The organism is Zhenpiania hominis, from assembly GCF_014333425.1.
Classification (GTDB): Bacteria; Bacillota; Clostridia; order Peptostreptococcales; family Anaerovoracaceae; genus Hominibacterium; species Hominibacterium hominis.
The window spans coordinates 1-57,671 of record NZ_JACRYT010000007.1 but is presented as its reverse complement, the minus strand read 5'-3'; the positions used below and the strand labels follow the sequence as shown (position 1 = coordinate 57,671).

Below are 57,671 nucleotides of genomic sequence, written 5' to 3'. Positions count from 1 at the left end.
GATTTTCGAAAGAAACGATTGTTTCGATTAAATCGCACATTGATCGAATCGCGCCGGATGCAAAAATCATCTATATTGCGAACACCATTTACGCGCTCCCAATTCAAAAAAACTTGATTGACCTTTGGATCGATACCATTTCTTCCTACAATTTTTCCTTTTTTCATAAGGAATCGCTGTACAAAAAAATCGATCCCTATATAAAAGAAGGAGCGAAAGCCGCGGGTCTGACGAAGTATTATGAAAGAGGCTCCAAATCGCTGGCGAATATCGGAAAACGGTATCCCAACGTAATGGAGGAGCAGTCGCTGTTATCGGCCTTTAAACGGCTTGTGGAAAGCCTGGGCTGGAAATTCCGGAAAGAAAGTCTGACAGGAGAGGTCTTTGATCCGGGTCCCTACTATGAATATCATGCGCAAGGGGATAAGCACTGCTATTACAGTTTTTTCGCGGAGAAAGTTCAGGAGGGGCAGAAAGACGGCGTTCCGGATTAAAAGGAATGGCCGCAGCGGAAGAACGGAACATTTTTCTCTTGCCTGGCCCGCCGCTCTGTGCTATAATAAATCCAGTTCCAAAACTACATAGAATTTTTTGAGATTGTGGCATTATGGCACATGAAGGGGCACACCACCTCGGGTGTGAAACTTTGTGTGCCTTTTTCGTTACTGTGAAAGAAAAGGAGGACAAGGAGCATGAAGGTAAACGGCGAGCAGCGGACTTTGTCGGAGCCGGTTTCGCTGATGCAGTTCCTGCAGGAAAACGGATACAGGGAAAAGCGGGTGGCTGTGGAGCGAAACGGCGAAATTGTAGCAAGGGCAGACTTTCAGAATACTGTGCTGTCGGATGCGGATACGCTGGAAATCGTACATTTTGTGGGAGGCGGCTGAATATGAGAATTCCGACAAGAGAGGAAATCCGCCGGATTTGCGATCAGCGCTTTTCAAAAGATGTTTATGAAAAATTGCAGGCCGCGTCGGCGGCTGTCGCGGGACTCGGAGGTCTGGGTTCCAATATCGCGGTGATGCTGGCAAGGACGGGAATCGGAAAGCTTCGGCTCATTGATTTTGATCGGGTGGATCTGTCGAATCTGAACCGGCAGGTCTATGATATCCGTCACCTGGGACGGAAAAAGACCGAGGCGCTGGCAGAGCGGCTGCGGGAAATCAACCCCTATCTGGAACTGGAAGTCCGCGACTGCAAAGTGACTGCGGAAAACGCCCGCGGACTGTTTTCCGGCTGTCCGTATATCTGTGAGGCGTTCGACGATCCGGAGGCAAAGGCCATGCTGGCGGAGCAGGTGCTGCTGGGCCTTCCGGACGCGTATCTGATTTCCGGATCCGGCATGGCCGGATGGGGCGACACGGATCAGATTCATACCAGAAGGGCAGGGAAACGCTTTTTTATCTGCGGTGATGAAGAAACCGATATTGGAGATGGCACGGGGCTGATGGCGCCGAGAGTGGCGGTCTGCGCCGGGCATCAGGCAAACAAAGTCGTACAGTTGATTTTACAGGAACTATAAAGGAGGAGAACATGAGTACAGAGAATAAGGACAAACTGGTGATCGGAGGGCATGAATTTGATTCCAGATTCATCCTTGGATCAGGAAAATATAATGTAGAACTGATACAGGCAGCGGTAGAGCAGGCGGGGGCGCAGATTATAACCCTGGCTCTGCGGAGAGCCAATTCTGCCGGGGAAGGAAACATTCTGGACCATATCCCTCAAGGCGTGACCCTTCTCCCTAATACATCGGGAGCACGGGACGCCCAGGAGGCAGTTCGCATCGCGCGGCTTGCGAGAGAGCTGGGGTGCGGCGACTTTGTTAAAATCGAGGTAATTCGGGACTCCAAATATCTGCTGCCGGATAATTACGAAACCATAAAAGCGACGGAAATTCTGGCGAAAGAAGGTTTCATCGTGATGCCGTACATGTATCCGGATTTGAACGCGGCCAGAGCTTTGGCGGAAGCGGGAGCCGCGGCGATTATGCCTCTTGCCGCTCCCATTGGTTCCAATAAGGGCCTGAGTACGAAGGATTTCATTCAGATTCTGGTGGATGAAATCGATCTGCCGATTATCGTAGACGCCGGAATTGGCCGTCCGTCCCAGGCGTGCGAGGCTATGGAGATGGGAGTGGACGCGATTATGGCAAACACCGCCATCGCTACCGCAGGCAATATCCCCGCGATGGCCATGGCGTTCCGCAAAGCCATTGAAGCGGGAAGAGCCGCTTATCTGTCCGGTCTCGGCCGGGTTGTGGAAAAGGGCGGAGAAGCGTCTTCCCCGTTAACCGGATTTTTGGAGGAGGAATAAACATGGAAAAAATCAGTCATATGGAATATTGGCCGGAAATGGAAGTGCTGGAAGAATCGACTGTGATGGATCAGGTTCTGGAAGACATGGAAGCTTACGACTATAACGCATATACGGCACAGGAGGTAATCCGGGCGCTGAATAAGGAAAATCGCGGACCGGAAGAATTTAAAGCCCTGCTTTCCCCCGCCGCGGAACCCTTTCTGGAGGAAATGGCGCGCCTCGCGACTCTGGAAACCAGAAAGCATTTTGGAAACAGCGTATATCTCTTCACGCCGCTGTACATTTCCAACTACTGTGAAAATTACTGTATTTACTGCGGATTCAACTGCCACAATAAGATCCGCAGAGCCCGGCTGGATGAAGCGCAGATTGAAAAAGAACTAAAAGCCATTGCCGCCACCGGACTGGAAGAGATTCTGATCTTAACCGGAGAAAGCCGGGCAAAATCGGATGTCGCTTATATCGGGGAAGCGTGCAAACTGGCGCGGAAGTATTTTAAGATGGTGGGGCTGGAGGTCTATCCCATGAATTCGGAGGATTACGCGTACCTTCATCAATGTGGAGCCGATTATGTAACGGTGTTTCAGGAAACCTACAATGCGGATAAATATGAGACCCTGCACCTGGCGGGGCACAAGAGAGTGTTCCCGTACCGGCTGAACGCTCAGGAACGGGCGCTGAAAGGCGGCATGCGGGGCGTTGCTTTCGCGGCCCTTCTGGGACTGGACGACTTCCGCAAAGACGCCTTTGCCACTGGAATGCACGCCTTCCTTCTGCAGCGCAAATACCCCCATGCGGAAATTTCCTTTTCCTGTCCGCGGCTGCGTCCGATTGTGAACAATGCGGATATCAACCCGAAGGATGTCCATGAAAAGCAGCTTTTGCAGGTGATGTGCGCCTACAGGCTGTTCATGCCTTTCGCGGGAATGACCATTTCCACAAGAGAGCGAGCGGGATTTCGAGATCACGTGATCGGCATGGCTGCTACGAAAATTTCCGCGGGAGTCAGCACCGGTATCGGAAGCCACGCGGAGGACAGCGGCGAGCAGGGAGACGATCAGTTTGAAATCGCTGACGGCCGCAATGTGGAGGAAATCGTGGAGGCCATTAAAGCGCGGGACCTGCAGCCGGTGATGAACGATTATGTGTTCGTTTAAGCGAATCGCGGTTTCAAACCGCGGGCTTTGTCCCAGGCCGCTGCCGGAGCAGGTGCGGCGGCTTGCCGGCAGAGTGGACTTTTTCCTGCTGAGGGAGAAGGAGCTGACAGAAGCAGAGTACGAAAAGCTTGCGGCAGAGGCGCAGGCGGCCTGCAGGGAAAGCGGTATTACGCTGATCTGTCATACCTTTACAGCCGCGGCGGCACGGATCGGCTGCAGCGCGATTCATCTGCCTTTCGAGGCTTTTATGAAACAACGCGCTGAATTGGAAGGCTTTTCCCTGCGGGGAGTCTCGGTTCATACACTGGAAGAAGGGCGGCAAGTCCAGAAAGCGGGGGCGGACTATGTGACTTTCAGCCCGATTTTTGAAACCGCCTGTAAACCGGGCGCGCCGGCAAAGGGGACGGACACTCTGGAACAGTTCTGCAGGAAAATGCGGATTCCGGTATACGCCCTGGGCGGGATTACAGAGAAAAACGAAGACCTGGTGAAACAGGCCGGAGCCGCCGGGGCTTGCAGAATGTCGGATTTTATGAAGTGAATCGTTTGTATTTCCATTTGCGGTACAAGAGAAGGGAGATGCCAACTCCAAAGGGGAAAATGGCATAGAAAATGGCATAGAAAATGGCATAGAAAATGAGGATGAGCGGAAGATTTTTTCTATTTTAGTGGAAACGCCGGACATTACAGCCAAAAAAATGAGCGAGTATACGGGATTCAGTGTTAGAAAGATCAATCGGATTATGAAAGGCTTAAAAGAAAAAGGCATCATTGTGAGAGTGGGATCGGATAGAAAAGGTTATTGGGAAATACAAGATAAGGCGTATTTGAATTCTAAGGAACACTAAAAAAGGGCAATCTATTGTCTGCCCACTGTTATATTTGCTCACAAGGTAAATAGGAGACACCTCTGTGAACAGGGTGAACTTCTGCCAGAAAGTTTTTGAATGAGAATAACAAAAAACATTGCATTTTAACATTATAAATGTTAAAATGCAATAAAATAAAGGGGGTGAGAACAAATGGATAATCTAAGGCAAATTTTTGGGATAGATGCAAAATATGAAACGTGGGATAAGAAAGGCAGATTGCCACTATATATCACAGAACGTTATGAAGTCCAAAGGATATTGCTGGGGGAACTTTGGTGTATCGCGCTCACTCCGATTGGAGAGATGGAAACACTGCCCGCATTAAAAAAACAAATTAGAAAAATTCAGGAAATCGAAAATTCTCCCGTTTTTATCAGGGCCAGGAGACTTTCGCGGTTTCGTTGTCAGAATATGATTCAAAACAGAATTCCCTTTGTAACAGAAAAGCAGATTTACCTGCCTTTTATGGGAACTTACCTTGAAAAAATGAATGATCAACTTGAAAGTTTGAAGCAGCTGACACCATCCGCACAGCAGCTTCTCTTATTATATTTCTACAGTGAGACACAAAAAATGTACCTGTCAGAAGCGGGCAAAAAACTTCCGGTTACAGCAATGACACTGACAAGAGCAGCAAGGCAGCTTGAGGAAACAAACTTTTTTTATATTACAAAAGACGGGGTCAATATCGTGATTGAATCAAAGTATGATAAGGGAGAGCTTTATGAAAGGATGAAAACATACATGATTTCTCCTATAAAGGAGAAAGGATATATAGAACGCAATGCAGTGACCGGAGATATGATTCTGGCAGGCACATCTGCCCTTGCCGAAAAAACAACGTTGAACGAAGGTAGACTGAAAACATATGCAGTATACGCAAGAGCGTTTGATAAAAAATGTATTCAAAGCGAGTTAATTGATCCGGACAGGCAGGCAGAAGTGGAATTATGGAAATATGATCCTAAATTACTGGCTTCAGATGGAATTGCGGATCCTGTTTCTGTGGCTTTATCTATTGACAGCAATAACGATGAACGAGTAGAAGATGCGGTTGATTATATGATAAACAATACATGGAGAGACTTGAGATGGTAACCGGATTTCAATCCTTTCAGGAATGGTTTCGTGGATTTGAAAATCAGTATATAATAATTGGCGGTACGGCCTGCGAACTGCTCATGGAAGAGGAAGACTTGAGTTTTCGGGCTACAAAAGATATTGATCTTGTATTAATAATAGAAGCTATGACTCCGGAGTTTGTAAAAAAGTTTTGGGAGTATATCTTAAAGGGGGAATATGAGCACAAAGACAAAGGCACGGAAAGATCACATTTCTACCGGTTTACGAATCCTAAAAGCAAAGAATATCCATATATGATTGAACTCTTCTCAAAAAAACCGGAAAATTTGCTGTTTCATGGAGATGAAGTTTTAACCCCAATTCCAGTAGATGAAGACATTTCAAGTTTATCTGCGATTTTGCTTAATGAAACGTATTACGAACTTTTGAAAGATGGGCAGGTGCTGATTGAGGGTATACCGGTTTTAAGGGCAGAGTGTCTGATTCCATTTAAGGCAAAAGCATGGCTTGATTTAAGTGAAAGAAAATCCAGAGGAGAACGAATTGACAGTAAAAGTATCCGCAAGCATAAAAATGATGTATTTCGGCTTACAAGCTTACTTGTTCCAAACAGGAGGCTGGTTCTGGAAGAAGAAATTCAAAAGGACATGAGAGCATTTTTGGCTGCGATGGAGCATGAAAACATTGATTTGAAGTCCTTAGGCATAAAAGGCTCGAGCCAGGAAAAGCGGATAGATTTGCTGTATGATTATTTTGGATTACGATAAAGATGCATTTTCAATTTCCTTATCTTCGCCCGCGAAGCCGGGTCGCTGCTGATATCAGGACCGAATTCTAATGTAGATCTTGAAGGACAGGCGAATTGTATCCAAACCCCTTTAATCACCTTTTATGGATACAAAACTTTCCCGTTTGCGGGGTCGCTTTTTAGAAGAAATACAAAATCCCCTGGATTTTTAAAAATCCAGGGGCTGAAACCTGAAACTTTTGTATCCACTAATACATTTTCGCCCATTCAGGATACAAAGCACAGAGTTAGATAGAAAACGTCCGGTCTATAATTCCACCTTACACTCGGACGAGTCTCCCTCGTAATTGTCCAGCAAAAGTACGGCAGTTTCCCCTGCTGCCTGCTCGCTGCTGTATTCATCCATAATGTAAATGCCTGCAGCCTCTGTTTTGGGTGGGATTTCCGCTATGATTGTGGATCCGGAAGGCTGCAGGGATTCATCAAAAGAGAGGTAGATGGAATTGCCCGCCGCTTCTCCCTGAAGGTACGGGTAGGAGGCGGTCTGCGTGCCTTTGTTTCGGAAATAGACCCGCAGCCGAATCTGGCCGTCCTGAGCTCCGAGGGACTCGGCGCGGACAAGTTCCAGTCCGGCGTCCGATGCCTGGGCATTGTTCAGACGAGTCGTTTCCAGAGATGGAACGATGGCAAGCTCGATGATAAAGAGAATCACGAGGACGATCACAAGGCGAAAGCGTTTAAGCATGTTCTGTACCTCCTGCGTTCAATTTGATGAGAATCGCTTCTTCCGGAGCGGAAAGGGAATACGGCGGATCGGACGAACGTTCTCCCTGGCTGATCCGCAGGGTACAGCCCTTTGTATCCTCCGGAATCAGGAAAACCCAGAGGCCATCTTCCTGGTAAGGAGAATAACTCCCCACCCCTAAATCATACAGTTCGTCACGCACCGATTCCGATTCGGAGAGAGAATACGGGTCCAGAGAACGATAATAAGTATCGCCAGCTTTCAAAGTAACCGAAGTATCCAGGCTCCGGTATTCTGAGTCATTGTTGGCGGTTTTATAGGTAAGCTGCATATATTTCCATCCTTCCGGCGCGGCTGTGATGCCGCTGCGGGTGAAAGGAGTGAATTCTCCCAGGGTGAGGTCCGCGTCAATCAGTTTAACAGGCGAACGGGACGAAACAAAAACCTCGTTCACTTCCGCCGATTCCTGTGTCTGACGGATCTGTTCCATCTGCATACTGGTTTTCATATGATAAAAAATCGGAAATCCAACGATCAGAAGCAACAGAATCAGACAGAGAATCCGCTTTGCCTTTGAAGAGGTTCCGGATTCCAAAGCAGCGCCGCGGAATTTCCCCTTCGCGGCTTTGTCTGGAGACGGAGAAAATGAAATCCGTTTTTTGTGCGCAGAAGGCCGGGAATCCGCATGAAAGGTCCCGGAAGCGTTCTGCCTGTCGGTCCTGGAAGCGCGGCTCTTTCGGTACTGATACTGGTTTACCTGAGAGTGATAATGGCCGCACGAAGGACAAATATACATGCACTCTTCCATATCAAAGCGTTTTCCGCATTTTTCGCAAGGTTCTTTCATGGGGTTTCCTTTCTTTTTACGAACTACGAACTTCCACATTCATTATATATGGATTCAGTCAAAAAGCAACGCGAAAATGATCCGGGCCTGTGGTAAAATAAAGGCAGAACAGGAGGACTCCGGAAGTGAACACCATTACGCGCAATCTTTTCAGGGCCATTCATGAGGGGAAGTGGCTCAGTATTGAATACAAAAATAAAAACGGAGAGGTGACCAAATACTGGATCGGGGTGGAGGATATCTGTATGGCGGATCGCTCCCTTCATGTTTCGGGGCTGCATCTGGCAAAGTATACCCTGGGAGACTTCCCGCGGATTTATATTGACTCCATCCTTTCCGCAGGCGTCATCGAAGGCTCCTGGCATCCGATTAACCAAAAGCTGGTGGACGATATCCGCCGGCATCCGGAAGCCTATAAAGACCTTTTTGAGCATCCGGCGAATTTTAAGATCCTCAATTACCTGGCGGACTGCAGCCGGCTGGATACAACTCCCTATCAGAAGGATTACGCTCTGATTCCGGGGCTGGACGGCGAACAGGTGGAATCCGGCGTGTATCATCTAAAGTCGGAGCAGTACCGGGATATCATACGGCGCTTTCAGTACCGGAGGACGCAGGAAAAGGAAAAAAAGACGAAAAAACTTCATCAGCTCTGCATGAATCTTCTCAGCATCCCGACAAGCAGGGGCATGTATGTGCTGGCATACCGGAAAATGAACTTTGATGTCAGGCGCAGGCGGCTTGTGGCGGATGAAGAGGTCACCATCTGCAGAGAGTTCACTCTGGATGGCGAACTTCAGAGCATCCGCCGCTTCCTGCCGGAAGAATACGAAGAGCTGCTGGAGGACTTTGAAAGGAATCAGGAAGAGATCAAGGACCGGATCACCCAGAACAATCCCCAGATAAAAGGGGTGGACGATCGGCCGTATCTGCTTACCGTTACCAGGGAGATTCTTCTGGACCTGAACGAAGAGTACGAAGGGATTATGGAAATGTACCGTCAGCAGAAGGTTACGGCTCCCATCCGCGCCTTTTTCGGCGAACTGACTAAACGGCCTGTCCGGACAAAGCAGTACCCTCTGGCGCTGCTGAACCGGAGAATCAATCTGGATCAGCTCCTGGCAATCCACCATGGACTCAAATACCCTCTGTCCTATATCCAGGGACCGCCGGGAACCGGAAAAACCAATACTATCCTGAACACGATCGCCACTGCTTTTTTTAACGAAAAGACCGTACTGTTCACGTCCTACAACAATCATCCCATCGACAGCGTCTTTGAACAGCTGCGGAATATCCGCTACCGGGGAAACCCTATTCCGCTGCCTGTAATCCGGCTGGGGAATACCGAGAAAGTAGAGGAGGCGCTGGACGAAATCAAACGGCTTTATCTGCAGACAAAGGAGATGAAAGTCTACGCGAGAACCCTGGAACGCAACCGGGACGACAAAATCGAGAGAACGGCGAGACTGTCCGAACTGCTGAAACGATATGAAGAGATTCTGGATCTGCGGGAGAGAAAGGAAGCCATTGAGCGGCTGCTGCAGGCTGAACAGAATCTGACGTTCCGGGTGGAACTGCAGAGCCGCCAGTTGTCACAGATCGAAAAGCGGATTTCCGGGATTGAAGAGGTAAGGGAAGAAGACGCTATGCCTCTGATCGACGATGATGAAGAAAAATTCCGGAAGTACCTCTATTACATCTCCGCTAAATACATCCAGAGACTGGGAGAACCGAAGAATCAGGATTTGCTGGACATCGTGCTCATGGAAGGAAGCCGAAAGCTGCAGGTGACAGAATTCAACCGCTATCTGAGTCAGGAAGAAAACATGAAAAAATTCCTGCGGATTTTTCCGGTGGTGATTACTACCTGTATCTCCGCCCATAGGCTGGGAGCGCCAAAACCGTATTTTGATATGGTGATTATGGATGAGGCCAGCCAGTGTAACTGCGCGGTTTCCCTGGTGCCGATTATCCGGGGAAAGAACCTGATGCTGGTGGGAGACCCGCAGCAGCTCAGCCCTGTGATCGTACTGGATCCAAAGAACAATCAGGCGCTGAAAAAACGGTATAAAATCAGCAGGGAATATGACTATATGGAAAATTCCATTTATAAAACCTATCTGGCCTGCGATTCAGTAAGCGACGAGATCCTGCTCAGCTACCATTATCGGTGCCATGAAAAAATTATCGAATTCAACAATAAAAAATACTATAACGGAAAGCTGAAAATCCGTAGCAGCGTACAGGAGGACACGCCGCTTGTGTATCTGGATCTGGAGGAAGATCCGGCGGCGGGCAAGAATACCGCGCCCGCGGAAGCCGCGAAAATCATAGAATTTGTACAGGAAAACAGAGACAAAAAAATCGGTATTATTACGCCCTTTACCAATCAGCGCGACTGTATCAACCAGAAACTGAGAGAAAACGGAATTGAGGATATTCAGTGCGGTACCGTCCATGCCTTCCAGGGAGACGAAAAGGATATTATTTTGTTTTCCCTGGCGGTCACCGATCAGACCTTCGCCAAGACCTACGGATGGCTGAAAAACAATAAGGAACTGATCAATGTGGCGACTTCGAGAGCAAAGGAAAAACTGATTCTGCTTTCCAGCAGCCGGAATCTGTCGAGGCTCCACACCCATGGGGAGGACGACGACCTTTTTGAACTGGCGGAGTATATTCAGACAAAAGGCACTTCCCAGGTGACGCCGAAAACGGCGGAAACAAGGGCTCTGGGCATCAAGCCCTACAGCGCGGAAACGGAAACCGCGTTTCTGGAGACATTAAATCACGCCCTGAGCAATATTCTGGTAACCGGAAAAAGGTACACGGTTCAGAGGGAAGTGGCGATTCCCCAGGTGCTGGGAGGGAACCGGCAGGAATGCGAGCTGTTTCATACCGGTCGGTTTGATTTTGTGGTATACGAACGGCAGGGAGCCGGAAAGGAACTGCCGGTTCTGGCCATTGATCTGGACGGAAAAGAGCATCTGGAAGACGAGGAGATCCGGGAGCGGGAACGCCAGAAAAATCAGATTTGCAGAAACTATAATTTTGAGCGGATTCGGGTGGATAATTCTTATGCCAGGCGGTATAATTACATGAAAGAAATTTTGATTGACTACTTCAGAAAATTGTAAAAACAGGAGGGCAGGTTCACCATGGAAAACGAAAAAGAACGGGAAAAAGAGATTGAAAGAAAAAAGCATATTGAACACTACTTGAAAATCATGGAAGAAAGCGGCGTGGCTCCCCATACGCCGCCGGATTTTGAGCGGACCACAGCGGATCTGCTGGTAGAATGTCTGGAACAGGAAGGCGTGAAATACATATTCGGTATTCCAGGGGAAGAAAATCTGGATCTGATGAACGCCATTGAAAAATCATCGATTCAGTTTATTACTACAAGGCATGAGCAGGGAGCGGCGTTTATGGCGGATGTTTACGGGAGACTGACTGGAAAAACCGGCGTCTGCCTTTCAACCCTGGGACCGGGGGCCACAAATCTGGTAACCGGAGTGGCGGACGCCAATCTGGACGGCGCGCCGGTACTGGCCATTACCGGACAGGTAGCGACGGATCGGATGCATCTGACGGCCCATCAGTATCTGGATCTGGAAAAGGTCTTTGAACCAATTACCAAAAGAACCAAACAGATTCTGAGACCGGATACGGTGCCGGAAATTGTACGTCTGGCCTTTAAATACGCGGAATCGGAAAAACCGGGAGCCGTACATATTGATCTGCCGGATAATATCGCCAAAATGCCGGCTCAGGGCGTTCCTATGCGTCGGGTAGTTCCGGAGAAAGGAATTGCCTCTTATAAATCCATTGAACGGGCGGCAAGACGAATTTCCAGGGCAAAGAAACCCCTGATTCTGGCAGGTTACAGCGCGGTCAGAGACGGAGCGGCCCAGGCGATCACCGACTTTGCCACAGAGCTGAAGATCCCCGTAGCCAACACGATGATGGCAAAGGGGATTATTCCCTTTGACAACCCCTATTCCATGTGGACCATCGGAATTCCCCAAAGGGACTATATCAATCAGATCTTTGATGAAGCGGATACGATTATCGGAATCGGCTATGACATCGTGGAGTGCTTCCCAAGAAAATGGAATCCGGAAAACAATCATAAAATTATCCATATCGGGAATCAGGCGGCACATATCAACAAACGGTATCAGCCGGAAGTGCAGGTTGTAGGAGATATTTCCGATTCCCTTTATGAGATTCTGCGGCGCTCAGAAAGAGAGACAGAGCCGGTTTACGCTCTGGAAATCAAGAAAAAAATTCAAGCGGATCACGATCAGTATGAATTTGACGATGCCTTCCCTATGAAGCCTCAGCGTCTGCTGCATGATGTACGTAAGGTAATGGGGAAAGACGATATTCTGGTGTCTGACGTAGGAGCGCATAAAATGTGGATCGCGCGCCATTATAACTGTTATCAGCCCAATACCTGCATCATTTCCAACGGATTTGCTTCCATGGGAATTGCCATTCCAGGCGCGGTAGCGGCAAAGCTGGTATATCCGGAGAAAAAGGTGCTGGCTGTGACCGGCGACGGCGGATTTATGATGAACATGCAGGAACTGGAAACTGCTTCCCGCATCGGAGCCGGATTTGTAACGCTGATTTTAAATGACAGCAGTTACGGGCTGATTAAATGGAAGCAGATGGAACACTTTGGAACGACCTGCTATACGGATTTTACGAACCCGGACTTTGTAAAACTGGCGGAAGTCATGGGAGGCAAGGGCTATCGGGTTGAAAAGGCGGACGATCTGATGCCGATGCTGGAGGACGCTTTCCGGCAGGATAAACTGGCGCTGATTGACTGCCGGGTGGACTATGATGAAAATATGAAATTATCCGCGCAGCTGGCACAGCTCGCGCGTCAGGAGAAAAAATGACAGTAAAACTGATTGCCATTGACGTGGATGGAACTTTGCTGGATTCGGCAAAGAACCTCCATCCAGGCGTGAAATCCGCCATTGAAGAAGCGGATCGCCGCGGAGTGCTGCTCGCGCTGTGTACCGGAAGAAGTCCGAGAGAGATCCGGGAGCTCAGCGCCCGGATCCCGGAAATTTCTTACGGCATTACGGCTAATGGAGCTTATGTGGTGGATCTTGGAAACGGCGGCGTTGTCTTCGCTGATACGATGGGGGCGAGAGAGATCCGGACTGTCTGGAAGACACTTTCCGGATTTGATATGATGTTTGAAATTTTTACGGATCACCAGGTTCTGACGGACGGGCGTTGCCTGGGAAACCCGGATCATTACGGTGTGGGGGAACTGAAAGAACTGGTCGTATCCACCAGAACCGGAATCAAGGATCTGGTGGGCGCTGTGGAATCCGGGCAGGTTCGTGAAGCCGGGAAAATTAATATCTTTTTCCCCAGCTCCCGGGAGCGGGATCGGGCGAAAGCGCTGAGCCGGGACTTACCATTTTATATCACCAGCCAGGAGCCGACAAACCTGGAATTTACGAAAAGGGAAGTAAATAAAGGAACCGGCCTGAAAATGCTGGCGGAAAGCCTGGGGATAAAAAGAGATAGCATAATGGCAATAGGCGATAACAATAACGATCTTCCCATGATCGAATATGCGGGAATCGGCGTGGCGATGGAAAACGGTCTGCCGGAAGTGAAGCGGGCTGCGGATTTTGTCACAAAGAGCAACGAAGACGATGGAGTTGCCTGGGCCATACGAAAATTGGTGTTTCAGGAAAAGAGCCTGTAACAGAAAAGGGAGAGGAGAAACCAATGGAACCACTTTATTTGGAAGTGTTTGCGGAGTTTCCCCAAGTGAAGGGATTTTTCGCGACAAAGAACGGGACAAGTGAAGGCAGCCCCTATTACCATGAGGAGACGATTCGTCGGCAGGGGCTGGAGACTATGAATTTTGTCTGGCCCGGCCAGGTTCATAAGGATCATATTGAAGTGATCGAAAAACGGCGGGAAGAACCGCAGCGCTTCCCCGATACAGACGGAGTGATTACCAATGTGCCGGAGGTTCTGCTTACAACTGTGCATGCGGACTGTCTGCCCGTCTATTTTTTTGACCCGGAGAAAAAGGCCATCGGACTGGTTCACGCCGGCTGGCGGGGCAGCGTCCTGGGAATTGCCGCTAAAGCGGCGCGGAAAATGGCAGACGTGTTTTCCTGCAGACCGGAAGATATCCGAGCCTTTATCGGACCGGGGATCAGCCGCTGCTGCTTTGAAACCGGACCGGAAGTGATTCAGGCCTTTCGGGAAGCCTTTGACTTCGCAGATGAATTCGCGGAACCGAAAGGAGAAAAATATAACATTGATTTGAAAGGAATCAATAAGCGGCAGCTTCTGCGGGAAGGACTTGAAGAAGGCCATATTGCCGTCAGCGCCCACTGCACCTGCTGCGAGCCGGAGCTTTTCTGCTCTTACCGCAGAGAAGGCGGCACTTACAAAAGAATGGGAGCGGGGCTGTGTCTGCTGTAACGGCCCGCGCGCTTTAAGGAGGGAGAAAACGTGGAAAGCAGTATCGTATATACCTATGGAGGCGGCCTTTATATGAATCTGACTAACCGATGCACCAACCGGTGCAGTTTTTGTGTCCGCCAGATGACGGACGGTCTGGGCGGCGCGGATAATCTGTGGCTGGAGAAGGAACCGTCTGTGGAAGAGGTCATGAAGGAACTGGAGCGGCAGCGGGCGTATGAGTATGAGGAACTGATTTTCTGCGGTTATGGAGAACCTTCCATTCGCCTGAACGATGTTCTGGAAATAAGCCGCCGGGTAAAGGATAAAGCAGATATTAAAATTCGTATGAACACCAACGGCCTTGCGGATCGGATTCACGGCAAACGAACCGCGCCTATGTTAGAGGGGCTTATCGACCGGGTATCCGTGAGTCTGAATGAGGCGGACGCGGAGTCCTATAACGAACTCTGTCTGCCTGAATTTGGGGTGTCCTCTTTTGATTCGATTCTCGCGTATATAAAGGATGTAAAATCCTTTGTTCAGGAGACGACCGTCAGCGTGGTGGGCTGTATCCCCGCGGACCATATAGAACGCTGCAGGCAGATTGCTGCGGAACTGGGCGTAGGGTTCAAGGTGCGGTAATACGGTGGAAATGAGTTAAGAATTTTGTAAGAATACCGTGGAATCTTTGTTAAGAAATAAACCGTAAGATAAACTTGTAAGCGGAAAGGAGCAAACATGAATATCTTAGTCTGTGACGATGATAAGGAAATCGTAAACGCGATTGAAATCTATTTAAGAAACGAGGGGTATGAGGTTTTCAAGGCCTATGACGGCATGGAAGCGCTGCAGATCGTAGAGAAAGAAGACATACACCTGATCCTGATGGACATTATGATGCCAAAGCTGGACGGGATGCGGACTACGATGAAAATCCGGGAAGAAAAAAATATTCCTATTATCATGCTGTCCGCGAAATCCGAGGATTATGATAAGATTACAGGGCTGAACGTCGGCGCCGACGATTATATTACAAAGCCGTTCAATCCTCTGGAACTGATTGCCAGGGTCAAGTCGCAGCTGAGAAGATATGTGGATCTGGGAAGCCTTGAGAAAAAAACAGGAGTCTTTAAGACGGGGGGACTGGTTGTTGACGATGAGCAAAAGACTGTGGAACTGGATGGAAAACCTGTCGCGGTTACGCCCATCGAATATGGCATCTTAAAGCTTCTGACCGAACACGCGGGACGAGTGTTTTCCATGGATCAGATTTATGAGGCCGTATGGAACGAACCGGCTTATAATCCGGAAAACACGGTTGCGGTACATATTCGGAGAATCCGGGAAAAAATAGAGATTAATCCCAAGAATCCGAAGTATTTAAAGGTGGTGTGGGGAATTGGATATAAAATCGAAAAGATATAAAAAGCCGGTCTTTATTACGGCGTATGTTGTGTGTGTATTGAGTTTTCTGGTGTTTATTGTGGGGCTTTTAGCGGCGTCCACGCTGAATGCCTATACAGGATATCTGGACCCCTATTTTTTGGAAAACGGAGGCGACGCGGCCTTGCAGGACTTCCTGCTTCAGCAGGGATGGAATCTTTCCAACATAGCAGTTCTGCAGGACCACATGGAAGGATGGACGATTGTTACGGTTATTGCGGGAGTTGTCTCCCTGATTACATTGCTATATCTGGTAATCGCAGTAGGGGTGCGGGATGAAAACGGCAACTATCGGCTCAGCCGCTTTGATCATGTGTTCGCGGAAATTCAGGTAGCCGCCATCTGTATTATTTTCTTTTACGGAGGCGCGATTTTCACACAATATGTAGACAGCGGAATTCAGTCGATTTACGGATGGGAATTGGGGCTTTACAATGTGACCGCGTACAGCCTCGCGATTGACGCGGGAATGGCCGTGCTTCTGGGGGGAAGCCTTTCCGCGCTCGGCCTGGGTCTGGGACTCTCCTGCATTAAAAAGGTAAAGGCCGGAAAATTCCTGGACTATTCACTGTGCAGGTGGCTGTTTGATAAAATTTATACAGAGGTTTATCTTGGGGGAAGTACGATGAGGAAGGTTGTGCTGATCGCGGTTCTGATCTGCCTGTTGTCCGCTACCATGTTCCTGGCGCCTGTGGTTCTGATTGTAATTCTGGTCTTCGCGCCGAAATGGGTGAGTAAGTATGACGAGATTAAAAAGGGAATCGACGAGGTAAGCAGCGGCAATCTGGACTATAAGATCCCGATCGACGGGGACAGCGAACTGGATCGGCTGGCGGAAGGGATCAATAAAATTACAGGGGCGACCAGCGCGGCCGTTGAGAGCGAATTAAAAAATCAGCAGATGAAAACCGATCTGATCTCCAATGTTTCACATGATTTAAAAACGCCGCTGACTTCCATGGTAACTTACATCGATCTGATGAAGACCGAGGGTCTGGACAGCGAAAACGCGCCCAAGTATCTGGATATTCTGCAGCAGAAAACAGAGCGTCTGCAGCAGCTGACGGAAGATTTATTTGAAGCCGCCAAGGCTTCCAGCGGAGCGATTCCGGTACGGATGAGCCGGGTGGATTTCCTTTCTCTGCTGAATCAGGGGCTGGGCGAGATGAACGAAAAGGTTGAAGCGTCCAATCTGGAATTTGTAATTGAGGCACAGCAACTCCATTACTTTGTAAAAGCGGACGGACAGCTTCTCTGGCGCGTAATTTCAAATCTTTTGAGTAATGTACTGAAATATTCACAGGAAAATACGCGAGTGTATGTTTCTTTCCAGACTCAGCCCGCGGAAAACGGGGAGCTGGTGGTAATGGAGATGAAAAACATTTCAAGACAGTCTCTCAATATTAATCCGTCTGAGCTGATGGAGCGGTTCAAACGGGGAGACGAGTCACGCTCCACAGAGGGCAGCGGCCTCGGACTGGCGATTGCCAAAGATCTGATGAAGCTGATGAAAGGGCGGATTGATATTCTCATTGACGGCGACCTGTTCAAGGTGAAGCTGATACTGGCCGCGGCTTCAGAGGATGAGCCGACCGCTGTGGATCTGGAAAACGAAAGAATGGAGCAGGCGGAACCTGCCGCGGAGCCATTTCCAGAAAACGGGGCGGATACGGAGACCGGAAGTCCGGAGCAGGAGCCGGAAGACGAGAAATAAGAAGATATGTTGACAATAAAATCCCTTCATGATACTGTTTGAACGAGAGGAACGTGTTTGCGGGCAGTATTAAGGAGGGATTTTTATTGAGAGCGCTGAAAATTGCTTATTCATCGTCAGTACGCGGCTATTTTTCAACAGAGAGAACGCTGATTGACATCGGTGACACCGATTATACGGATATCGCGGCGGCCGTGGTCTCCGATCAGGATCGGGAGATCATTCACGCGATTTATGAGACGCGGTTTGAGGTTCCGGTATTTGTTTTTTCAGAGACACGGGAATATATGGATGACGATCTGAAAGAGCAGGTGTATCGCTGGGTGTACACGAAGGAACTGAATCAGGATATTGTGGATAATGAGATTGAAACCGCAGCGGAACAGTATGAAAAGAGGATGCTTCCGCCGTTTTTTGAAACACTGAGCAATTATATTGATCTGAAAAACCAGCAGTTTAACTGTCCGGGGCATCAGAGCGGCCAGTACTTTCGGAAGCATCCGGCAGGCCGCTATTTGTACGATTTTTACGGGGAGACGATTTTCCGGTCAGACATCTGCAACGCGGATGTAGCCCTGGGGGATCTGCTGATTCATGAAGGACCCGCGGAGGACGCCCTGAAAAACGCGTCCAAAGTGTTTAATTCCGATAACACGTTCTTTGTAATGAACGGCACCAGTACTTCCAATATGATTGTGGGAAGCGCGTTAGTCGCTCCGGGGGATCTGGTTCTCTTTGACCGGAATAACCATAAATCCGCCTATGACGCCGCGCTGATTCAGGCGGGCGGACAGCCGGTCTATCTGGAAACCTCCCGAAATCCTTTCGGATTTATCGGCGGAATTGATGAGCATTGCTTTGAGGAAGCCTATCTGCGGGAACGGATCGCGAAAGTCGCGCCGAAAAAAGCGGAAGAAAAGCGCCCCTTCCGTCTGGCGATTATCCAACTGGGGACGTATGACGGGACGATTTACAATGCCAGACAGGTGGTAGACCGGATCGGTCATCTGTGCGACTATATTTTATTTGATTCCGCGTGGGTGGGGTATGAACAGTTTATCCCCATGATGCGGGACTGCTCTCCGCTGCTTTTGGAACTGGGACCCGATGATCCGGGAATTTTCGTAACCCAGTCCGTACATAAGCAGCAGGCGGGATTTTCCCAGTCCTCCTATATCCATAAAAAAGATTCCCATATTAAGGGACAGAAACGGTATCTTGGCTACAAGCGTTTTAACAACGCGTATCGATCCCATTCCAGCACCAGCCCATTCTATCCGATTTTCGCGGCTCTGGATGTAAACGCCAGGATGCAGGATCGCGCTTCGGGCAGGAAACTCTGGGCCGACTGTGTGAAAATGGGGATTGAAGCCAGGAAATCCATTCTGCGAAACTGTTCCATGCTGAAACCCTTTATTCCTCCGACCGTGAAGGGAAAACCATGGGAAGACTACAGCACAGAGGAAATCGCCGACGATATCTCCTTTTTCAAATTTGTTCCGGGGGAGAAGTGGCATTCCTTTGAGGGCTATGGCGAGGAGCAGTATTTCGTCGATCCCAACAAGCTGATGCTGACCACTCCGGGAATCAATGTGGAAACCGGGGAATATGAGGATTTTGGAATCCCCGCTACGATTCTCGCCAGCTTCCTGAGGGATAACCGCATCATCCCGGAAAAGAACGATTTCAACTCAATCTTGTTCCTGATGACGCCGGCGGAAACAAAGCCAAAGCTGGATTCTCTGGTGGCGCAGCTGATGCGTTTTGAACAGCTGGTGCAGCAGAACGCGCCGGTCGGACAGGTAATGCCGTATCTGTACTGGGACAATGAAGAACGCTATCGGGGTGTGGGGATTCGGGATCTGTGCCAGGAAATGCATGATTTTTATAAAGCACGAAACGCCAAAGAGTTCCAGAGGAAGCTGTTCCGGGAGGAAACCTTTCCGGAAGTGTCCGTTTCTCCCTACGAAGCCGGCGTAGCTCTGGTGCGAAATCAGGCGAAGATGGTGGATATTGATGAAATTGAAGGAGAAGTCGCTCTGGAAGGGGCGCTGCCTTATCCGCCGGGAATTTTCTGCGTTGCTCCGGGTGAGAAATGGAGCCATACGGCGGTGGAATACTTTAAGATTCTGGAAGAAGGAATCAACCGGTTCCCCGGATTCGCGCCGGAGATACACGGCGTTTATCTGAAAAAAGACGGAAGCCGGACAAAAGCCTGCGCTTATGTGCTTGCGGAGGAATAAAAAAAGCGCCGCGGGGAGAAAGCAAATCTCCCGCGGCTTTTCCATTTTTTATTCCAACCACAGCGCCGGGTCCGCGTCACTGGGCATTCGCCAGTCGCCTCTTGGAGACAGGCTGACGGAACCGACTTTCGGGCCGTCCGGCACACAGCTTCTCTTGAATTGCTGCGTAAAGAAGCGGCGATAAAAGACCTTCATCCACTTTTGTATAAACGCTTCGTCGTATTCATCGGCAAAGGCGTTTTTCGCTGTAAACAGCAGTTTTTCCGGTTCCATTCCATAGCGGATCGTATAGTAGATGAAAAAGTCGTGGAGTACATACGGACCGACGCTTTCCTCGGTTTTCTGAGCGATATTTCCGTTGGGATCCGGCGGCAGCAGCTCCGGTGAAATCGGCGTGTCCAGAATATCCTGCAGGGTCGTTTTCAAGAGAGCGTTGTCAGAACTGAAATCCGGATCTTCTTCCGGCCCGCTTAATTTGTTTTCCATGACCCACTTAACCACAAACCGCACCAGAGTTTTCGGTACGCTGGCGTTAACACCGTACATGGACATGTGGTCGCCGTTGTAGGTACACCAACCCAGGGCCATTTCCGACAGATCGCCGGTTCCCACTACAAGACCGCCTTCCTGATTGGCGATATCCATGAGAATCTGTGTCCGTTCCCTGGCCTGGGAATTTTCATAAGTGACATCGTGCGTTTCCGGATCGTGTCCGATATCACGGAAATGCTGGTTGACCGCGTCTTTAATGGAAACCTCCCGCACCTGGGCGCCCAGCAATTTCATGATGGTCAGCGCGTTGTTGTAGGTTTTTCCCGTTGTCCCGAAGCCGGGCATTGTAACGGCAATAATATCGTCAGCGGGCCGTCCGATGAGCTTGTGGGTGTAGGCACAGACCAGCAGCGCCAGCGTGGAATCCAGTCCGCCGGAAATTCCGACCACGGATTTTCTGGAATGGGAATGTTCAATTCTCTTGGCGAGGCCGGCTGCCTGAATGCTGAAAATTTCCCGGCAGCGTTCGTTCACCTGTCTGCTGTCGTCCGGAACAAACGGATTTTTGTCGTAATGGCGGTGCAGGCGGTCCGAAGGGCCTACAAGACGGACCGGCGCGAGTTTAACGGTCTGAAATTCCGAGAGTTCACCCATAGCGGACGCGCACTGAGCCAGATTATGATTCTGGGAACGCTCGAAGCGTAGACGCTGGAAGTCGATTTCGCTGTAGTACGCCGCGCTTTTTCTGGCGAAACGCTGGCTTTCTTTCAGGACGATACCGTTTTCCGCAATGATACTGTGTCCACTGAAGACAACATCCGTCGTGGATTCGGTTACACCCGCGGAGGTGTATACATAGCCGCAGTTGCTCTTGGAGCTTTCCACAGTAATGAGATTTCTTCGGTAATCGGCTTTTCCGACCGTGTCGTTGCTGGCGGAAGGATTAAAGATGATGTGCGCTCCGTTTAAGGCCAGCTGCGCCCCGGGAGAAGCCGGAAGCCATAAATCCTCACAGATTTCAATTCCCACGGACAGATCCGCTTCCGCGTCTGTGAAAATCAGATTCCCAAAGGGGATTTCTCTGCCAAACAAAGAAACGGTTTTTCTGCGGCGGATTAGATCGATTCCCGACGCGAACCATCTGGCTTCATAATATTCTTTCGAATTCGGAAGGAACATTTTGGGCACGATGCCTTTTATATCGCCGTTCTGTATGAGAGCCGCGCAGTTGTAAAGATTGTTTTCAAGCCGCAGATAGCAGCCGAGAATCACAACCAGCTTGCGTTCTTCCGTAGCGCGGCAGATATGAGCCAGAGCTGTCAGCTGGTGCTGGTACAAATGCTCCTGATAAAACAGATCCCCGCAGGAATAGCCGGTGAGAGCAAGCTCCGGAAGCACCAGAAAGCCCGCGCGCTCTTTTTCCGCCTCCTCAATTAAATCCAGGATCTGGCCTGCATTGTATTTTGTGTTTGCAACCTTCAGGGTCGGGACCGCGGTTCCAACCCTGACAAAACCTAAATTTTTCATGGATAAATTTCTCCTTAACCGGTATATGTCATAATTGAGTTTATTATATACTATTTTTTCGGATTTAAAAAGGATCTGTTTTTTGCGGGGCAGGGGATGCTGGATTTATCAACAAATTCTGTTTCTATCAAATTGTTTCTATAATTTCAACGTTTGCAGGCTATGGATAATGAAAAAAGGCTTGTTTTGGACAGGAAGAGCTTTTTCGAAGGCTGGAACCCGGTCTTTTTTAGTAACATTTCCTGTTTTTAGTTATTTGTTTCTAAGGAAGAAAGAAAAAATATAATTAAGCTTTCAAAATAAAAATCGAAGCGAGGTCTGTCATAAGCGACCCCGCTTCGATTTTCTATAGTTTTTTTACAAACAGCGCCCGAATCGCGTTGAGCACTGCCAGAATCATCACGCCTACATCGGCGAAGATGGCCAGCCACATGTTGGCGATTCCCAGCGCGCCCAGAGCAAGGCAGATCAATTTGATGCCGATGGCGAACACAATATTCTGATATACAATGCGCAGGCATTTGCGGGAAATTTTTACGGATTTGGCGATCTGCAGCGGATCGTCGTCCATCAGCACTACATCGGCGGCTTCGATGGCCGCGTCCGATCCCATAGCTCCCATGGCGATTCCAATATCCGATCGGCTTAATACCGGAGCGTCGTTGATGCCGTCGCCGACGAAAGCGAGTTTTTCTTTCCCTGTTTTACTCCGGAGCAGTTCTTCCACTTTTTCCACCTTATCCGCGGGCAGCAGTTCCGCGTAGACCTCATCCAGCTGCAGCTCCTTTGCCACCTGTTCTCCCACTTTCCGGGCGTCGCCTGTGAGCATTACGGTTTTGCGGATGCCGGCGGATCTGAGGGCCTGAACCGCTTCTTTCGAATGCTCCTTGACCACATCGGAAATCACGATATGACCGGCATAGGCGCCGTCTACGGCTACATGGATAATGGTGCCCACCGAATGGCAGTCAATATAGGAAATTCCCAGGCGCTTCATCAGCTTGTCGTTGCCGGCGGCCACTTCGATTCCGTCCACTTTGGCCATTACGCCGTTGCCGCTGATTTCCCGGATATCCGTGACGCGGGAACGATCGATTGCCTTGCCGTAAGCCCTCTGCAGGCTTTTGCTGATGGGGTGGGAGGAAGCGCTTTCCGCCAGAGCGGCGTATTCTACCAGCTTTTCCGCTTCCATCTTGTTATGGTGGATATCGTTTACCTCAAAGACCCCCCGGGTCAGCGTGCCGGTTTTATCAAATACGACAATTTTGGTCTGTGAAAGGGCTTCCAGATAGTTGGAACCTTTCACAAGCACGCCGGCTTTGCTGGCGCCGCCGATCCCCGCGAAAAAGCTCAGGGGAATACTGATCACCAGGGCGCACGGGCAGCTGATAACCAGGAAGGTCAGGGCGCGGTAAATCCAGCTGTCCCAATCGGCGGGAACCCCCATGCCGAACATGCGGACAAGGGGAGGCAAAATCGCCAGCGCCAGAGCCGCGACGCAGACGGCAGGCGTATAGACCCGGGCGAATCTGGAGATAAAGTTTTCGGATCGGGATTTGCGGGAACTGGCGTTTTCTACCAGCTCTAAAATCTTAGAAACCGTAGATTCTCCAAATTCCTTTGTAGTCCGGATTTTCAGAACTCCGGTCATATTGATGCACCCGCTGATGATCTCATCGCCTTTTTTGGCGTCCCGGGGCAGACTTTCACCGGTAAGGGCGCTGGTGTTCAGAGAAGAAGCGCCTTCCAGAATCACGCCGTCGATGGGAACCTTTTCTCCCGGCTGTACGATAATGGTACTGCCGATTTCCACTTCATCCGGGTCTACCTTTTCCAGAGCCCCATCGGTCTCGATATTGGCGTAGTCAGGCCGGATATCCATCAAATCGCTGATATTGCGCCGGCTTTTTCCCACCGCGTAACTCTGAAACAGTTCTCCCACCTGATAAAACAGCATAACCGCGATGGCTTCCGTGTAATCGCCGCTCTGTTCATAAAGAGCGAGGACAATCGCTCCGACGGTTGCTACGGCCATCAGAAAGTTTTCATCGAATACCTGGCGGTTGCGGATTCCCTTCAGAGCTTTCAGCAGAATGTCGTATCCGATTATAAAATACGGAATCAAGTAAAGGATCAGTTTAACGATATTTTCTGCTGTCCGCTGCCTTGCGTCGAGGGCGGGCAGGGAAGCCACGGCCCCGGCGATGAGATCCGCCAGTCCAAGACTCAAAAGGATCAGAAGAATAGCAGCAAGGATAATGCGAACCAGCATTTTTTTCTGTTTTTTGTTCATGGAAACCACCTACTTTAAATAATTGCTTAATTGTTTATTTATGCTTCCTGAAAAACCACCTTTCTGCTGGAAATTCACGGAATCAGCGTGAAAGCGAAAGGCGTTTTCACCTGCGGCAGGAGTCCATTGCTGTTTACAGATAAATCTCACAGTCGGACTCAACCTTTTTGCAGTTTTTGAGAACTTCCGGCATAACTGCTTTCGGATCCTGCCCTTCTTCGAACTCCACGATCATTTTCAGCGTCATAAAGTTTACAGTGGCATCTTTTACGCCATCGGTATTCTTAGCGGCGCCTTCCATTTTATTCGCGCAGTTTGCGCAGTCTACATCGATTTTATAAGTTTTTTTCATGGTATATCTCCTTCTTGATGATTCTCAATCAATTAAATATATGTTTAATTGTTAATTCGAGTATACACATCGTTACACAAAAAGTCAACCGGTTTTCCACAAATTTTTATATAGAGCGGGAATAGATGAATGTTTTTTCAAAATTTGCGCCTTACATATGTCCTATAGTATGGTAAAATAACCATTAAAGAGTTTTTTAATAGAGAGAACGCAAAACAGGGAGGATTTTAATGCCAGACATACAATTACCCCATAATCACGGACAAAACATTGAAGAAAAGCTGCGAGACATGCCGACAGCGGATAAATTTCAGGTGGTGGCGGATGTATTCAAACAGCTGGGAGACGGCAGCCGTATCCGTATTTTCTGGATTCTCTGTCACTTTGAAGAATGTGTCATCAATATTTCTTCCCTTGTGGATATGAGTAGTCCCGCTGTATCCCATCATTTACGGCAGTTGAAAAGCGGCGGTCTGATTGTAAGCCGCAGGGAGGGAAAGGAAGTGTATTATAAGGCGGCGGATACGCCGCAGGCACAGTTGCTGCACCACATGATTGAGGAGCTGGTGGAGATTACCTGTCCGTCGGAGAGATAGGAGACGAGCGCTGTTTTTCTTGAAATACCCAGTCAGGTTGTATATAATTAAGTATTATCTTTTAGGAAGGGAACCATCAGAATGAAAGAGGTTTATATCGCGAATATCAGGACCGCGCAGGAAGTGACGGACTTTTTTATGGTAAAATCCATTGCTGTGAAAATCGGCGCCAATAAAAAACAGTATCTGGATCTGATGCTGGGCGACAAGACCGGTGAAATCTCCGGAAAAAAGTGGGATGTTTCCGACGAAGAGCTTCCGTCGCTGTCTAAGATTAAAGAGGGGGATATCATTAAGATCCGAGCGGCTGTAACAGAGTGGAACGGCCTCAAGCAGTTTCGCGTGATGCGAATCCGGCAGAGGGCGACCAATGATCCGGTGGACATCAGCGATTTTATTAAAGCGGCGCCGGAAAAGCCGGAGGAGATGTACGCGTATATTCTGGAAAAAGCAGAGAACTTCCAGGATGAAGATTTGAAAAAACTGTGCGTGAAAATGCTTACAGAGAATAAAGAAAAGCTCATGTACTATCCGGCGGCGCAGAAAAACCACCACGCGGAGATGGCGGGATTGCTATATCACATCAAGCGGATGCTGATGAACGGAGAGCGCATGTGCCAGGTATATACCATGTTGAATCAGGATCTTGTGCTGGCGGGCGTGATTCTTCATGATATGGAAAAGCTCAACGAAATCGAGTCCAATGAACTGGGAATTTCTTCCGGATACTCCTTTGAAGGGCAGATGCTGGGCCACCTGATTCAGGGGGTGAAAACCCTGGACCGTCTCACGACCGAACTGAACTTTCCAAAGGAAAAAGCCATTATGCTGGAGCATATGATTTTGTCCCATCATTATGAGCCGGAATTCGGAAGTCCCAAAAAACCGCTGTTTCCGGAAGCGGAAATTCTGCACTATCTGGATATTATTGACGCCAGAATGTACGATATGCAGGACGCCCTTGATAAGACCGATCCGGGCGAATTCAGCGAGCGGGTATGGACTCTGGATAACCGCAGATTATATAAACCCGGGAGCGTCGGGAAATGAAAGAGGAAAAACAGGGCGTCATCGCGGATATTATTTTTCACAATCAGGAAAACGGATATACCATCGCGGTATTTGAAACTGAAGATGAGCAGTTTACGGCGGTGGGAAACCTGCCCTCCTGTCATAAAGGAAGAAGCTATCTGCTCCGCGGACAGTGGAAGATTCATCCTACTTACGGCGAGCAGTTTGCCATCAGCAGTTTTGAAGAGGTGATGCCTTCCACGGAAGAAGGAATCGAAGAGTTTCTTTCTTCCGGCGTGCTGAAAGGAATTGGAAAAAAGACGGCTGCCGCCATTGTCGCCCGGTTTGGAAGTGAGACCTTCGCGGTCATCGAGAACCAGCCTCACCGGCTGACGGAAATTCCGGGAATCGGGGAAAAAAAGGCGGAGTCTGTGGCGGAAGCGTTTCGCAGCCACAGGGAATTCGCGGAGATTACGCTGTATCTGCAGCAGTTCGGAATAAACGCGGATTACGCGATGAAGCTGTACCGGGTTTACGGAGCGGACACCATCGCCGCGGTTCAGGAAAATCCCTACCGTCTGGCAGAGGACCTCTTTGGCGTGGGTTTTAAGAAAGCGGATAAAATCGCGGAAAAGATGGGAATCGCGAGAGATGATGAACATCGGATCAAGAGCGGAATCAAGTATACGCTGAACTACTTTGCCGGCGAGGGAAACACTTTCCTGCCTCAGAATGTCCTGTGCGAAAAAGCCGGCGGCATGCTGGAACTGGAACGGGAAAAGATAAGCGACTGCCTGGTGGAAATGGCGTTTCAGGGAGATGTCCATATTGAAAATCTGGAAAACCGGAATGTAGTCTTTCTGATGCCCTATTACCTGGCGGAGCAGAATGTATGCAAGTGTATGGCGGCCATTAACTCTGCCCGGCTGAGGCCTGTAGGATCGGATATGGACTCTCTGATCGCGGTGACGGAGCAGGATACGGGAATACGCCTTTCTGAAAATCAGAAATACGCGGTCAAGACCTCGCTGAACCAGGGGATTTCCGTAATTACCGGAGGACCCGGAACCGGGAAGACCACCATCATCAATACGATGATCCGCATTTTGCAGCACAGCGGACTGAAAACCGCCATCGCCGCGCCCACCGGGCGGGCGGCCAAACGGATTACCGAAACCTCCGGCTATGAAGCTTCCACGATACACAGGCTTTTGGAATATTATTACTCAGAGGGCGAAGACACCATGCGCTTTGGCAAGACCGCCGAGGACCCTCTGAAGCAGGACGCGGTGATTATTGATGAAGCTTCCATGATCGATCTGATGCTGATGAACGGGCTGGTCAGCGCGATCCGGCCGGGAACCCGGCTGATTTTAGTGGGGGACGCGGATCAGCTGCCTTCTGTGGGAGCGGGGAACGTGCTCCGCGATATTATTGACAGCGAATATGTTTACTGTGTAAAGCTGACGGAGATTTTCCGGCAGGCCAGGGAAAGCCTGATCGTCGTAAACGCCCACCGCATCAACCACGGTGAATATCCGGATTACAATGAAAAAGGGAAGGACTTTTTCATGATGCGGGAGAAAACCGAAAAGGATATGCTGCGGACGATCAAAGATCTGTGCGTGCGGCGGCTGCCGTCCTACTATACGCAGCTGCTGCCGGTACGGGATATCCAGATTCTGACCCCGGTAAGAAAGGGACTTCTGGGGAGCATGAATCTGAATAAAGAGCTTCAGGAAGCGCTGAATCCGCCACGCGAGCAGCTGGAAGAAAAGAAGTTCGGAGAGCGGATCTTTCGGGAGCATGATAAGGTGATGCAGATTCGCAATAATTATCAGATGAAGTGGAAGAACCAGGAGGACTTTACAGAAGGAGAGGGCGTCTTTAACGGGGATGTGGGTTTTATCAACCGCATTGACCGGGAATTTAACGAAGTGACGGTGGTATTCGATGAATGTAAATACGTAACCTATGATTTCAGCCAGCTGGATGAACTGGAACTGGCCTACGCGATTACAGTTCATAAAAGCCAGGGAAGCGAGTTTCCGGTTGTCATTATGCCCATGTCCTGGTTCCCGCCGGTGCTGGCCACAAGAAATCTGCTGTATACAGGCGTAACCAGGGGCAAACAGGCGGTGGTCCTGGTAGGTTCGGAAGACAAACTTCGGGGCATGATCGACAACAATCGGACAAAAGAGCGTTATTCGGGGCTGAAGGCGCGGCTGAAGGCGCTGCTTGATTTTTCTTTTTCAGCAAAAGAGGGGTAAAAAATGGGGGTTTTTGAAAAGGGATTTGAAAAAGCGATGGAGTGGATTTATCCATCGAATATTTACTGTATCTCCTGCGGGAGCATCATTGATAATTCACGGGATTACGCGCTCTGCGATTCCTGTATGCAGCGCTTTCACTGGCTGGGCGAAAAAACCTGTCAAAAGTGCGGGAAAATTTTAAGCCCGGATTACCGGAATCCGCTATGCTGGGACTGCAGAACCTTTGACCATGAGTTTGACAGGGGCTTTACCTGTGTGCAGTACGGACTGTATGAGAGGGGGCTCCTGATGGATTATAAATACAGGGGGAAAGCCTATATCGGAAGGAAACTGGGAGACGCGCTTTATGATCGCATGTCGTTGGAAGAGGAAACCTTTGATCTGCTGGTGCCGGTTCCCATGCATCGAAAAAAGCAGGCGCGGAGAGGCTATAACCAAGCGGATATTATGGCGCGGAGAATGAGCAGACGAAGCGGTATCCCCTGCGCGCCGGGTCTTTTGCAGAGGCGGCGGGAGACGCTGCCGATGAAGGGACTGGGACCTTTTGAGCGGTATGAAAATCTGCGGGGAGCATTTTCTGTTTCGCCGCAAAATCATTATCCTATCGAGGGAAAACGGATTCTTCTGATTGATGATATTTATACAACCGGGAGCACCGCCGATGCCTGCAGCCTGGCGCTGCGGGAGGCAGGAGCAGGACGCGTCTGCGTTGTCAGCTTTGCCTGCGGCGCGAATATCCCGCCAAAACAATAACTAATCCAAACCGGCATTTCGTGCCGGCTGTTCAGGTCTGTGGTTGAAAGGCCAGGCCAGCTACGGGCAAAAGGTCCCACGTAAGCTGATCCGCAAGGCGGCAGTGATCATGGCGTAGTTTAGAAGTAAGTCCTCTGACAAAGTCAGGTAAAGGCAGGTGTGGGGGCAAAGACCAGGTCAGCTGAACAGTCGGCAGGGAGTGTCGGTTTTTCATTCTAAATTCGTTGAATAATCTGTAATTTGTGTTATAATATAGGAACACTAATACAGGAGCCGGAGTTCCGGTTCCCAGCAAGGAGGTTTAAGGGTATGAAGATAGTTATCAACAGTAAAAACTATAATGCCAGTGAAAAGTTAAAAGAGACCATTGAAAAGAAGTTTGCGAAACTGGACAAATACTTTTCAAATGAAATTACTGCTAACGTTATGACCCTGAGGGAAAAAGGAAAGTATAAGGTTGAGGCTACCATCAATACGAAAGGAACCATTTTCCGTGCAGAGGTTCTGGCAGAGGACCCGTATGAAGGAGTTGATAAAGTTGTAGACAAGCTTTCTCGGCAGATGTCAAAATTCAAAACAAAGCTGCAGAGAAAATATAAAGATCACAAAGACTTTGCGTTTGCAGAGCTTCCGGAGATAGAGGACGAGCAGGAAGAAATCCATGTAGTAAGAAAAAAGAGATTTGATCTCGTACCGATGACCGTTGATGAGGCGGTTGTCCAGATGGAGCTGCTGGAGCATAATTTCTTCGTATTCCTCAACATGGAGACCGATTCAGTGGGAGTTGTTTACAAGAGAAACGACGACGACTATGGCCTTCTGGAAACAGCATATTAAAAACAGTCTGCTGCCGTATCCGCGATTTATCGCCGGTACGGCAGTCTTTTTTTCTCATTTTCGACATAATCGGCGTAGACAAATATGATTTTCCCTTTTTCTTTCTTCTGTATATTGAAAAAGGTACTGAATTTCTGTACAATAAAAAAGATAAAGCATAAGGGGATAGCGAATGCAGGATTTTTTAAAAAACGTCGTATCAGGGATCGGAGTTCTGGATATCCTGGATATTCTGATCGTCGCGTTTATTATTTATAAAATATTGGAATTTATAAAGGAAACAAGAGCAGAGCAGTTGATAAAAGGTCTGCTTGTTTTAGTGATCGCGACCTTTTTATCGGAACTGCTCAATTTATATACACTAAACTGGATTTTGAGAGGCGCTATGACGCTGGGGCTGGTAGCGCTGGTGGTCGTGTTCCAGCCGGAGCTGCGGCGGGGTCTGGAGTATCTGGGACGGACCAAAATTGTCCGTCCGGCATTCGGACAGCTGGATAAAGACCGGGCAAAGCATATCACCACGGAATTTATAAAAGCGATTGACACCTTCTCAAAAGAGCGGACCGGCGCGCTGATTGTGCTGGAGAGGGAAACCTCCCTGACCGATATGACGGAGTCGGGGACAATTGTGGACGCGGAGATCTCCGCGGAACTGCTGGGGAACATTTTCTACGAGGGATCTCCCCTGCATGATGGAGCGGTTATCGTCCGAGGCGATCGGATTTTCGCGGCAGGCTGCGTGCTTCCGCTTTCCCAGAATAAAACCATTGGAAAAGAACTCGGCACCCGACACAGGGCAGGGATTGGTATTACGGAACATTCAGACGCGGTGACGCTGATCGTTTCGGAAGAAACCGGTATCATCTCTATGGCGGTGGACGGAAAGCTTTCCAGATTCCTGGACACCAGAACCGTAGAGAAAACCCTCCTGAACCTGTATTTGAATAACGGCGCGTTGGACGGGAAGAAAGCGTTGTTTCCTGATATCTTTAAAAAGATAAGGAGGAAGAACAATGCTGAGAAATAATATGGTATTAAAGATTATTTCGCTTTTAATCGCGATTTTTCTATGGGTATATGTAATGGGGGAAGTCGATCCGACGGCCACACAGACGATTCGTGATATTCCGGTAAGCCTGCTTAATGAAGACTGGCTGGAGGATAACGAGCTGGCGATTAAAGGCAGCCGGGATTTTACTGTGGATATTATTGTGGAAGGCAGCCGGGCGGAACTCAACCGAATGGATCGCAGTGAAATTACGGCGGAAGCGGATCTGTTCGGGTATGCAAAGGGAAGGAATCGCGTCCCTGTACAGGTGGAGGTTCCAAGCGATCTGACTCTGAGAGAAATTACAACGCCGAATATCAATGTGACACTGGAAGACCTGATTTCAAAAGAAGAGAAAATTACAGTTACCTTCAGCGGAGAAACCGCCTCCGGAAGCGAACCCGGAGGGATCGTTTCCAGTCCGGCGGAGATTGAGGTACGGGGCGGACGATCGGCGGTCAGTTCCGTAGAAGCCGTTGAGGCGAGAATCCGGGCCGCTGAACTTTCTGATGAACTTCAGACGTTTACCGTTACGCCGATTGCGGTCGATAAGGACGGAGCGCAAGTTTCCAATGTAATTCTTTCCGCGGAAACGGTCGAAGTGCAGGGGATGCTGTATTATACAAAAACTCTGAAAATCCAGGGAAAGGACATCCGGCTGCAGGGACTGGAAAACGGTCTTGAAGCATCTGTGCGGACCGCGAATGTTTCCGCGCAGGTGACGGGCAGTAAAGAAGCAGTGGATGCTGTCAGCGCGGAGGATTTGCGGCTTTCCGCGAATCTGAGACGCAGGGGAACTGGCACACATACGGTTTCTTTAAAAGTGACAGGAGGAGAACAACTGGAAAATATAGATCTGACGCCTGAAAAGGTGGAAGTTGAGATAAGAACAAGTGATTAATCGTATTCTACAGGTAATTTGAAAAGGAGAAGGACAATGGGAAGACTTTTTGGAACAGACGGCGTGCGGGGAGTCGCCAATTCGGAGCTTACTCCGGAGCTCGCGTTTAAGCTGGGAAAAGCCGGCGCCCATGTACTCAGTAAGAAAAAAGGAAAGCCGGTCGTTCTGATCGGAAAGGACACGAGAATTTCCGGTGACATGCTGGAAGACGCGCTGAGCGCGGGAATTCTCGCTGTAGGCGGGAATGTGATTAAAGTCGGTGTTCTGCCGACACCCGCGGTAGCGTACCTGGTAAAGTATTATCAGGCTGATGTGGGGGTTGTGATTTCAGCGTCCCACAATCCGTTTGAGTACAATGGAATTAAGTTCTTCAACAGTGAAGGTTTTAAACTGGATGATGAGATTGAAGATGAAATTGAGGACCTGATTCTGCGGGATATTGATGTAAACAGCCATATTACCGGCGACAAGCTGGGCAAATGCCTGGAAGCGGATGATGACGCTCTGGGTATTTATGTCCGTTATCTCGCGGGTACTATCGACCGCAGGCTGGATGGGCTAAAACTGGTGTTGGACTGCGCCAACGGCGCGTCATATAAAGCCGCGGAACTCGTTTATCAGTCTTTGGGAGCGGAAGTTTCAGTCATTGGAAACCAGCCGGACGGATTGAACATCAACGATGGATGCGGTTCTACTCATCCGGAGCGTCTGCAGCAGGAAGTGATCCGCAAAGGCGCCTTTATGGGGCTTGCCTATGATGGAGACGCGGATCGACTGATCGCCATCGATGAAAAAGGAAGAATCATTGACGGCGATAAAGTGATCTGCATCTGCGCGAAGATGCTGAAAAATGCCGGGGAACTTGTGGATGACAAGGTAACCGCTACCGTCATGAGCAACCTGGGATTCCATAAATACATTGAATCCATGGGGTGCAGCGTAGATGTGACCTCCGTGGGAGACCGGTATGTGCTGGAAAGTATGATCAATACGGGCTGCGTGATCGGCGGGGAACAGTCGGGACATATTATTTTCCTGAACCATTCCACTACCGGAGACGGGATTTTGTCGTCTCTGCAGCTTGTGAGAGCCGTACTGGAATCCGGGAAAAAACCGTCAGAACTGTCGGATGAAATTACGATTTATCCGCAGGTGCTGAAAAACGCGAAAGTAAAAAACGAAAACAAAACAAAATATGAGAAAGATCCGGAAATCCGCGCCGCGATTCAGAAAGTGGAGGCTGAGATGGAAGGCCGCGGAAGAGTTCTGATCCGCCCCTCCGGCACCGAGCCGCTGGTTCGCGTGATGCTGGAAGGCGAGGATGTGGATCATATAACGGAACTGGCACAGGAACTGGCAAAGCTGCTGACAAAGCGGTTTGGCTGATTTAGTTAGGAGGTAGATTATGTGCGGTATTGTTGGATACATCGGCACGGAGAATAATGCGAAAGAAGTTATTATAGAGGGGCTGAAACGGTTGGAGTACAGAGGCTATGACTCCGCGGGGATCGCCCTGTACCGGGATGGAAAGATTGAGACCAGAAAACATGTAGGTGAAATCAGCAATCTGGAGAAGATTATCGGCGATCCGGAGTTTGAAAGCACAATCGGTATCGGCCACACCAGATGGGCGACCCACGGAGCGCCTTCCGATATAAACGCTCATCCCCACAGCAACAGCGACAACACCATTACAGTCGTACATAATGGAATTATTGAAAATTATGTGGAACTGCGGGAGTGGCTGATCGACGAGTATGGGATCAAATTTAAATCCGATACAGATACAGAAGTCATCGCCCATCTGATCGGTATTTATTACGACGGAGATCTGCACAAAGCCGTAAACCGGGCAGTGGAACAGATGCGGGGAGCATACGCCATCGGCGTGGTTGCGGCGGGCGAACCGGATCGTCTGGTAGCGGTCAGAAAGGACGCGCCTCTGGTGGCAGGAATCGGCGAAGGCTGCAACTTTATCGCTTCGGATATCCCGGCGCTTCTCAAGTATGTGAGAAAAATCTATCTGATTGAAAATAATGAGACCGTCGTTCTGACGAAGGATGATATTAAAATTTACGATGAGAACCAGAAAGTCGTAAAAAGAGAAGTGTTCCACGTTACATGGGACGCGGACGCGGCCGAAAAGGGCGGATACGACCACTTTATGATGAAAGAGATCCATGAGCAGCCGAAAGGCCTTTATGAAACGCTCATGAGACGGCTGAACGATGATAATACCATTAAGCTGGACGGCATTACCATGACAAAGGCAGATATCGAAAGCTTTAACAAGGTGTATATCGTGGCCTGCGGAACTGCTTATCACGCCGGGCTTGTAGGAAAAGCGGCGATTGAAAAGATGGCGCGTATTCCGGTTGAGGTGGATATTGCTTCCGAATTCCGCTACCGGGATCCGTTTGTAGACGACAAAACGTTATTTATTGCCATCAGCCAGTCCGGAGAAACCCTGGATACCCTGGCGGCGCTGCGGGAAGCCAAACGCAAGGGCGCCAGAATTCTTTCCGTAGTCAATGTTGTGGGAAGCTCGGTAGCAAGGGAGTCGGACGATGTGTTCTACACCTGGGCGGGGCCGGAAATCGCGGTAGCTTCCACGAAAGCTTATACCACCCAGCTGATGTGCATGTATCTGATTGCCCTCTATATGGGACATACCAAGGGGGTTATTGATCAGGATTATTATAATCGCTTTATTGAGGAGCTGAAGCAGATTCCGGATAAACTGGAGGAGCTGCTGAAAAAGGAAAAGGACGTAGAGGCCATTGCCAAAAAATATTGCAGAAAAGAGCAGGTATTCTTTATTGGAAGAGGCGTAGATTCCGGAGTTTCCTACGAGGGATCGCTGAAGCTCAAAGAAATTTCCTATATTAATTCTTTCGCCATTGCGGCAGGAGAACTGAAACACGGCACCATCGCCCTTATTGAAGAGGGTACGCTGGTCTTTGCCCTGGCGACGCAGGATTTCCTCTTTGAGAAAATGCTGTCCAATATTCAGGAAATCAAGGCCAGAGGGGCCAATGTTGTGGGAATCGCCAAAGAGGGCAACCGGGAAATCGAAAAACAGTCCAGTGAAGTCATTTATATTCCGTCCTGCATGGATGAAGTGACGCCGCTGCTGTCAGTTGTGCCGCTGCAGCTGTTCGCGTACTATGTGGCGAAATTCAGAGGATGCAACATTGATAAACCGAAGAACCTGGCAAAATCAGTAACAGTGGAGTAAATATATGGAACAGTATCAGATTCGAGATATTCATCTGGCTCCCTCCGGCCATCAGAAGATTCAGTGGGTAAAAAACAATATGCCCCTGCTTTCCGGGCTGGAAAAGGAGTTTGAAAAGACAAAGCCTTTCGAAGGCATTAAGATCAGCCTTTCCGTCCATCTGGAAGCGAAGACCGCCTATCTCTGCCTGGTGCTCGCGGCAGGCGGCGCGCAGATGTCGGTGACGGGGAGCAATTCTCTTTCCACTCAGGATGACGTGGCGGCGGCTCTGGCGGACGCGGGGCTGAAGGTGTTCGCGTGGCACGGGGCGACCGATGAGGAATACAATCGCCATATTGAGATGTGCCTTGCCCATAAGCCGAATATCATTATTGATGACGGAGGCGATCTGGTGGGGCTTCTCCATAATGAACGGCCGGATCTGGCGGAAGAGGTCTGGGGCGGATGTGAAGAAACGACTACAGGGGTCATTCGTCTCAAGGCGATGGAGAAAGAAGGAATTCTCAAATTCCCGATGGTAGCGGTCAATGACGCCCAGTGCAAGCATCTGTTTGATAACCGTTACGGCACCGGACAGTCTGTATGGGACAGCATTATGCGCAATACGAACCTGATTGTCGCCAGCAAAACGGTTGTTGTTGTGGGATACGGCTGGTGCAGCCGGGGCATCGCCATGCGGGCGTCGGCTCTGGGAGCGAAAGTAATCGTTACGGAGATTGATCCGGTGAAAGCCATTGAGGCGAGAATGGACGGATATGACGTAATGAAGATGGAACAGGCGGCTCCGCTGGGAGACATCTTTGTAACGGCTACCGGCTGTAATCATACGATTACGGTAGAGCATATGCGCAAGATGAAAGATCAGGCGATCCTGGCTAACGCGGGGCACTTTAATGTGGAAATTGATATGGAGGGCCTGGAGGCCGCGGCTGATGAAAAGCGGGAAAGCCGGAAAAATATTATGGGATACCGTCTGGGCCCGGATAAGTGGATTCATGTAATCGCTGAGGGCAAACTGGTAAACATCGCGGCTGCCGACGGGCATCCGGCGGAAATCATGGATATGAGCTTCGCGGTGCAGGCGATGTCGGCCATGTACATCAAAGAGCATTACAAGGATCTGGAGAAAAAGGTCATCGACGTATCCGCTGAAATTGACGATAAAATCGCAAGGCGCAAGCTGGAAAGCTGGGGAATCGAAATCGACGCTCTGACGCCGGAGCAGGAAACCTATCTGAACAGCTGGCAGATTTAAAAGATGAAAAAGAGACTTTGTCCGCGCAGGAAAAGTCTCTTTTTTGGTGGGAAGCTTACAGGCCCTCTGCCCGGAAGGCCTTCCCTTTCATTTCCCGTATATTGATTTTGATAATCGCGGTGCGGGCGATAGCGGCTTTTATGAATTTCATGCCGCCTTCCCGGAGCCCCGGTGAAAAACGATCTACGATGGTTTCCATAACCAACTGGCGCTCCGCTTCGTCTTCAATAAATTCCGCGTCCCCGGTGGCAACTACACTTTCATACCGGGTCGTATAAAGCTCCGGCGCGATTTTGGAACGGACGATGACAGAAAAGCAGACCTTCTGATTTGCCTTGAGGGCGTCGATTTTGTATCCGTAATCGGCAGTGTGAATATAGATGGCGCCGTTCAGATACACATAGTTCATAGGCAGCGCGTAAGGATAGCCGTCATCCCCATGCATGGCAAGGGTTCCTTCTGTCGCTTCCAGGAGCATTTCCTTTGCCCGTTCATCTGAGACCTGACGTTCCTTTTTATGCATTTCCCGATTCATAATAAATCCAGTCCTTTCTACTTTTGTATTCTTTTTATCTATTATAAATCAAATCAACGGGAAAGAAAACGGGAAAAAGAAACAAGGTCGCCAAGTAGCGCGGAGGCGGATCGTGTGGTACAATTTAGCCATAATACAAGGGCAAGGGGGCAGATAGCATGATCCTGCTGGAGAGAAACGGTGTGAAGCCGCTGTACATACAGATTTATGAGCATATCCGAGATGAAATTATTTCCGGACAGCTGCGGGAGGGGCATCGCCTGTCGGCGACAAGGGCGCAGGCTGAAAAGCTGGGAGTGAGCCGCAACACAGTGGAGCAGGCTTATCTGCAGCTTTGTTCCGAAGGATATCTGGAAAACAGAAGGGGAAGCGGTTATTATGTGCGCTATGTGGACGCCCTGCTGACGGATCGGGATTCCGCGGAGCGGAAAATGCAGAGCTTCCACAGGCAGAGCTCCTCCGGGGCGCAAAAGGTTTTATATGATATGAAATATGGGAACTGCCATATGGAGAGTTTCCCTTTGGCAAAGTGGCGGAAAGCGGTGGAAAAGGCGCTCCTTTCGGAAGAAGGCAGAGGAACCTTCTCCTATGGGGAGAATTACGGGGATCCAGCTCTGCGCAGTTATCTGGCGGATTATCTGGAACGGGATCGGGGTGTGAAGTGCAGCCCGGAACAGATTATTATCGGCAGCGGAACCCAGTTCCTGGCAGGGATTTTGCTGCAGCTTCTGCGGCCCGGGCGCTGCGCCATTGAGGAACCGGGGTATGACGGAATCCGCTATGTATTGCAGAATCATGGAATTACGATTATTCCGGTGGAAGCGGGAGGCTGTGAAGGCATTCGGCTGGATCAGCTCAGCGGCAAGCGTGTACAGGCGGTGTATGTGACGCCTTCCCACCAGTTTCCAATGGGCGGCGTGATGCCGATACAGAACCGGATTGAACTCATCCGAATGGCGGAAGAAGAAGACTTTTTTATCATGGAGGACGATTATGACAGTGTTTTTCGCTATACCGCAAAAGCGATTCCGGCAATGCAGGGCCTGGATCAGTACGGCAGGGTGATTTATCTGGGAAGCCTTTCGAAAATTCTGTCCCCTTCTATCCGGCTGGCTTACATGGTGCTGCCTCCCGTATTGAAGAATCGGTTTGACATGAGCTTCAGCGAATACCATAACACGGTTTCCGGTACACTGCAGAAGGCGCTTCGAATTTTCATGGAAGAAGGGGAGTGGGAGAGGCATATCCGTAAGACCCGTCTGAACAGCAGGAAAAAGCATGATATTCTGGAGAGCGCTTTGGAATCCGGGCTGGGAGACGGCTTTCGCGTGACAGGGAAGGACGCGGGAGTACACATGATCATCGAGTCCTCCGAGCTGACGGCGGAGGAAATGATCGTCCGCTGCCGAAGAAAGGGCATAAACGTTTATTCTCTGGAAAAATATTTTGCCCTGGGAACCGGGAGAAATCGAATTATCGCCGGATTTGGCGGAATCGCTCTGGCGGATATGGAGGACGCTTCCCGGCGTCTTGTGGAAGCGCTGAAAATTGGCACTAAAAAATAGAGGGGAATTGGCACTTTTAATCAGTCCAAAAAAGGAGTACAGTGGTTAACAGAATAAAGACTGTGAGGTGAGAGCGATGGCAGGAAGGCCGAAAATTACCATCACCATGGTGGGCAAAAAAGGGGACGGGGCATGCCATTACGGACACAAGATCGGCGATCGGTTTGACTTTGATCAGGATCGGGGGAAAATGTGCCCGATGATGCTGCATACCGCTTTTCCGTATATCGACATTTTACGATATGGCGGGACGGTTCCGGGCGAGGACAGTGAAGATGAGTGCCTGTTCTGCTGTCCGGACGCGAGAGTGATCAATATATTTAAAATTGCGAGAACGAACAAATAGGGTCGAGTGACCGGTTTGAAGGGAGTAAAGTGATGCATATTGGCGTAAATATTAAAGAAAAGATTTTAAACGATGTAAAGATGGCGGTAAAAGAGTTTGAGCAGAGGCCGGATATCCGGACAAGGTTCGGGGAACCGATTGTCGGATACGCGGATTCCAGAAATGTTATTTTTGACATGTATTTTTCGAGAACCATCTGCGATCATCCTAAAAAAATTTATCGCCCCGGGAATACGGTTGTGGTGCATTTTGTGCCGTACGCTCCGGAAATAACGGAGAGCAACCGGGGAGGCGACGCTCCTTCCGAAGAGTGGAAACGGGCCTTTATTGAATCAATGTGGCTTTCCATGCGTCTGAACGGGGTAATCCGAAACGCGCTGGAGACCGTGGGAAGACTTTCCTCATGTACCAATACGCCGCTGGACTGGAATGAGGAACTCTGCAGAGAAACCTGGTCCCACAAGCTTGCGGCTTACGCGGCGGGTATGGGAACTTTCGGACCTACGGGCTGTCTGAAAACAAAGAATGGGTTTGCGGGAAGATTCAGTTCGATTATAACGGACGGTCAGTACGCGGACGCTTTCGAGCCGCTCAGCAATGAGCAGCTGGAAGAGATTTATCAGGAGATACAGCGGCAGTACCGCATCAAAGGGGTAAAAGGCGTGAGCTGCAGTCAGGAAATGATCAACGCCTGTCCGGCCGGAGCCATCAGTGAGGATGGAATTGACCGGAAAATTTGCCAGGCATACTGCAAAACCATTGATGAGGCGATTCCTTCGCCGGATATATGCGGTAAGTGCTTCTTTTACGAATAAACCGGAATCCGTTTTTACGGCTGCGGGGATGTTGGTGAAAATCCAGTGCTGAAATACAGCGTTTGGATTTTTCCTTCCCCGCGGTTTTTTTGTTGTAAAGATTTGTGAAACGAATGTCTTTCTATTAGATGGAAAATTTTTCAAAAAAATAATTGACAAATTATGGAAAATGGTGTATCTTGTGAATGTAAGATATTTCCAAAATAGAGAGGTAGAGACATGATGGATTATGAGGTTTTTCGAGAGGTTGTTTCAGAACGGATAAAAGATTTCCTGCCGCCGATTTTCAGCAGTTATAAAGTAAAAATCAACACAGTGCGGAAGGTAAACGAGGAAAAAGAGGCGCTGATTATGATGCCGGAAAAATCAGGTGAACTTACGGCTATGCCCAATATTTATCTGGATGAAATGTATGAGGAATTTCAAAAAGTAGAAGATCTGGATGTGGTGCTTCGTTTGATGGCGGCAATGGTGATTCATTATACCGGGCGTTTTAAACCCAGTGAGGTGGATCTGGATTTTAAGCAGAAAAAGGACGCCATTGTTATGAATCTGATTAACACGGAGAAGAACAGGGCTTTATTGGAGCACGTCCCGCACAAGGATGTTTTGGACTTATCGATTGTTTATCGGATTATTATGGCCAGAGAAGATAACGGAATGGCGACGGTTCTTATTACATACGAAATGCTAAAGGATATGGGAATGAGCCAGGAAGAACTGGAGCAGATCGCATATATAAATACAGGAAAGATGTTTCCTGTAGAGATTTTCAAACTTTCGGAATTTCTTTACGTGATGACCAATGAGGCCAAGGTGCACGGCGCGACTACGATGATGTACAAGGATGCGGTAAAAGCTCTGGCAGAAAAAATAGGAGGGGACTTTTATTTGATTCCCAGTTCCATTCATGAAGTGATGGCGATACCGGAGGGTACGCTTGACCCGAAGAAATTAATTCTTATGTTGGAAGAGGGCAATCGCACTTGTTGCGCGGAAAACGAGATTCTTTCCAACACGATTTACCATTACAGCGTGAAAAAAGATTGTTTTTCCATGGCGGCGTCTTATTGCACAAAGGAAGAAATGGACATATAACAAAAGAATCTTTTTTACAGGCAGGAACGTTTTGATTCTGAAAACCATAGTCTATACAGAAATGAAAAATTAAGAAAAGTAGGTGAAATAAATGGGTAACAACTGCGGACTTCTCCATGGAGAAGGTATTGATACCAGCTTATTATTTTTCTTCTTGCTGCTTGTGATTATCTTCTGTAACTGCTACAACTAGAAATGTTCATAATGAAAAGGAGCGCGGCGGAAGCTGCGCTCCGCGTTTCCCCACAGGGGAATATGACACAAAGGAAAAGAGGGAAGGGATTTACGATGAAACAATATTTACGAGCGATACTCATGACCGTTATTGTACTGGCGGCAATGCTCCCTGCGGGAAGCGCCGATTCTTTCGCGCTTGAAGAAAGTGAAATTACAGTACCGGAAACCATCCAGGCAGAGCCCAATCCGCTGGTAGAAGAACCTTTGCCCAGAACAGAACTGGATGTGCAGCAGCCGGATGAAGCTTCCGGTCGGAGAGCGCTGCCTCCCAGGTATCATTCGAAAGATGAGGGACTGGTAACATCTGTTAAGGATCAGGAGAACTACGGGATCTGCTGGGCTATGGCCGCGATCTCCTGCGCGGAAACTTCGGTGCTTAAGAATTATGGAAAAAGGAAGATTGATTTATCGGAAGCGCATCTGGCGCATTTTATTTATAATCGGCCGTCAGATCCTCTAGGCAATACCCAAGGGGACAGGGTGATTTCGGATAGGAAGGAAGATTATCTGAATATGGGCGGCGATGATAAAAAGACGCTACTGGCGCTTGCGGGGTGGACAGGCGCGGCGCGCGAAAGCGTGTTGTCCATGAAAGACCTGACGGCAGGCGGGACAGGCCGTTTTGTGCCCCAGGAAAAAGCATGGCAGAATTCCTACACTCTGAAAAATGGATTCATGCTGCCTGCTGACAGCGAAAGGGAAACGATCAAACGGATGATTCTCAAATACGGTAGCCTGAACGCGGCGCTATATACCGATCCTTTTTATTTTGAGAGCGAACATATGGAAGCAAGTTACTGTGATGTGCCGGAAATCGCAAATCATGAAGTCTGTATTGTCGGGTGGGATGATACGTACAGCAGGGACAAGTTTAAAGACGGAACCAGGCCGCAACAGGACGGAGCGTGGATCGTCAAGAATTCCTGGGGAACCGGATACCATAAAGCGGGCTATTTTTATCTTTCTTATGAGGATAAAAGTCTGTGCGACCTGATTGCCTACGAATTTCAGCCGGCAGATACCTATGACCACAATTATCAGTACGATGGGAACATCTATCCAAGCTATCTGGCGGGGATTGAAAACGGAGGGAAATTTGCCAATGTGTATGAGGTAAAAGGAGAGTCTTCCGGCCGGGACGAAATCCTAAAGGCCGTGGGGCTTGTGACCTATACTCCGGGGATGAAATACAGCGTTCAGATTTATAAAGATTTGAAAGATAAAAGCGATCCGGAAAGTGGAACTCCGATGCTGGAGGAATCGGCAGCCGGCACTGTCGCCTTTGCCGGATTTATAACAAAGGAACTGCCGGAGGAACTGGTTCTGTCTCAGGGAACGCGGTTTTCGATCGTCATAACGGTAACCGACGCGGGCGATAACGGGACAATAGGAACGGAGACGGAAATGGATACCGGCGGAGCGGTATATCACGCCGAAGTCTCGCCGCGCCAGAGTTTTATGAAAGCGCCTTCAGGGGAGGACGCCAAATGGGAGGATCTGTATGAATATGGGGCTTGTCTGAGGATTAAAGGCTTTACAGAAGCGGCGGAGATGGTTGGATTGTAAAACCAAAGTAGGCCTTTTCTTATTTGAGGCCCCATAATTATGAGAGGCAGCCGAATCGGGAAGTACGGATTCGGCTGTCCCTGTGACATCTTGAGAATCAACTTTTAAAGGGGAAGTTCTCTTCCGTGAAAAATTACTTTCAGCACCCTGTTTTCACATAGACAGAGGGGATCCTGCTTGTAAAGATCCTGCTCTGTAATGATCAGATCCGCGTATTTCCCCGGCCGGATACTGCCTATTTGGTCTTCCATGCGCAGTGCGTAGGCTCCATTGATGGTCAGAGTTTTGAGCATTTCATGGACAGAAACACGTTCTTCTTTTCCTAAAAGCCCAGCCGGGTCATTGATATCAGTCATTCCATATTTTTTAATATCATGCGGATTGTTAAAATTCCTTGTAACTCCGGCTTGTATTGCGTAAAATGGATTGGGTTCCGGCGTGATCGGGTGATCTGCGGCAGTTGTTAGGATCATCCCCGCTTTCAAGAGAGAAGCCAGAGGATATTCGCTTTCTGCTCTATCCTTTCCGAGGAAGGGGAGTTCAACGGTGTCATAAAGATTTTTGTCTTTATACTGCCAATATGGATTTACACAACCGATAATCCTCGCGTCTGCCATTCTTTTTTTATCCTTCTCAGAAACAAGCTGCAGATGTGTAATGGTATTTCGCGGGTCCGCCTGAGAGACTGCCTGCGCTTCTTCGAGAGCGTCCACCGCAAAACGGACAGCGCCATCGCCGATTGCGTGTACATGAATATCAAGCCCGTGGCGCATTGCTTCTTTCATGGCATAGGTCAGCGCGCCACGATCCCAGAGAACTTCTCCGGTATAGCCGGGGTTCTGCTTTGCCGCGGGTTCGTACGGGGAAAGCAGATAAGCGGTAGCGGCCTCTACTGTTCCATCAACAAAAAATTTTGCGATGTGGATGTTGAGCAAATTGCTGTCGTAGGTTTCTTTCTGCTTCAGAAGATCTTTGATTTGCGAGTCTGTATCATAACCTACTTTAATTTCCCGGCTTCCCGCAATGTTCATTGTTAGTTTTCCCTTCTTCTCCAGATCCGCGATCACTGGATACATAGGGAGGGGATCAGGGCTGGCAGAAGCGCGGAGTCCCATAATAGTTGTATAGCCAAATTTGTTGAGAAGAGACTGCATGAAGAGGAAGGCCTTCTTTTTTTCTTCATGGGTAAAAGAAGGGTCTGGGACTAGAAAACGGGCTTCTTCTTTGATTGTCCCCCAAAGTTGTCCGGTACGGGGATCTGTTTCAATCACTCCGCCTTCCACTTCTGTATCGGCAGTAATTCCATATTTCCGAAAAGCTTCGCTGTTCAGCCAGCGGATATGACCGCCAAAATCAGAGAGCGCAATGGGTTTGTCCCTACAGATTTCATCAAGACGTTCCTTCTTCGGGCCAAGAGATTTTTCTTCACCGGGAAAGAGAGACCCGTTAAATCCCCTGCCGAAATATTCCTTCTTGTCCGGATTGGCTTCAATAAAATGGCGAACCGCCTCCAGAATCTCATCTACAGTACCGGCAGCGGAAAGATCTAAATTATATAAGACATTATAAGCGTTGCCGGGGATGTGAACATGAGATTCTACAAATCCCGGATACATGGATTTCCCCTCCAGATGCAGTATTCGGGTTGAGGGGCCGATATATTTCGAATCCGGTGTATGGGAGCCGGCGTAAATAATACGGTCCCCACTGATGGCAACGGCTTCAACTGTAGGAAAATCCTCTTCCATCGTATAAATCGTTCCTCCGTAAATGTAAAGTTCTGCAATCATGCTGTCACCTGTGCTCCTTTCTGTAAAATGATACTGTCTTTTTGTGCTGGTTAAAGCGGTGGGTAGATATAAGAATATTATAATTATTATAATGTTTTTTTAGAGCAGGGCATAATAGCATTTTTTTATAACAGAATAGTTTGAATTTATCGGCATATCTTTATAAAAACGCCCTTACCCGGAGAGGAGTTTATCCGGGCAGGGCGTTCTTTTGAGTGTGCTTAGGCGTCAATCCGTGCCTGAATTCTTGCCTTAGTCCGTTCTTCACCGAGAATCTGCTGGATTTCCCAGACATCCGGAGACTGGCTGCGGCCCATAACCGCGATGCGAATGACAGTGCTGACATCGCCTACATGGCCCTTGTATTGATCCGGATTTTTCTTATAATCCTTGGGTCTGGCGGCGTAGCCTAGTTCTTCCGCAATGGCGCGGATTTTGTCAAACCACTGACCCTGATCGTCGCTGTGATCATAGGTTTCCAGATATTTGGCAAGAATTGTTTTCGCGTCCTGAGCGGCGTTTTCCGGGTAAGCGTCTTCGATACGGAAATAATCGTCAAAGAAGTAGCGGATGAATTCGAAAATCTGTTTCCCGTATACAAGATCTTTTCTTGGCTTCTTGCCGCTTCTTCCCAGATCGAGAATTTTTTCAATATAATCCTCATGCCCTTCAAACAGAGGAAGGATTTCCGGCTGAAATTCAGCGGCCCAGGTTTTCATAAACTGGCAGAGCCGCGAAGCGGGAAGCTTTACCAGAACGTCTTTTGATACATCGTTGAGTTTATCTAAATCAAAGAGGGCGCCGGAGTTGCTCATCTTTTCCGCCTGGAACGGGAAGTCGACCGCTGGGGTGTCCGGATTGGCCTGCCGCCATTCCTCGTAATTAGAATTGAGGATGGTCAGCAGATATTCCCGCACCGCCTCCGGCAGATATCCTTCCTGGCGATAATAGTCGAGAGACAGTTCCGGGTCTTTTCTCTTTGACAGCTTGCGTTTATTTCCATTGTCCAGCTTCATGAGCTGCGCGGTATGGCAGAATACGGGCATTTCAAATCCCAGCTTTTCAAAAAGCTCCACATGAATCGGCAGGGAAGAGATCCATTCTTCGCCGCGGATTACATGCGTCGTGCGCATGAGATGATCGTCTACCACATGAGCAAAGTGGTAAGTGGGGATCCCCGTTGCTTTCAGGATAACAACGTCCTGATAATTTTCCGGCATGGAAAGCGTGCCGCGGATTCCGTCTTCCACAGAAATTGTCCGGGCTTTTTCCGGATCCTGGTTTCCATCGGACCGCAGACGGATTACATAACTCTGTCCGGCGTCAATGCGGGACTGAATTTCCTCGAGCGATAAATTCCGGCAGGCCGCGTATTCTCCGTAAATTCCCGGATTCTGTTTTTCCTGCTCCTGTTTTTCCCGGATTTTTGCGATTTCCTCTTCACTCAGAAAGCAGGGGTAGGCCTGGCCCTTTTTTATGAGTTCTTTTACATAGCACTGATAAATTTCGCCCCGTTCACTTTGATGGTAAGGACCGTACTCGCCGACAGAACCGTCGACAGTCGCGCCTTCATCAAAATCAATGCCGAAAAAATCCAGAGAAGTTATAATGGTTTCCACCGCGCCTTCTACATACCGCTTGTCGTCGGTATCCTCAATACGAAGGTAAAAGATGCCGCCGCTTTGGTGGGCGAGGCGTTCGTCTACAAACGCGCCGTAAAGATTTCCAAGATGAATAAAGCCGGTCGGGCTTGGCCCCAGCCTGGTTACTTTCGCGCCTTCCGGCAGGCTGCGCGGAGGATAAATGGTTTCATAATCCTCGGGGGTTTTGGTAATTCGCGGAAATAAGAGCTCCGCCAGTTTATTATAATCCATGGCAAACTTCCTTTCTTAATCTGACTGGTATTAGCAATACTTTATTATACGATGAAACCCCGCGTACTGCAAGGCTCAGGGCGTGAAACCGCCATCCTGCCCGGACTTTACAGCAGCTTTCTTTTTTTCATAATCAGCAGGACCAGGACGCAGATAACCGTGATTCCGCCGCAAATGATTCCAAAGCCGTGCTGTATCTGGGACAGAGGCATCCAGCGTCCGTCCACATTCATGCCGTAGAGCCCGGAAATAATCGTGGGAATACCCATGACCAGCGTAACGGCTGTCAGCAGCTTCATGACGCGGTTCAGCTTGTCGTTGATGATATTGGAGATCAGTTCCCGGGAACCGTGTATGATGTTGATATAAATATCGGTCATCTCCACAGCCTGTTTGTTTTCGATGACCACATCGTCGAGAAGCTCCTTGTCTTCCGAATACTGCTTGATCCGTTCATAACGCACCAGACGGTCAATAACCAGCATATTGGATTTTAACGACGCGGTAAAGTATACCAAGTTGGATTCCAGCTCGTGAAGATCAATTAAGTCCGTATCCCGCGCCTGATTGTTGATGGCTCTGTTTTCAATTTCCTGTCTGCTCCGGTCGATATAACGCAGCAGACGCTGGTATTCAATAGCGACTGCGTAAAGCAGCTGATAGACGAAACGGGTTTGTTTTTTCGTGCTGAAGGACTGGGTGGTTCTCCGGACAAACGAGGAAAAAATATCGCTTTCATCCGCGCAGACGGTAATGATTGCTTTATCCGTGAGAAATACGCCCAGAGGGATTGTCGTATAGGCGATCCGCTCATGCCGGATTTCCTCACTGGGAATATCGACCAGGATGAAAGTGTAGCCGGTCTGCTGCTCGACTCGGGAAGTTTCCTCATCGTCTAAAATGGCGATGATATCATCGGCGTCAATCTGGTACTTTTCCGCGATCAGATGGATTTCTTCCATAGACGGGTGGGCCAGATCGATCCAGACGCCATCTTCAAATTCCTTTGTTTCCGAAAAAACTCCGCTGTGTGTCTTATAGATTGTCAGCATATTTCTCACCTCCTCTTTTAACCGTTACCAGTTTAACCGATAAAAAAGCCTGCGTCAATTTTTCCGAATAATTTCTTTCGGTTTCTCCTATTATCGCATTTCCCGTCATAATTAGGACTTCCTTTCCGGGGAAAGGTGGGCTATACTAATAGTAAGTAGAACAACAAAGGAGGAGTTTTATGAGATTAGGAGAATTGCTCGACAGTCGGCAGCAGGTGAGCAGAGAACGGCTGATCGGTAGGGAAATAGAAGTAATGGACAAAGAGGCGCTTATCCTTGCGCTGCAGGAGGTAGAGACAGTAGAAGATGGAGAGCTGGAAATGGCTGTGCGGCTGCTCATTCTCCATGAGGACGATGAATTTGCGGAAGACACAGCTCTGCGCGGGAGGTGGAGCGAAGATGACGACTGGGGTGAGGAAGAAGAGCGGGAACAGACGAACCGCCAGCAGCTGATTGAATCCATGGAGGAAAGTGAAGAAATTTCGATTTCCGATATTGACGCTTTTATCATCGGCGGAAACCGGTATGAAACGCTGGCAATGTATCAGATCGGATTAGAAGAGCAGCCATATGAAGAAATTCTAATGCTGAAAGAGTTTGCGGAGGAAGGGATTATTGATGATGAATGGCTGGACAGAGATGTGGAATCCCTGGTGATCACCGAATACGAGGTAGAACCGGAAATGTTTGAGGTGGAGTGGGACGTGGACATTCTCTCAATGGAAGTGGAAATACAAGAACCTGCGGAGGAAGTGCTGGTTGGAAAAGTCTTAGAATGCAGCTGCGGACATTATGACGTGCCAAAAGAGTTTTCCATAAAAGGCCGCCAGGGAGAGGAGATTACGGTAAAAATTTACGGTGTATATCCCCATAACATCTGGACGGACGCGGCCTGCCTGAATGAAGATTTCTCAGAGCTGGAAGAAATATGCAGACGTGATGAACGGCTGCTTCTGGTGGAATATTCGACCGAACCGCAGCTGCAGCTTAATTTTTATACAAAAGATTATCTGGACTCTCCGGCTTATGGGGAGGACCCGGCTCGGGGTCTGCTGCTGTTCCCGGCTTCTGAGGATTCGGACCGGCTTTTGTGCGTGGTGGATGTGGTTCCTGAAGACTTTGATGGGGATGTTGAGCTGGAACTGCTGTCCTATTTGATTTAAGCTCGAATTCCCATAAAATGAAAAATGTGTACAATTTACAGGGTTCCTGTTTTGTACACATTTTTATTTTCAAAAGTGAAAGACCTACAGCTGTTCCAGATCCGCGGGACTGTCTGCCCCATCCAGGGAGTGTTTTACACGGTCCCGTTCCTCGGCAGTCTTAGCGTCATTCCAATGATCCATGGTACCTACCAGATAGCCGGTAATTCTGCGGATGCGTTCAAATGGTACATGGGAGAATTTATAGTTCAGATCCGCGTACTCTCCGTCTAACTGAATATCCAGACTCTCCAGCTTTCTTCCGTATTTTTCTTCCAGATAATCCACGTAAGCCTGAGCTTCTTTTGGATCTGCGTTTCCTGTAATTTCTACGTTCAAAAGATTCACCTCCAATAATATTCGAGTTCTTTTATTTATATTCCCTGAATTGGGACTTTTAAACAGTATGTAAACTTCTTTCTTTTCGGATTGCGGGTCTCGATATTCAACCACAGATTGGTTTAAAACACTCTGCGGTTGTGTTTCTGCCTTGTAATATCTCCCCAGTAGTCTTTGTATTTCCGGTACTGGATAAAGGCGCTGAGACGAAACAGCGTGATCAGCTGGCGGAATCCGAAGGCTTCCAGAAAAGCAAACAGAAAAGCTTTTCCGATCTGGGAGGCAGTGATCTCCGTGTCGAGGAGATAGATCCGGGAGAGGAACGAGGCACTTGTCACCAGAGCGCTGAAAATAATAAACAATACAAAATACCAGATCATAAAATCCAGATAAATCATTTCCAGAAAGATTGCCGCGATGATATTCAGAAGCCCGATGATTTCGATCAGAGGACCAAGACACTCGACAATCAGATAATAGGTCATGGAAACCATGCTGATGACGCCGTAGGTGGGATTGAAGATAATGTCATGGTGCAGGGTGATACTCTGTATCAGACCCATATGCCACCTGCGGCGCTGCTTTTTCAGATCTCCAACGGATTCCGGCACCTGGGTCCAGCAGTTTCCGTCCGCGACATTTATGATTTTGTAGGGAATCCTGTGACACTTGCAGAAATGATGTAGCTTTACAACCAGCTCCATGTCTTCTCCGACAATGGAGGTATCATATCCGCCACAGGCAATAACCAGACTTTTCTGGAACAGTCCACAGGCTCCGGAAATGATCATATTTCCACTGAATCCGTTGAAGAACAGCCTGGAGCCGAGAAAGGATCGACTGTATTCCAGCATCTGGAGTAGTACCAGCTTTTTTTTGGGAAACGCCAGATGTTTGACTTCTCCATCTTCAATAACCGCCTGATTGGCGATCTGGATCATGCCGCCGCAGGCAATCACTCTCTCATCCTCCAGTATAGGCTCCATCAGATTTTTCAGCGCATCTTTCTGCAGGACAGAATCCGCGTCAATTTCCAGAAAATACGCGTATCTGGAAGCGTTGATACCCATGTTCAGCGCGTCGGCTTTTCCACCGTTTTCCTTGCAGATTAGCGTGATCGGAATACCCTGGCGGACGGTTTCCCATATAGAGAGGACATCCTTGCAGGGAACCTGGCGCCGAATCGGGCGTTTTATTTCCACTAGCTCAAACTGATTGATTACGGCACGGGCAGTATCGTCTTTTGAACCGTCATCAACAATAATGATCTCGTATTCCAGGTAATCGATTTTTTCCAGAGAACGGATGGTATCAAGGATGGTCAGGGATTCATTGTAAGCGGGGACGATGATGGATACCGGCACATACCCGGAAGCGTCCGACAGAGTGAATTCAGAGAGAAAGGTTTTCTTTCTGGACTTTTTTTCAAGAGCCAGCGCGCCAGCGATTGTCGAGACAAATAAAAATCCCGCGTACAGTAGCATGTAGAGAAAGAAAAAGACATTTATAAATTCCACAATAGTCCGAAGCATTGTTTTATCTCCTTTAAGAATGTTCCCTAGTTACGGTTTCTTTTCGGTTCAGCGCGTAATTCATGATTTCTCTGGCGTAGAGGTCAGGACTTTCCAGGACATCTTCCAGTTCCCCGCGGGTGCAGATCTGCGCCAGGGTCTGCGCGCAGTTGTATCGCACATGCCAGTTGCTGTCATTCAGACGTTGCTTGAGAGCTGCGGCTGTTTCGTCTCCGGGATAACTCCGCAGCGCCCCTGCGGAAATCGCAGCGTATTCCCATGTGTCCGACAGAGCGAAGCGGATCAGTATCGGGCGGGCCCGGGAATCGGGAACCGTTCCAAAGTACCGCATGAGTCGCAGGCGGACCTCCTTATGGGAAGTCTGATCGGAAAACATCTGCAACAGCTTGTCCCGCACAGCAGGGGCGTCATTGGAATAGAAAAAGGTGATGATTCCCAGCTTGATATCGTTGCTGCAGGAATCCAGCAGCAAAAGCAGCGCTTTGGAAAGCTCTGTGTGGGAACCTTCAAAATCCGAAAGTGTGTCGGAAATCAGTTTCGTGTTCACAGGCGCCTCAAAGGTATCCAGCTTCTGCAGAGCATGGATGAACAGATGGATATCCGCCAGCTTCGCGAGACTCCGCAGGACCTCCATCCTTGTCAGCGTAGATGGAATCTCCAGGCAATCAAGGAGGAACTGAGCGATTGCGGGGGACTCGGTATGGTGATAGCCGATTAAATAAATCAGGTAATTCTTTACAAGGATCTGCCGGTGGGTGCACAGGCGGATATACTGTTCAATGCGGGCGCAGGCAAGAGCGCGGAGAGACTCATCTTCCACCCGGTTTTTTGCCAGCATACAGAAAGCAGCGTGAAAGATCAGTAATTTTCGGGAGCGGAATCCGGACAGGCGGAAGGTAACGCGTCTGTCGGCTTTTATCTGAGCCAAATCTTTCCGCAGACACGCCAGTTCTTTTTGGACCTTGTGGCGAAATTGTTTTTTCCAGGAGTAGCGCCGCACGGTTTCATATAGGTTATACACGCACAAACACAGGCAGAAGAAGATAAAGAGATATAAAACGGCCGTATAGCTTTCTGTCAGTTCATGCATGATCAGTCCTCCTTTTCCAGACAGCGTCCGTAGATATCCTGTAGCCAGGTATAGGATTTTTTGAGGCGCTGGTGCCAGGTGGGAGTTTCTCCCCAACCTTCCAGTGCAAAGCGGTGAAAGCCAGTTTTTCGGACCGTGCCTTCCGAGCGGACACAGAGCGCCACGTTCAGATGGTCAATGGAGAGATTTTCCACACCGTAATGTTCATAATAATCGCCGTGAATCTTCATTGCGGAGGGATCGCTGAAATTCAGCAGCCCCCATGGTATCCGCAGCTCAATATCATCTCCATGGATGTAATAATCTGCCAGGGAATTATAATCCTCAGAATCCGGATTCCCGTTACCATGAATCAGTTTTCCGGAAGGAAAAACTTCTGCGGGGAGCGTTTCCTGACTGGAAAGCTGGATGCGGTACTGGAGAAACTGGCGGGCATCGTCAAATTCTCCGCTGTCCGGCGCAGGTGGATCCAGATAGGGATCGGTTTGATGGATGTTCTTTCCGTACAGGGTTTCAGTGGTATTGTAATATTCCTGGACAAGGAGATCCGCTTTATTTTTTCCCTCGATGAGGATGACGAAATCCACTCCTTTGTCGTAGGAGAGATGGTTAGTCGTATCCTTGTAAGCCCCGGATTTCGGCGTTGTATCAAGGGGGATATACAGCGTATCCTCAGCCGGTTCCAGGTTTTCCTTGTGTACACGCAGATAGAGATATCGTTCGTCGTACATCATGGAAAGGGACATACCACGGGCTTTGGCAATCGGATCTGTGTCCTTCCACTCGGAAAGATCCCCGTCGGGGTAAGAGAGGGTTGTTGTTTTTCCCGGTTCAAAAGCGAGAATTCCGAACATCTGATCAGCGGTCTGGACATCGCTCCAGTACGGGACGCGGGTAGTATCAACAGTCGCCAGTGTATTCCAGGTGCGGTTTGACCATTCGTCCTGCCAGGTAAACACCATACCGCCCGCGCAGCCGGACTCCATAATATCTTCAAACAGCATGCGGAGCCCCTTTCCCTGCGCCTCTTCTGTGAGATTCCCCTGATCCAGTCCGCGGATCTGATCGGTCTGCGCGATTCCGCGGGAGGTGGGCAGACCGTATTCGGCAATGACGACCGGCTTACCCCGATGATGGCAGTTTAGCGCTTTCAGATAGGTCCGATAAGAGTTTTCTTCTCCATTTTTCAGAAAACGGGTCTCATAATTCAGAAACGGCGGATAGTAAGGGTACACGTGGTAAGAGGCAAAGGTTCCTGATTTTACGGTATCCTCTAAAAGGATATGCTCAATATCCAGTCGGGTATGGTTATTCATGGCAGAGGCAGCCCAGGTCTGGTGCCTGAGGGGATCGGTTTCCGACCAGTTGGAAAAGGCGACCAGACGCTGGGCATTGTACTTACTTTCCTCATACTCCATCACCTCGTCTCCCACTTCCGCGAGGAAGCACTCAAAAGGCGTGGCGCCATTGGTTGTGGAAAAGTAGGTTCCGCGGTAGCTGGTGATGTGATCCTGTTTTTCATTGGTATAAATGATAAAGTCCGGATCCCATTCTGAACCAAGGATATATCCGATCACATAGGGAGAAATATCCCACTTGTAGGTGCCGGAACCGTAATTGCTGTTAAAGCGTATTCGTTTTTGGCCGTGAATAATATCGACCAGTTTTTTGCAGTCACTGATAAAGGTATCGTGTACCTCCGGCGAGAAAGCGTCCAGATGAGAGCGGAGGCTGTAATCATCGACCGGTACGCTGTGCATCAGGTAGAGGGGATTTTTCCTGCCTTCATTGTAATCGTAAAAGGCGTGGTAAAAGGTATCGCTCTGGATGGTATAGACGCGGAGAACATTTACGTTCATCTCCTGCATGAGGTCAAACCAGTTCATGTACGTATCATAATCAATGGCGAAATCCGAGGCAAAATGCCCGGGAATGGCAGAGCCGAGATTCATTCCGCAGATCGTGAGCTTTTCCCAGCCGCTATCTTTTTGGACATAAAGGTTTTTTCCGTCCGCGCGGGCCTGAACCCGCAGCGTATCTTCGGCCTGAAGGCTGAACGGGATGGTCGTATTATAGTAAATGTAATGAATGCCCATGTAGCCGATTACCAGACATGCACAAAGAATCAGAAACTTTCTCATAAATAAGCCTCATTAATTATAGGATTTTACCATGGATTCATGACAGTACTGATGCAGGACTTCGATGTTTTCGTCCATGAATTCCAGGCGGTCTTCAATAAAATCTTTTAATTGCGCTATCGCTTCCTGGTAGCTGCGTAGCTCGCGATTGGGATCGTCGAAAAAGACTAGGTTAAAGGAATACCCCCATTTATCAAAATTTCGATCAATGGCAGGACCAAGAAAGCGGATCGTTTCATCAATGTAGTTCATCAGATATTCCTCATCAAACCAGGTTTTTCGCAGCGACTGATAGCGAGAAATAAGCCGGTTCACAAAGGTTTCGTCTTTGTACAGCATAAAGAACCAGGGGGAGTCCTGCATGAAAAAGTCCTGCGGATCGATCTCGTAAAGTCCGAACGCATTGTTGAAATCCCAGACCGGACCCATGGTCAGCTTTCCACCCAGAGGCTTGTAGGCATAGGTGGACAGGCTGCCGGCATCCAGATTTGCGGAAACTTCGTTAATCAACGCGTAATCGACGAAAGAATCTACATCCAGAAAATTGTAATAGCCGTAATCCCACTCGTCGTAGTCATAGGAATAGAGGAGCTTTTCCATCTCATTGATATTGTCGATAATCCAGCGCCTGGTTTCACCGGTCATGTCCAGGGCTTTGGGATAAAGAATTCCCAGTTCGTACTCTGTATAACCTGCCTGCCCGCCAAAGGTGTTAATCGGATCATCGGTGCTGCCCACACGGTTCCGTTCGATGAGATAGGAGGTTTCTGTCTGGCGGTCATCGTACTCCCGCAGAGGAAGCCGATCTTCGTCCACTTCTATGGATTCGGTCATAACATAAAGACCCTGATACTCGCCGTTCAGAAAGACTTCACAGTAGCGTACATCCGGCGCCCATTCCATGATTTCTCCGGACAGATTATACATCATATAGTTGCGGAGCAGGGATTTGTCCAGCCACGGTCCGTACAGAATCCAGTCGCAGTCTGATTCCATCCCCATGATGCTGAGGTTCTTTTTTTCTGCCGGATTTTTATTCTCGCGGAATTCCAGCCGATAGGAGTGTTTGTCAAAATGGCGAGAGGAAGCGCCACGGATATTAATCTGTGAAGCAGTTTCAATATCCGGTGTATCCGTCAAATGGTGCCGCTTTCCTTCTTCATCCCAGATCCTGATATCACAGAAAATTTTGCTTTCCCGCTTCTCACTCAGCTGTCTGCCTCTCGTATCAATGGAGACAAGAGGCAGATGGGTGCAAATCCGGGATGATTTGTGGGAGCAGGCGGGAAGTTCCTCCGCGCTTTCCGCCTCCAGATGCTGGTGGACCCGCGTTTTCGTATTTTCCCTTGTATTATCCACATGCCAGTTCGCGATTATGGCAATCAGACAGGCGGCCAGTATCACGGTAACGCACAGCAGTTTTTTCTTCATCGCACAACCTCTGCTGTCCTAACGGGTCATGTCGTCCGTCTGCATTACCAGATTGGCGACAATCAGAGAATCCAGCTTGAACAGCCGGTCTGTCACTTCGTCCTCATTCTTTTTCCGCGCTTTTTTTATCGTACGTTCGCTGAGTTCATAAATAAACTCCACTTCGTTTTCGTGAATATTCTTGGAGCGCATCTGCAAGGTACGAAAATAGAGAAACATAATGGATTCCACTGCCTTTTCGTCCGCACGGCCGCAGCGGATAACATACAGATATTTTCCGTCAGAGTGGATTTGTCCCATGATAATCAGGAAAAGAAAGATAACCGCGCTGCCGATGGCGGCCAGGGCAAACTGCGCGACTCCGCAGCAGATCCCAATACCGATACACCAGAAAATGAAGGTGGTGTCGCGGGAATCTTTTACAGCAGTACGGAAACGTACAATGGAGAGGGCGCCGACCATACCAAGGGACAAGGCGATGTTGTTGCTGATTACGGCCATGACCATAGTTGTAATCAGCGTGAGCATTACAAGGGAAACGTTAAACCGTTTGCTGTAAGCCACACCGCTGTAGGTGATCCGGTACGCCAGAAAAATGACAAGACCCAGGACCAGCGCCACTAGCAGACTGATGAGAAAGTCGCTCAGTCCTTTATCATTCATATATGTAAAGTTTTGCAAATTATCAAGAATGTATTGTTTCATCGTTTTCTGCTTCCTTTTCTGATTTTGTAGTAGGATCCGGCCTGACAGCGTCTGTCAGTAACAACGCAGCCTGCCCAGGACATATTTGCTGTTGGCCTGGGGAAGCTGATCAATGCAGGCGAGGGCTTCCTTAATATAGCTCAGGAGGAAATGATCATATTTGACCTCCAAAACGCCCGTGTCATCGGGCATGAGCGGAGTGAAATTCGGATTGTTGGTAAACAGGTCAAAGTTGCAGTCGCTGCTCCGCACATGGGTATCGAAGGTAACGCGGATTTTATTGATGGCGCTGACATATGCGATGCGGTCATATTCAATCAGCACCGCAGGCCGGTAGATTCCAATCCGCATTTCCCGATAAATATACTGGGCGACAGACGTGTTCCAGCCGGCAAGAAAATCAATATTTCCCCGGGCCAGCTCCTGCGCCTGATCGCGGGAAACCGTCAGAGAATATTTCTGCTGATCAAGACCGTGCTTTACTTTGAGTTCCAGCTTCGCTTTTGTGTCCTTCGGAGAATAGATACGGAGCCGTATTTTTTTCTTGGAATAGTGCCCGTTCAGTACATCGTGAAGATCCTGGTTGTAGACAGAGTCGAAATAAAGGGAACGAACCGGGTAACCGTCTGGGCCGCTGAACGAATCCTTTTTCATGATCCTGGACAACTGACGCTCCAATTGGGCGTACTGGATGATGGAAATCCGATATTTTATTTCCTTGCGGAATACCTGCTGCATATTCTCTTCCTCCGGCGTATAACTCAACTCCCCGCTGCTTTCGTATAATGTATTTATTAATACCCTATATACAAATATTTTAACATAGTTTGACGTAATATTGAAAAAGAAAAAAGAAAATACGCGGCCATCTGGGACAAACTGCGTTTTTTTCTTGTTAGGAGGTGTCGGTTGGGATACAATAGGAAAAAAACAGGAGGAAACGGACACAAATGGGGCATTTTATCCGCTGGAGAGAGTACAGACGCAGAATTGCAGTTTTTCTTTGGGCAGGCATGCTTGTTTTTACCGGAGTTCTGGCAGGGGGATGCGGGGCGGAAGATGGCGCGAAGATGCTTTCCGGAACTGGAATTTTCAGCTGGTCGGAAACGTTGCCGGAAAAGAAGGAGGAGCAGAAGCAGTTGCAGGAGACTGCGGAGCTGCTGGAGATTGAACGGGTTTTTCAGGCTTTTCCGGAATCGATGGAGGAGGGAAGCGCCGGCGGCTTTATTTCCGATCTGGGGTTGCGGGGAATAGAATGTTATGGACTGATCGGCACTCCTGAATGGGGAACTGACAGCGGCATGGGGGAGGCCTGCCGCAGGATCGATGAGCTGGCGGATTATAACGGGCGTGTATCGGACGGCAGGCGGCTAGCAGGAGTGGTCGCGGATATTGAACCATATCTTCTTTCCCGCTGGGATACGCAGCCACGTCAGGTGATGGAAGAGTTTTGCGGGAGCATGAAAGAGATTTACCTTCATGCCAAAACGCGGGGGCTTTCTCTGACTTTATGTATCCCCTACTGGTATGATGAGGACTATCCGGAATTCTTGGAAGCGCTGGTACGGGATTGCTGCGATGAAATCGCGGTTATGAACTATTATGTAGGAAAAGAACGTAGCCATATGGAGACGGAACTGAAGCTGTGCAGGCAGTACGGAAAACCGATTATCTGCGTTTCGGAATTTCAGCCGCCGGGAGATCATGATTTGACGAATGACAATACTTATTATAATCGGGGACTTGCGGCAGCGGAAAAAACCTGGCGGCTGATTCAAAAGGACAGCGGTTATGGGAAACTGACATTTGCCTATCATTATCTGGAACCGGTGCGGGAGCTGGCGCTATCGCGATAATCCGCCCGGATCCGGATTTTGAACAGGGAAATCAATTTTTGAAAATGCAAAAATAGCAAAACAGGTGTATAATGCAAGAATGGAACAGAATCTCATTGGGATCAGCCGTGTACCTTGCTATTACTGGCTTCTATGCCTGCTGAAACTGATTGAGCCGGACTCGTTGCGGAAATGTTTTACGAAATGGGTAACCAGCCTGCTTCCGGAAGACTGGAGCGGACAGACGCTGTCGATCGATGGAAAAAGGATTCGTTCCACCGAGCGAATGAGCCGCTGCGAGAGCCCGCT

Annotated in this window: 49 protein-coding genes and 2 pseudogenes (1 of these 51 running past the window's edge); 35 read left to right on the top strand and 16 right to left on the bottom strand. The window is 48.9% G+C overall.

Translation table 11 applies throughout. From position 1 onward, the window contains the following. The 9 genes from H9L42_RS08330 to H9L42_RS08290 form a co-directional block, all read left to right on the top strand. Positions 1–494, top strand: partial view of a hypothetical protein gene (locus H9L42_RS08330; RefSeq protein WP_187302938.1) — the 3' portion only. 466 nt of this gene lie to the left of the window's left edge; only the last 494 of its 960 coding nucleotides appear in the window; its start codon lies off the left edge, out of view; the stop codon is at positions 492–494. A 198-nt stretch (positions 495–692) separates the two neighbouring features. Next, positions 693–887 (top strand): sulfur carrier protein ThiS, encoded by a 195-nt coding sequence (gene thiS / locus H9L42_RS08325; RefSeq protein WP_187302937.1) that lies wholly within the window; start codon positions 693–695, stop codon positions 885–887. A gap of 2 nt (positions 888–889) precedes the next feature. Next, complete coding sequence (gene thiF, locus H9L42_RS08320; RefSeq protein WP_187302936.1) at positions 890–1,522, top strand: sulfur carrier protein ThiS adenylyltransferase ThiF; 633 nt, start codon at positions 890–892, stop codon at positions 1,520–1,522. Positions 1,523–1,533: 11 nt separating this feature from the next. Further along, positions 1,534–2,316, top strand: coding sequence for a thiazole synthase (locus H9L42_RS08315; protein ID WP_187302935.1), 783 nt, complete (start codon positions 1,534–1,536; stop codon positions 2,314–2,316). A gap of 2 nt (positions 2,317–2,318) precedes the next feature. Further along, positions 2,319–3,476 (top strand): 2-iminoacetate synthase ThiH, encoded by a 1,158-nt coding sequence (gene thiH, locus H9L42_RS08310; protein ID WP_187302934.1) that lies wholly within the window; start codon positions 2,319–2,321, stop codon positions 3,474–3,476. Continuing rightward, on the top strand, positions 3,463–4,017 hold the full coding sequence (locus H9L42_RS08305) for a thiamine phosphate synthase (RefSeq protein ID WP_187302933.1): 555 nt from the start codon (positions 3,463–3,465) through the stop codon (positions 4,015–4,017). The genes thiH and H9L42_RS08305 overlap by 14 nt, the downstream gene beginning before the upstream one ends. A gap of 64 nt (positions 4,018–4,081) precedes the next feature. Beyond that, positions 4,082–4,324: a helix-turn-helix domain-containing protein gene (locus H9L42_RS17365; RefSeq protein ID WP_417891354.1), complete on the top strand. Its 243-nt coding sequence runs from the start codon at positions 4,082–4,084 to the stop codon at positions 4,322–4,324. Between the two features lie 174 nt (positions 4,325–4,498). After that, complete coding sequence (locus tag H9L42_RS16825; RefSeq protein WP_207734952.1) at positions 4,499–5,446, top strand: MarR family transcriptional regulator; 948 nt, start codon at positions 4,499–4,501, stop codon at positions 5,444–5,446. After that, positions 5,440–6,198, top strand: a complete 759-nt coding sequence (locus H9L42_RS08290) for a hypothetical protein (RefSeq protein WP_187302930.1) — start codon at positions 5,440–5,442, stop codon at positions 6,196–6,198. Before H9L42_RS16825 ends, H9L42_RS08290 begins: the two co-directional genes overlap by 7 nt. A 288-nt stretch (positions 6,199–6,486) precedes the next feature. Here H9L42_RS08290 and H9L42_RS08285 read toward each other — a convergent pair whose 3' ends face one another. After that, positions 6,487–6,924: a hypothetical protein gene (locus tag H9L42_RS08285; protein WP_187302929.1), complete on the bottom strand. Its 438-nt coding sequence runs from the start codon at positions 6,922–6,924 to the stop codon at positions 6,487–6,489. Next, positions 6,917–7,771 (bottom strand): TFIIB-type zinc finger domain-containing protein, encoded by an 855-nt coding sequence (locus tag H9L42_RS08280; protein ID WP_187302928.1) that lies wholly within the window; start codon positions 7,769–7,771, stop codon positions 6,917–6,919. The genes H9L42_RS08285 and H9L42_RS08280 overlap by 8 nt, the downstream gene beginning before the upstream one ends. A 125-nt stretch (positions 7,772–7,896) precedes the next feature. On the opposite strand from H9L42_RS08280, the gene H9L42_RS08275 reads away from it, so the two are divergent. From H9L42_RS08275 to speC, 8 genes are all read left to right on the top strand, one after another. Continuing rightward, on the top strand, positions 7,897–10,911 hold the full coding sequence (locus H9L42_RS08275) for an AAA domain-containing protein (protein ID WP_187302927.1): 3,015 nt from the start codon (positions 7,897–7,899) through the stop codon (positions 10,909–10,911). 21 nt (positions 10,912–10,932) lie between these two features. After that, complete coding sequence (locus H9L42_RS08270) at positions 10,933–12,687, top strand: acetolactate synthase large subunit (protein ID WP_465270655.1); 1,755 nt, start codon at positions 10,933–10,935, stop codon at positions 12,685–12,687. Continuing rightward, positions 12,684–13,517, top strand: coding sequence for a Cof-type HAD-IIB family hydrolase (locus H9L42_RS08265; RefSeq protein ID WP_187302926.1), 834 nt, complete (start codon positions 12,684–12,686; stop codon positions 13,515–13,517). Before H9L42_RS08270 ends, H9L42_RS08265 begins: the two co-directional genes overlap by 4 nt. Before the next feature lie 23 nt (positions 13,518–13,540). Next, positions 13,541–14,251 carry a peptidoglycan editing factor PgeF gene (gene pgeF / locus H9L42_RS08260; protein ID WP_187302925.1) on the top strand — a complete coding sequence of 237 codons (711 nt, stop codon included), beginning with the start codon at positions 13,541–13,543 and terminating at the stop codon, positions 14,249–14,251. 30 nt (positions 14,252–14,281) lie between these two features. Then, positions 14,282–14,875: a TatD family nuclease-associated radical SAM protein gene (locus H9L42_RS08255; RefSeq protein WP_346726299.1), complete on the top strand. Its 594-nt coding sequence runs from the start codon at positions 14,282–14,284 to the stop codon at positions 14,873–14,875. A gap of 96 nt (positions 14,876–14,971) precedes the next feature. Beyond that, positions 14,972–15,658: a response regulator transcription factor gene (locus H9L42_RS08250; RefSeq protein ID WP_187302924.1), complete on the top strand. Its 687-nt coding sequence runs from the start codon at positions 14,972–14,974 to the stop codon at positions 15,656–15,658. Then, positions 15,633–17,390: a HAMP domain-containing sensor histidine kinase gene (locus tag H9L42_RS08245; protein WP_187302923.1), complete on the top strand. Its 1,758-nt coding sequence runs from the start codon at positions 15,633–15,635 to the stop codon at positions 17,388–17,390. Before H9L42_RS08250 ends, H9L42_RS08245 begins: the two co-directional genes overlap by 26 nt. Before the next feature lie 86 nt (positions 17,391–17,476). Beyond that, complete coding sequence (gene speC / locus H9L42_RS08240) at positions 17,477–19,633, top strand: ornithine decarboxylase (protein WP_187302922.1); 2,157 nt, start codon at positions 17,477–17,479, stop codon at positions 19,631–19,633. Between the two features lie 48 nt (positions 19,634–19,681). On the opposite strand, the gene H9L42_RS08235 is transcribed toward speC, so the two are convergent. From H9L42_RS08235 to H9L42_RS08225, 3 genes are all read right to left on the bottom strand, one after another. After that, positions 19,682–21,652: an NAD(+) synthase gene (locus H9L42_RS08235; RefSeq protein ID WP_187302921.1), complete on the bottom strand. Its 1,971-nt coding sequence runs from the start codon at positions 21,650–21,652 to the stop codon at positions 19,682–19,684. Positions 21,653–21,998: 346 nt separating this feature from the next. Continuing rightward, positions 21,999–23,945, bottom strand: a complete 1,947-nt coding sequence (locus H9L42_RS08230; RefSeq protein WP_187302920.1) for a heavy metal translocating P-type ATPase — start codon at positions 23,943–23,945, stop codon at positions 21,999–22,001. Between the two features lie 133 nt (positions 23,946–24,078). Continuing rightward, positions 24,079–24,297 (bottom strand): cation transporter, encoded by a 219-nt coding sequence (locus H9L42_RS08225; RefSeq protein ID WP_187302919.1) that lies wholly within the window; start codon positions 24,295–24,297, stop codon positions 24,079–24,081. A gap of 230 nt (positions 24,298–24,527) precedes the next feature. Here H9L42_RS08225 and H9L42_RS08220 point away from each other — a divergent pair, with 230 nt between their 5' ends. From H9L42_RS08220 to H9L42_RS08175, 10 genes are all read left to right on the top strand, one after another. Further along, positions 24,528–24,893, top strand: a complete 366-nt coding sequence (locus tag H9L42_RS08220) for an ArsR/SmtB family transcription factor (RefSeq protein ID WP_187302918.1) — start codon at positions 24,528–24,530, stop codon at positions 24,891–24,893. An 81-nt stretch (positions 24,894–24,974) separates the two neighbouring features. Further along, a complete protein-coding gene (locus H9L42_RS08215) occupies positions 24,975–25,943 on the top strand; it encodes a 3'-5' exoribonuclease YhaM family protein (RefSeq protein ID WP_187302917.1) in 969 nt (322 codons plus the stop codon). Continuing rightward, positions 25,940–28,174 (top strand): SF1B family DNA helicase RecD2, encoded by a 2,235-nt coding sequence (gene recD2 / locus H9L42_RS08210; protein WP_187302916.1) that lies wholly within the window; start codon positions 25,940–25,942, stop codon positions 28,172–28,174. The genes H9L42_RS08215 and recD2 overlap by 4 nt, the downstream gene beginning before the upstream one ends. A gap of 3 nt (positions 28,175–28,177) precedes the next feature. After that, complete coding sequence (locus H9L42_RS08205) at positions 28,178–28,930, top strand: ComF family protein (RefSeq protein WP_187302915.1); 753 nt, start codon at positions 28,178–28,180, stop codon at positions 28,928–28,930. Positions 28,931–29,239: 309 nt separating this feature from the next. Continuing rightward, positions 29,240–29,767, top strand: a complete 528-nt coding sequence (gene hpf / locus H9L42_RS08200; protein WP_187302914.1) for a ribosome hibernation-promoting factor, HPF/YfiA family — start codon at positions 29,240–29,242, stop codon at positions 29,765–29,767. 172 nt (positions 29,768–29,939) lie between these two features. Next, positions 29,940–30,794 (top strand): diadenylate cyclase CdaA, encoded by an 855-nt coding sequence (gene cdaA, locus H9L42_RS08195; protein WP_187302913.1) that lies wholly within the window; start codon positions 29,940–29,942, stop codon positions 30,792–30,794. Further along, positions 30,781–31,716 carry a CdaR family protein gene (locus H9L42_RS08190; protein WP_187302912.1) on the top strand — a complete coding sequence of 312 codons (936 nt, stop codon included), beginning with the start codon at positions 30,781–30,783 and terminating at the stop codon, positions 31,714–31,716. The genes cdaA and H9L42_RS08190 overlap by 14 nt, the downstream gene beginning before the upstream one ends. A gap of 36 nt (positions 31,717–31,752) precedes the next feature. After that, positions 31,753–33,102, top strand: coding sequence for a phosphoglucosamine mutase (gene glmM, locus H9L42_RS08185; protein ID WP_187302911.1), 1,350 nt, complete (start codon positions 31,753–31,755; stop codon positions 33,100–33,102). A 19-nt stretch (positions 33,103–33,121) separates the two neighbouring features. Next, positions 33,122–34,954 (top strand): glutamine--fructose-6-phosphate transaminase (isomerizing), encoded by a 1,833-nt coding sequence (gene glmS, locus H9L42_RS08180; RefSeq protein WP_187302910.1) that lies wholly within the window; start codon positions 33,122–33,124, stop codon positions 34,952–34,954. A 4-nt stretch (positions 34,955–34,958) separates the two neighbouring features. Further along, positions 34,959–36,209 (top strand): adenosylhomocysteinase, encoded by a 1,251-nt coding sequence (locus H9L42_RS08175; protein WP_187302909.1) that lies wholly within the window; start codon positions 34,959–34,961, stop codon positions 36,207–36,209. Positions 36,210–36,264: 55 nt separating this feature from the next. Here the strand turns inward: H9L42_RS08175 and H9L42_RS08170 are convergent, their stop codons facing one another. Continuing rightward, the gene (locus tag H9L42_RS08170; RefSeq protein WP_187302908.1) at positions 36,265–36,744 is read right to left on the bottom strand and encodes a pyridoxamine 5'-phosphate oxidase family protein; all 480 of its coding nucleotides are present in this window, start codon (positions 36,742–36,744) and stop codon (positions 36,265–36,267) included. 158 nt (positions 36,745–36,902) lie between these two features. Between H9L42_RS08170 and pdxR the strand changes: the two genes are divergently transcribed. The 5 genes from pdxR to H9L42_RS08145 all read left to right on the top strand — a co-directional run bounded on the left by pdxR (position 36,903) and on the right by H9L42_RS08145 (position 42,371). Continuing rightward, positions 36,903–38,309: a MocR-like pyridoxine biosynthesis transcription factor PdxR gene (gene pdxR / locus H9L42_RS08165; RefSeq protein WP_187302907.1), complete on the top strand. Its 1,407-nt coding sequence runs from the start codon at positions 36,903–36,905 to the stop codon at positions 38,307–38,309. 76 nt (positions 38,310–38,385) lie between these two features. Further along, positions 38,386–38,655 (top strand): TIGR04076 family protein, encoded by a 270-nt coding sequence (locus H9L42_RS08160; protein ID WP_187302906.1) that lies wholly within the window; start codon positions 38,386–38,388, stop codon positions 38,653–38,655. Positions 38,656–38,687: 32 nt separating this feature from the next. Beyond that, positions 38,688–39,470 (top strand): hypothetical protein, encoded by a 783-nt coding sequence (locus H9L42_RS08155; RefSeq protein ID WP_187302905.1) that lies wholly within the window; start codon positions 38,688–38,690, stop codon positions 39,468–39,470. Between the two features lie 219 nt (positions 39,471–39,689). Continuing rightward, the gene (locus tag H9L42_RS08150) at positions 39,690–40,568 is read left to right on the top strand and encodes a DUF5688 family protein (protein ID WP_187302904.1); all 879 of its coding nucleotides are present in this window, start codon (positions 39,690–39,692) and stop codon (positions 40,566–40,568) included. Between the two features lie 288 nt (positions 40,569–40,856). Beyond that, positions 40,857–42,371, top strand: coding sequence for a C1 family peptidase (locus tag H9L42_RS08145; protein ID WP_187302903.1), 1,515 nt, complete (start codon positions 40,857–40,859; stop codon positions 42,369–42,371). Positions 42,372–42,475: 104 nt separating this feature from the next. Here H9L42_RS08145 and H9L42_RS08140 read toward each other — a convergent pair whose 3' ends face one another. From H9L42_RS08140 to H9L42_RS08130, 3 genes are all read right to left on the bottom strand, one after another. After that, entirely contained in the window at positions 42,476–44,161 is a 1,686-nt protein-coding gene (locus H9L42_RS08140; protein ID WP_187302902.1) for an amidohydrolase, read from the bottom strand. Between the two features lie 221 nt (positions 44,162–44,382). Beyond that, positions 44,383–46,035, bottom strand: a complete 1,653-nt coding sequence (gene gltX, locus H9L42_RS08135) for a glutamate--tRNA ligase (RefSeq protein WP_187302901.1) — start codon at positions 46,033–46,035, stop codon at positions 44,383–44,385. Between the two features lie 107 nt (positions 46,036–46,142). Further along, positions 46,143–47,087 carry a magnesium transporter CorA family protein gene (locus tag H9L42_RS08130; RefSeq protein WP_187302900.1) on the bottom strand — a complete coding sequence of 315 codons (945 nt, stop codon included), beginning with the start codon at positions 47,085–47,087 and terminating at the stop codon, positions 46,143–46,145. A gap of 179 nt (positions 47,088–47,266) precedes the next feature. Here H9L42_RS08130 and H9L42_RS08125 point away from each other — a divergent pair, with 179 nt between their 5' ends. Further along, on the top strand, positions 47,267–48,250 hold the full coding sequence (locus H9L42_RS08125) for a hypothetical protein (RefSeq protein ID WP_187302899.1): 984 nt from the start codon (positions 47,267–47,269) through the stop codon (positions 48,248–48,250). A gap of 84 nt (positions 48,251–48,334) precedes the next feature. Here H9L42_RS08125 and nrdD read toward each other — a convergent pair. The 7 genes and pseudogenes from nrdD to H9L42_RS08090 form a co-directional block, all read right to left on the bottom strand. Then, positions 48,335–48,487, bottom strand: a pseudogene (gene nrdD / locus H9L42_RS17450) (anaerobic ribonucleoside-triphosphate reductase); the annotation flags it as partial. Positions 48,488–48,750: 263 nt separating this feature from the next. After that, positions 48,751–50,160 (bottom strand): glycosyltransferase family 2 protein, encoded by a 1,410-nt coding sequence (locus H9L42_RS08115; RefSeq protein ID WP_187302898.1) that lies wholly within the window; start codon positions 50,158–50,160, stop codon positions 48,751–48,753. A 13-nt stretch (positions 50,161–50,173) separates the two neighbouring features. Next, positions 50,174–51,250 carry a HEAT repeat domain-containing protein gene (locus H9L42_RS08110; RefSeq protein ID WP_187302897.1) on the bottom strand — a complete coding sequence of 359 codons (1,077 nt, stop codon included), beginning with the start codon at positions 51,248–51,250 and terminating at the stop codon, positions 50,174–50,176. Between the two features lie 2 nt (positions 51,251–51,252). Continuing rightward, positions 51,253–53,391: a hypothetical protein gene (locus tag H9L42_RS08105; RefSeq protein WP_187302896.1), complete on the bottom strand. Its 2,139-nt coding sequence runs from the start codon at positions 53,389–53,391 to the stop codon at positions 51,253–51,255. 12 nt (positions 53,392–53,403) lie between these two features. After that, positions 53,404–54,822: a CotH kinase family protein gene (locus H9L42_RS08100; protein ID WP_187302895.1), complete on the bottom strand. Its 1,419-nt coding sequence runs from the start codon at positions 54,820–54,822 to the stop codon at positions 53,404–53,406. Positions 54,823–54,840: 18 nt separating this feature from the next. After that, complete coding sequence (locus H9L42_RS08095; protein ID WP_243235716.1) at positions 54,841–55,527, bottom strand: DUF4956 domain-containing protein; 687 nt, start codon at positions 55,525–55,527, stop codon at positions 54,841–54,843. Positions 55,528–55,581: 54 nt separating this feature from the next. Continuing rightward, positions 55,582–56,265, bottom strand: a complete 684-nt coding sequence (locus tag H9L42_RS08090; RefSeq protein ID WP_187302894.1) for a polyphosphate polymerase domain-containing protein — start codon at positions 56,263–56,265, stop codon at positions 55,582–55,584. A 212-nt stretch (positions 56,266–56,477) separates the two neighbouring features. On the opposite strand from H9L42_RS08090, the gene H9L42_RS08085 reads away from it, so the two are divergent. Both H9L42_RS08085 and H9L42_RS08080 read left to right on the top strand, forming a co-directional pair. After that, entirely contained in the window at positions 56,478–57,383 is a 906-nt protein-coding gene (locus H9L42_RS08085) for a hypothetical protein (protein ID WP_187302893.1), read from the top strand. A 79-nt stretch (positions 57,384–57,462) separates the two neighbouring features. Continuing rightward, a pseudogene (locus H9L42_RS08080) lies at positions 57,463–57,671 on the top strand (hypothetical protein); the annotation flags it as partial.

Coding starts and splice junctions, on each gene's coding strand:
- thiS (WP_187302937.1), top strand. CDS start 693: ATGAAGGTAAACGGCGAGCAGCGGACTTTGTCGGAGCCGGTTTCGCTG.
- thiF (WP_187302936.1), top strand. CDS start 890: ATGAGAATTCCGACAAGAGAGGAAATCCGCCGGATTTGCGATCAGCGC.
- H9L42_RS08315 (WP_187302935.1), top strand. CDS start 1,534: ATGAGTACAGAGAATAAGGACAAACTGGTGATCGGAGGGCATGAATTT.
- thiH (WP_187302934.1), top strand. CDS start 2,319: ATGGAAAAAATCAGTCATATGGAATATTGGCCGGAAATGGAAGTGCTG.
- H9L42_RS08305 (WP_187302933.1), top strand. CDS start 3,463: ATGTGTTCGTTTAAGCGAATCGCGGTTTCAAACCGCGGGCTTTGTCCC.
- H9L42_RS16825 (WP_207734952.1), top strand. CDS start 4,499: ATGGATAATCTAAGGCAAATTTTTGGGATAGATGCAAAATATGAAACG.
- H9L42_RS08290 (WP_187302930.1), top strand. CDS start 5,440: ATGGTAACCGGATTTCAATCCTTTCAGGAATGGTTTCGTGGATTTGAA.
- H9L42_RS08285 (WP_187302929.1), bottom strand. CDS start 6,924: ATGCTTAAACGCTTTCGCCTTGTGATCGTCCTCGTGATTCTCTTTATC.
- H9L42_RS08280 (WP_187302928.1), bottom strand. CDS start 7,771: ATGAAAGAACCTTGCGAAAAATGCGGAAAACGCTTTGATATGGAAGAG.
- H9L42_RS08270 (WP_465270655.1), top strand. CDS start 10,933: ATGGAAAACGAAAAAGAACGGGAAAAAGAGATTGAAAGAAAAAAGCAT.
- H9L42_RS08265 (WP_187302926.1), top strand. CDS start 12,684: ATGACAGTAAAACTGATTGCCATTGACGTGGATGGAACTTTGCTGGAT.
- pgeF (WP_187302925.1), top strand. CDS start 13,541: ATGGAACCACTTTATTTGGAAGTGTTTGCGGAGTTTCCCCAAGTGAAG.
- H9L42_RS08250 (WP_187302924.1), top strand. CDS start 14,972: ATGAATATCTTAGTCTGTGACGATGATAAGGAAATCGTAAACGCGATT.
- H9L42_RS08235 (WP_187302921.1), bottom strand. CDS start 21,652: ATGAAAAATTTAGGTTTTGTCAGGGTTGGAACCGCGGTCCCGACCCTG.
- H9L42_RS08230 (WP_187302920.1), bottom strand. CDS start 23,945: ATGAACAAAAAACAGAAAAAAATGCTGGTTCGCATTATCCTTGCTGCT.
- H9L42_RS08225 (WP_187302919.1), bottom strand. CDS start 24,297: ATGAAAAAAACTTATAAAATCGATGTAGACTGCGCAAACTGCGCGAAT.
- H9L42_RS08220 (WP_187302918.1), top strand. CDS start 24,528: ATGCCAGACATACAATTACCCCATAATCACGGACAAAACATTGAAGAA.
- H9L42_RS08215 (WP_187302917.1), top strand. CDS start 24,975: ATGAAAGAGGTTTATATCGCGAATATCAGGACCGCGCAGGAAGTGACG.
- recD2 (WP_187302916.1), top strand. CDS start 25,940: ATGAAAGAGGAAAAACAGGGCGTCATCGCGGATATTATTTTTCACAAT.
- H9L42_RS08205 (WP_187302915.1), top strand. CDS start 28,178: ATGGGGGTTTTTGAAAAGGGATTTGAAAAAGCGATGGAGTGGATTTAT.
- hpf (WP_187302914.1), top strand. CDS start 29,240: ATGAAGATAGTTATCAACAGTAAAAACTATAATGCCAGTGAAAAGTTA.
- cdaA (WP_187302913.1), top strand. CDS start 29,940: ATGCAGGATTTTTTAAAAAACGTCGTATCAGGGATCGGAGTTCTGGAT.
- H9L42_RS08190 (WP_187302912.1), top strand. CDS start 30,781: ATGCTGAGAAATAATATGGTATTAAAGATTATTTCGCTTTTAATCGCG.
- glmM (WP_187302911.1), top strand. CDS start 31,753: ATGGGAAGACTTTTTGGAACAGACGGCGTGCGGGGAGTCGCCAATTCG.
- glmS (WP_187302910.1), top strand. CDS start 33,122: ATGTGCGGTATTGTTGGATACATCGGCACGGAGAATAATGCGAAAGAA.
- H9L42_RS08175 (WP_187302909.1), top strand. CDS start 34,959: ATGGAACAGTATCAGATTCGAGATATTCATCTGGCTCCCTCCGGCCAT.
- H9L42_RS08170 (WP_187302908.1), bottom strand. CDS start 36,744: ATGAATCGGGAAATGCATAAAAAGGAACGTCAGGTCTCAGATGAACGG.
- pdxR (WP_187302907.1), top strand. CDS start 36,903: ATGATCCTGCTGGAGAGAAACGGTGTGAAGCCGCTGTACATACAGATT.
- H9L42_RS08160 (WP_187302906.1), top strand. CDS start 38,386: ATGGCAGGAAGGCCGAAAATTACCATCACCATGGTGGGCAAAAAAGGG.
- H9L42_RS08155 (WP_187302905.1), top strand. CDS start 38,688: ATGCATATTGGCGTAAATATTAAAGAAAAGATTTTAAACGATGTAAAG.
- H9L42_RS08150 (WP_187302904.1), top strand. CDS start 39,690: ATGATGGATTATGAGGTTTTTCGAGAGGTTGTTTCAGAACGGATAAAA.
- H9L42_RS08145 (WP_187302903.1), top strand. CDS start 40,857: ATGAAACAATATTTACGAGCGATACTCATGACCGTTATTGTACTGGCG.
- H9L42_RS08140 (WP_187302902.1), bottom strand. CDS start 44,161: ATGATTGCAGAACTTTACATTTACGGAGGAACGATTTATACGATGGAA.
- gltX (WP_187302901.1), bottom strand. CDS start 46,035: ATGGATTATAATAAACTGGCGGAGCTCTTATTTCCGCGAATTACCAAA.
- H9L42_RS08130 (WP_187302900.1), bottom strand. CDS start 47,087: ATGCTGACAATCTATAAGACACACAGCGGAGTTTTTTCGGAAACAAAG.
- H9L42_RS08125 (WP_187302899.1), top strand. CDS start 47,267: ATGAGATTAGGAGAATTGCTCGACAGTCGGCAGCAGGTGAGCAGAGAA.
- H9L42_RS08115 (WP_187302898.1), bottom strand. CDS start 50,160: ATGCTTCGGACTATTGTGGAATTTATAAATGTCTTTTTCTTTCTCTAC.
- H9L42_RS08110 (WP_187302897.1), bottom strand. CDS start 51,250: ATGCATGAACTGACAGAAAGCTATACGGCCGTTTTATATCTCTTTATC.
- H9L42_RS08105 (WP_187302896.1), bottom strand. CDS start 53,391: ATGAGAAAGTTTCTGATTCTTTGTGCATGTCTGGTAATCGGCTACATG.
- H9L42_RS08100 (WP_187302895.1), bottom strand. CDS start 54,822: ATGAAGAAAAAACTGCTGTGCGTTACCGTGATACTGGCCGCCTGTCTG.
- H9L42_RS08095 (WP_243235716.1), bottom strand. CDS start 55,527: ATGAAACAATACATTCTTGATAATTTGCAAAACTTTACATATATGAAT.
- H9L42_RS08090 (WP_187302894.1), bottom strand. CDS start 56,265: ATGCAGCAGGTATTCCGCAAGGAAATAAAATATCGGATTTCCATCATC.
- H9L42_RS08085 (WP_187302893.1), top strand. CDS start 56,478: ATGGGGCATTTTATCCGCTGGAGAGAGTACAGACGCAGAATTGCAGTT.